The organism is Planktosalinus lacus (assembly GCF_014640155.1).
GTDB lineage: Bacteria > Bacteroidota > Bacteroidia > Flavobacteriales > Flavobacteriaceae > Planktosalinus > Planktosalinus lacus.
Genome location: NZ_BMGK01000001.1, coordinates 230687 through 288357 on the forward strand (window position 1 = coordinate 230687; position 57671 = coordinate 288357).

At 38.3% G+C, this 57671-nt stretch carries 53 protein-coding genes (2 of these 53 running past the window's edge); 15 read left to right on the forward strand and 38 right to left on the reverse strand.

The window, feature by feature from the left end; translation table 11 throughout:
* The 4 genes in view from IEV69_RS01120 to IEV69_RS01135 are tightly spaced (at most 58 nt apart) and all read left to right on the forward strand, a layout consistent with a single transcriptional unit that may run on beyond the window.
* Positions 1 to 298 carry the final stretch of a TonB-dependent receptor gene (locus tag IEV69_RS01120; protein WP_188438610.1) on the forward strand. It extends 2102 nt beyond the left edge of the window, so 298 of the gene's 2400 nt are visible here — the last part of the coding sequence; the start codon falls outside the window, past its left edge; its stop codon occupies positions 296 to 298.
* A 58-nt stretch (positions 299 to 356) separates the two neighbouring features.
* Positions 357 to 3758, forward strand: coding sequence for an isoleucine--tRNA ligase (ileS, locus tag IEV69_RS01125; RefSeq protein ID WP_188438612.1), 3402 nt, complete (start codon positions 357 to 359; stop codon positions 3756 to 3758).
* A 5-nt stretch (positions 3759 to 3763) separates the two neighbouring features.
* Positions 3764 to 4147, forward strand: a complete 384-nt coding sequence (locus tag IEV69_RS01130) for a TraR/DksA family transcriptional regulator (protein WP_188438614.1) — start codon at positions 3764 to 3766, stop codon at positions 4145 to 4147.
* A gap of 56 nt (positions 4148 to 4203) precedes the next feature.
* Positions 4204 to 4860 (forward strand): lipoprotein signal peptidase, encoded by a 657-nt coding sequence (locus tag IEV69_RS01135; protein WP_188438616.1) that lies wholly within the window; start codon positions 4204 to 4206, stop codon positions 4858 to 4860.
* Here the strand turns inward: IEV69_RS01135 and IEV69_RS01140 are convergent.
* The 21 genes from IEV69_RS01140 to IEV69_RS01240 all read right to left on the reverse strand — a co-directional run bounded on the left by IEV69_RS01140 (position 4835) and on the right by IEV69_RS01240 (position 21570).
* A complete protein-coding gene (locus IEV69_RS01140; RefSeq protein WP_188438617.1) occupies positions 4835 to 5146 on the reverse strand; it encodes a DUF2752 domain-containing protein in 312 nt (103 codons plus the stop codon). The two genes, IEV69_RS01135 and IEV69_RS01140, sit on opposite strands and share 26 nt — an antisense overlap.
* Before the next feature lie 91 nt (positions 5147 to 5237).
* Positions 5238 to 5513, reverse strand: a complete 276-nt coding sequence (locus tag IEV69_RS01145; protein ID WP_188438619.1) for a CD225/dispanin family protein — start codon at positions 5511 to 5513, stop codon at positions 5238 to 5240.
* A gap of 45 nt (positions 5514 to 5558) precedes the next feature.
* Positions 5559 to 6122, reverse strand: coding sequence for a 5-formyltetrahydrofolate cyclo-ligase (locus IEV69_RS01150; RefSeq protein ID WP_188438621.1), 564 nt, complete (start codon positions 6120 to 6122; stop codon positions 5559 to 5561).
* Between the two features lie 12 nt (positions 6123 to 6134).
* On the reverse strand, positions 6135 to 7085 hold the full coding sequence (locus IEV69_RS01155; RefSeq protein ID WP_188439006.1) for a succinylglutamate desuccinylase/aspartoacylase family protein: 951 nt from the start codon (positions 7083 to 7085) through the stop codon (positions 6135 to 6137).
* A gap of 9 nt (positions 7086 to 7094) precedes the next feature.
* Positions 7095 to 7967 carry a 30S ribosomal protein S6--L-glutamate ligase gene (gene rimK, locus IEV69_RS01160; protein WP_188438623.1) on the reverse strand — a complete coding sequence of 291 codons (873 nt, stop codon included), beginning with the start codon at positions 7965 to 7967 and terminating at the stop codon, positions 7095 to 7097.
* Positions 7957 to 8394: an ATP-dependent zinc protease family protein gene (locus tag IEV69_RS01165; RefSeq protein ID WP_188438625.1), complete on the reverse strand. Its 438-nt coding sequence runs from the start codon at positions 8392 to 8394 to the stop codon at positions 7957 to 7959. The genes rimK and IEV69_RS01165 overlap by 11 nt, the downstream gene beginning before the upstream one ends.
* 136 nt (positions 8395 to 8530) lie before the next feature.
* Positions 8531 to 9439, reverse strand: coding sequence for a DUF3078 domain-containing protein (locus tag IEV69_RS01170; RefSeq protein WP_188438627.1), 909 nt, complete (start codon positions 9437 to 9439; stop codon positions 8531 to 8533).
* Positions 9440 to 9512: 73 nt separating this feature from the next.
* Positions 9513 to 10016 carry a DUF2480 family protein gene (locus IEV69_RS01175; protein ID WP_188438629.1) on the reverse strand — a complete coding sequence of 168 codons (504 nt, stop codon included), beginning with the start codon at positions 10014 to 10016 and terminating at the stop codon, positions 9513 to 9515.
* 16 nt (positions 10017 to 10032) lie between these two features.
* Positions 10033 to 10362 (reverse strand): DUF59 domain-containing protein, encoded by a 330-nt coding sequence (locus IEV69_RS01180; RefSeq protein WP_188438631.1) that lies wholly within the window; start codon positions 10360 to 10362, stop codon positions 10033 to 10035.
* Positions 10363 to 10368: 6 nt separating this feature from the next.
* Positions 10369 to 10791 (reverse strand): SufE family protein, encoded by a 423-nt coding sequence (locus IEV69_RS01185; protein ID WP_188438633.1) that lies wholly within the window; start codon positions 10789 to 10791, stop codon positions 10369 to 10371.
* Positions 10781 to 11221, reverse strand: a complete 441-nt coding sequence (locus IEV69_RS01190; RefSeq protein ID WP_188438635.1) for an META domain-containing protein — start codon at positions 11219 to 11221, stop codon at positions 10781 to 10783. Before IEV69_RS01190 ends, IEV69_RS01185 begins: the two co-directional genes overlap by 11 nt.
* A gap of 12 nt (positions 11222 to 11233) precedes the next feature.
* A complete protein-coding gene (locus IEV69_RS01195) occupies positions 11234 to 12472 on the reverse strand; it encodes an aminotransferase class V-fold PLP-dependent enzyme (protein ID WP_229741253.1) in 1239 nt (412 codons plus the stop codon).
* A 32-nt stretch (positions 12473 to 12504) separates the two neighbouring features.
* The gene (sufD, locus tag IEV69_RS01200) at positions 12505 to 13818 is read right to left on the reverse strand and encodes a Fe-S cluster assembly protein SufD (protein WP_188438637.1); all 1314 of its coding nucleotides are present in this window, start codon (positions 13816 to 13818) and stop codon (positions 12505 to 12507) included.
* A gap of 62 nt (positions 13819 to 13880) precedes the next feature.
* Positions 13881 to 14636 carry a Fe-S cluster assembly ATPase SufC gene (gene sufC, locus IEV69_RS01205; RefSeq protein WP_188438639.1) on the reverse strand — a complete coding sequence of 252 codons (756 nt, stop codon included), beginning with the start codon at positions 14634 to 14636 and terminating at the stop codon, positions 13881 to 13883.
* Positions 14637 to 14642: 6 nt separating this feature from the next.
* On the reverse strand, positions 14643 to 15008 hold the full coding sequence (locus IEV69_RS01210; protein ID WP_188438641.1) for a hypothetical protein: 366 nt from the start codon (positions 15006 to 15008) through the stop codon (positions 14643 to 14645).
* Positions 15009 to 15040: 32 nt separating this feature from the next.
* The gene (sufB, locus tag IEV69_RS01215; RefSeq protein WP_188438644.1) at positions 15041 to 16489 is read right to left on the reverse strand and encodes a Fe-S cluster assembly protein SufB; all 1449 of its coding nucleotides are present in this window, start codon (positions 16487 to 16489) and stop codon (positions 15041 to 15043) included.
* A 15-nt stretch (positions 16490 to 16504) separates the two neighbouring features.
* The gene (locus tag IEV69_RS01220) at positions 16505 to 16834 is read right to left on the reverse strand and encodes a HesB/IscA family protein (protein ID WP_188438646.1); all 330 of its coding nucleotides are present in this window, start codon (positions 16832 to 16834) and stop codon (positions 16505 to 16507) included.
* 125 nt (positions 16835 to 16959) lie between these two features.
* Positions 16960 to 18033, reverse strand: a complete 1074-nt coding sequence (locus IEV69_RS01225) for a cytochrome-c peroxidase (protein ID WP_188438648.1) — start codon at positions 18031 to 18033, stop codon at positions 16960 to 16962.
* Positions 18033 to 18791, reverse strand: coding sequence for an MbnP family protein (locus IEV69_RS01230; RefSeq protein ID WP_188438650.1), 759 nt, complete (start codon positions 18789 to 18791; stop codon positions 18033 to 18035). Before IEV69_RS01230 ends, IEV69_RS01225 begins: the two co-directional genes overlap by 1 nt.
* 6 nt (positions 18792 to 18797) lie before the next feature.
* Positions 18798 to 20141, reverse strand: coding sequence for a hypothetical protein (locus IEV69_RS01235; RefSeq protein ID WP_229741255.1), 1344 nt, complete (start codon positions 20139 to 20141; stop codon positions 18798 to 18800).
* 16 nt (positions 20142 to 20157) lie between these two features.
* Positions 20158 to 21570 (reverse strand): choice-of-anchor B family protein, encoded by a 1413-nt coding sequence (locus IEV69_RS01240; protein WP_188438654.1) that lies wholly within the window; start codon positions 21568 to 21570, stop codon positions 20158 to 20160.
* A 167-nt stretch (positions 21571 to 21737) separates the two neighbouring features.
* Between IEV69_RS01240 and thiL the strand changes: the two genes are divergently transcribed.
* Entirely contained in the window at positions 21738 to 22793 is a 1056-nt protein-coding gene (gene thiL, locus IEV69_RS01245) for a thiamine-phosphate kinase (protein WP_188438656.1), read from the forward strand.
* Here thiL and IEV69_RS01250 read toward each other — a convergent pair.
* The 5 genes from IEV69_RS01250 to IEV69_RS01270 form a co-directional block, all read right to left on the reverse strand.
* The gene (locus IEV69_RS01250) at positions 22775 to 23032 is read right to left on the reverse strand and encodes a DUF1660 family phage protein (protein ID WP_188438658.1); all 258 of its coding nucleotides are present in this window, start codon (positions 23030 to 23032) and stop codon (positions 22775 to 22777) included. The two genes, thiL and IEV69_RS01250, sit on opposite strands and share 19 nt — an antisense overlap.
* A 67-nt stretch (positions 23033 to 23099) precedes the next feature.
* The gene (locus tag IEV69_RS01255; protein ID WP_188438660.1) at positions 23100 to 23870 is read right to left on the reverse strand and encodes an alpha/beta fold hydrolase; all 771 of its coding nucleotides are present in this window, start codon (positions 23868 to 23870) and stop codon (positions 23100 to 23102) included.
* Between the two features lie 49 nt (positions 23871 to 23919).
* Complete coding sequence (locus IEV69_RS01260; protein WP_188438662.1) at positions 23920 to 25212, reverse strand: aminopeptidase P family protein; 1293 nt, start codon at positions 25210 to 25212, stop codon at positions 23920 to 23922.
* A gap of 134 nt (positions 25213 to 25346) precedes the next feature.
* Entirely contained in the window at positions 25347 to 26651 is a 1305-nt protein-coding gene (locus IEV69_RS01265) for a T9SS type A sorting domain-containing protein (protein ID WP_188438664.1), read from the reverse strand.
* A 65-nt stretch (positions 26652 to 26716) separates the two neighbouring features.
* Positions 26717 to 28015: a T9SS type A sorting domain-containing protein gene (locus tag IEV69_RS01270; protein ID WP_188438665.1), complete on the reverse strand. Its 1299-nt coding sequence runs from the start codon at positions 28013 to 28015 to the stop codon at positions 26717 to 26719.
* 240 nt (positions 28016 to 28255) lie between these two features.
* Here IEV69_RS01270 and IEV69_RS01275 point away from each other — a divergent pair, with 240 nt between their 5' ends.
* Complete coding sequence (locus IEV69_RS01275) at positions 28256 to 31108, forward strand: VPS10 domain-containing protein (protein WP_188438667.1); 2853 nt, start codon at positions 28256 to 28258, stop codon at positions 31106 to 31108.
* A gap of 121 nt (positions 31109 to 31229) precedes the next feature.
* Here IEV69_RS01275 and IEV69_RS01280 read toward each other — a convergent pair whose 3' ends face one another.
* The 7 genes from IEV69_RS01280 to panC all read right to left on the reverse strand — a co-directional run bounded on the left by IEV69_RS01280 (position 31230) and on the right by panC (position 38006).
* Complete coding sequence (locus tag IEV69_RS01280; RefSeq protein WP_188438669.1) at positions 31230 to 32009, reverse strand: amidohydrolase; 780 nt, start codon at positions 32007 to 32009, stop codon at positions 31230 to 31232.
* On the reverse strand, positions 32006 to 33154 hold the full coding sequence (locus tag IEV69_RS01285) for a methionine aminotransferase (RefSeq protein WP_188438671.1): 1149 nt from the start codon (positions 33152 to 33154) through the stop codon (positions 32006 to 32008). Before IEV69_RS01285 ends, IEV69_RS01280 begins: the two co-directional genes overlap by 4 nt.
* 62 nt (positions 33155 to 33216) lie before the next feature.
* Positions 33217 to 34578: a DNA repair protein RadA gene (radA, locus tag IEV69_RS01290; protein ID WP_188438673.1), complete on the reverse strand. Its 1362-nt coding sequence runs from the start codon at positions 34576 to 34578 to the stop codon at positions 33217 to 33219.
* Entirely contained in the window at positions 34578 to 35729 is a 1152-nt protein-coding gene (locus tag IEV69_RS01295; protein WP_188438675.1) for an alpha/beta hydrolase-fold protein, read from the reverse strand. Before IEV69_RS01295 ends, radA begins: the two co-directional genes overlap by 1 nt.
* Positions 35730 to 35807: 78 nt before the next feature.
* Positions 35808 to 36791 (reverse strand): lysylphosphatidylglycerol synthase transmembrane domain-containing protein, encoded by a 984-nt coding sequence (locus IEV69_RS01300; protein WP_188438676.1) that lies wholly within the window; start codon positions 36789 to 36791, stop codon positions 35808 to 35810.
* 2 nt (positions 36792 to 36793) lie between these two features.
* Entirely contained in the window at positions 36794 to 37144 is a 351-nt protein-coding gene (panD, locus tag IEV69_RS01305; protein ID WP_188438679.1) for an aspartate 1-decarboxylase, read from the reverse strand.
* A gap of 13 nt (positions 37145 to 37157) precedes the next feature.
* A complete protein-coding gene (gene panC, locus IEV69_RS01310; RefSeq protein WP_188438681.1) occupies positions 37158 to 38006 on the reverse strand; it encodes a pantoate--beta-alanine ligase in 849 nt (282 codons plus the stop codon).
* Positions 38007 to 38112: 106 nt separating this feature from the next.
* Between panC and IEV69_RS01315 the strand changes: the two genes are divergently transcribed.
* From IEV69_RS01315 to IEV69_RS01335, 5 genes are all read left to right on the forward strand, one after another.
* Entirely contained in the window at positions 38113 to 38922 is an 810-nt protein-coding gene (locus IEV69_RS01315; RefSeq protein ID WP_188438683.1) for a glycogen/starch synthase, read from the forward strand.
* Between the two features lie 38 nt (positions 38923 to 38960).
* Positions 38961 to 40544: a BamH family beta-barrel-assembly machinery protein gene (gene bamH / locus IEV69_RS01320; RefSeq protein ID WP_188438685.1), complete on the forward strand. Its 1584-nt coding sequence runs from the start codon at positions 38961 to 38963 to the stop codon at positions 40542 to 40544.
* A gap of 2 nt (positions 40545 to 40546) precedes the next feature.
* Entirely contained in the window at positions 40547 to 42394 is a 1848-nt protein-coding gene (gene glmS, locus IEV69_RS01325; RefSeq protein WP_188438687.1) for a glutamine--fructose-6-phosphate transaminase (isomerizing), read from the forward strand.
* An 82-nt stretch (positions 42395 to 42476) separates the two neighbouring features.
* Positions 42477 to 45236: a TonB-dependent receptor gene (locus IEV69_RS01330; protein WP_188438689.1), complete on the forward strand. Its 2760-nt coding sequence runs from the start codon at positions 42477 to 42479 to the stop codon at positions 45234 to 45236.
* A 15-nt stretch (positions 45237 to 45251) separates the two neighbouring features.
* Positions 45252 to 46736, forward strand: a complete 1485-nt coding sequence (locus IEV69_RS01335; protein ID WP_188438691.1) for an SGNH/GDSL hydrolase family protein — start codon at positions 45252 to 45254, stop codon at positions 46734 to 46736.
* 48 nt (positions 46737 to 46784) lie between these two features.
* Here the strand turns inward: IEV69_RS01335 and IEV69_RS01340 are convergent, their stop codons facing one another.
* Both IEV69_RS01340 and IEV69_RS01345 read right to left on the reverse strand, forming a co-directional pair.
* Positions 46785 to 48392: an Ig-like domain-containing domain gene (locus IEV69_RS01340; RefSeq protein WP_188438693.1), complete on the reverse strand. Its 1608-nt coding sequence runs from the start codon at positions 48390 to 48392 to the stop codon at positions 46785 to 46787.
* 65 nt (positions 48393 to 48457) lie between these two features.
* Entirely contained in the window at positions 48458 to 49126 is a 669-nt protein-coding gene (locus IEV69_RS01345; protein WP_188438696.1) for a ComF family protein, read from the reverse strand.
* Positions 49127 to 49222: 96 nt separating this feature from the next.
* Between IEV69_RS01345 and IEV69_RS01350 the strand changes: the two genes are divergently transcribed.
* The 4 genes from IEV69_RS01350 to IEV69_RS01365 all read left to right on the forward strand — a co-directional run bounded on the left by IEV69_RS01350 (position 49223) and on the right by IEV69_RS01365 (position 54120).
* Positions 49223 to 50110 (forward strand): DUF8428 domain-containing protein, encoded by an 888-nt coding sequence (locus tag IEV69_RS01350; RefSeq protein WP_188438698.1) that lies wholly within the window; start codon positions 49223 to 49225, stop codon positions 50108 to 50110.
* Positions 50111 to 50178: 68 nt separating this feature from the next.
* Positions 50179 to 51714, forward strand: coding sequence for a glycine--tRNA ligase (locus tag IEV69_RS01355; RefSeq protein ID WP_188438700.1), 1536 nt, complete (start codon positions 50179 to 50181; stop codon positions 51712 to 51714).
* Between the two features lie 241 nt (positions 51715 to 51955).
* Positions 51956 to 52246, forward strand: coding sequence for an HU family DNA-binding protein (locus IEV69_RS01360; RefSeq protein WP_188438702.1), 291 nt, complete (start codon positions 51956 to 51958; stop codon positions 52244 to 52246).
* Positions 52247 to 52578: 332 nt separating this feature from the next.
* Positions 52579 to 54120, forward strand: coding sequence for an Rne/Rng family ribonuclease (locus IEV69_RS01365; protein ID WP_188438704.1), 1542 nt, complete (start codon positions 52579 to 52581; stop codon positions 54118 to 54120).
* A 67-nt stretch (positions 54121 to 54187) separates the two neighbouring features.
* Here the strand turns inward: IEV69_RS01365 and IEV69_RS01370 are convergent, their stop codons facing one another.
* The 3 genes from IEV69_RS01370 to IEV69_RS01380 form a co-directional block, all read right to left on the reverse strand.
* Positions 54188 to 54934: a succinate dehydrogenase/fumarate reductase iron-sulfur subunit gene (locus tag IEV69_RS01370; protein ID WP_188438706.1), complete on the reverse strand. Its 747-nt coding sequence runs from the start codon at positions 54932 to 54934 to the stop codon at positions 54188 to 54190.
* 66 nt (positions 54935 to 55000) lie between these two features.
* Positions 55001 to 57004, reverse strand: coding sequence for a fumarate reductase/succinate dehydrogenase flavoprotein subunit (locus IEV69_RS01375; protein ID WP_188438707.1), 2004 nt, complete (start codon positions 57002 to 57004; stop codon positions 55001 to 55003).
* A 10-nt stretch (positions 57005 to 57014) separates the two neighbouring features.
* Positions 57015 to 57671, reverse strand: partial view of a succinate dehydrogenase cytochrome b subunit gene (locus tag IEV69_RS01380; RefSeq protein ID WP_188438709.1) — the 3' portion only. 15 nt of this gene lie beyond the right edge of the window; 657 of the gene's 672 nt are visible here — the last part of the coding sequence; the start codon falls outside the window, past its right edge; the stop codon is at positions 57015 to 57017.

Below are 57671 nucleotides of genomic sequence, written 5' to 3' on the forward strand. Positions count from 1 at the left end.
TTGGAAAAATAAACGTTTAAAAATAGATGCTTTTGCCCGTTACAGCGGCCAGATTAGAGCAGTTAATATGGCACCCTCTGAAGCCAACAAGCCTGAATTATACCCAATAAACACCAACGATGATTTGTACTCACCCGGGTGGTACATGCTCAATTTGGCGACTCAATATCAATTGACAGATACTATGCAATTTTCAGCTTCTCTTGAAAATATTACAGACCAGCGATACCGCACCTATTCTTCAGGAATTGCTGCACCGGGAAGGAATTTTATTGCTTCGGTGAAGTACTCATTTTAAACAAGGATATTTCCTCTAAATTGCTTATTTTCGCAACCTTAAATAAAAAGTGCACCCGATGAGCAAGAAATTTCCTGAATATAAAGGATTGGATTTGGCAAAAGTGGCTGATGAAGTATTGGATTTTTGGAAACAGGAACACATTTTTCAACAAAGCATTACTACACGCGAAGGCAAGGAGCCCTATATCTTTTTTGAAGGACCACCATCAGCAAATGGTTTGCCCGGAATTCACCACGTGATGGCGCGTGCCATCAAGGACATCTTTTGCCGTTATAAAACCCAAAAAGGATTTCAGGTACAGCGCAAAGCAGGCTGGGACACACACGGCCTACCCATTGAGCTTGGAGTGGAAAAGGAATTGGGAATCACCAAAGAAGACATCGGAAAAAAAATTAGTGTTGAAGACTACAACGCCGCCTGTAAAAAAGCCGTGATGCGCTACACCGATGTGTGGAACGACCTTACCGAAAAAATGGGCTATTGGGTCGATATGAGTGACCCTTACATCACTTACAAGTCCAAGTATATGGAAACGGTGTGGTGGTTGCTTAAGCAAATTTATAATAAAAATTTACTATACAAAGGTTACACAATTCAGCCCTATTCCCCTAAAGCGGGAACTGGATTAAGTTCACACGAGCTCAACCAACCGGGAACTTATCAGGATGTGACAGATACTACGGTGACGGCACAGTTTAAAGCTGTAAAAAACACCTTGCCTGAGGTTTTACAAGGCTTTGGAGCTGTTTATTTCCTGGCCTGGACAACCACTCCCTGGACCTTGCCAAGTAATACAGCATTGACCGTAGGACCAAAAATTGATTATGTGTTGGTAAAAACATTTAACCAGTACACTTTTGAGCCCATCAATGTAGTGCTGGCAAAAGCGTTAATTAACAAGCAATTTGACAAAAAGTTTCAACTCGCAGAAACCGAAAGTGAACTAAATGATTTTAAAGAAGGTGATAAAAAAATACCTTTCTTTATTGCTGCCAGTTGCAAAGGAAAAGACCTCGAAGGTATACGATATGAGCAATTATTGCCCTATGCGTTACCTCATAACAATCCTGAAAATGCTTTCCGTTTAATTTCGGGTGATTTTGTAACTACTGAAGACGGTACAGGTATCGTGCATACGGCACCAACATTTGGTGCTGATGATGCCTTGGTGGCCAAACAAGCCGTTCCTGAAGTGCCGCCATTACTGGTAAAAGATGAAAACGGAAATTTGGTACCTCTGGTTGATTTGCAAGGAAAATTCCGTGTTGAACTGGGTGAATTTGCGGGTAAATATGTGAAGAATGAATACTATGACGATGATCAAGCTCCCGAAAAATCAGTGGATGTAGAACTAGCCATCAAACTTAAAGAAGAAAACAAAGCTTTTAAGGTTGAAAAATACGTGCACAGCTATCCCAATTGCTGGCGTACAGACAAACCCATTTTATACTACCCACTCGACTCGTGGTTTATAAAAGTCACTGACTTTAAAGACCGTATGTTTGAGTTAAACAAAAGCATCAACTGGAAACCCAAAGCCACAGGCGAAGGTCGTTTTGGAAACTGGCTGGCCAATGCCAACGACTGGAACCTTTCCCGCTCGCGTTACTGGGGAATTCCGTTGCCCATTTGGCGCACAGAGGACGGTAAAGAAGAAAAACTCATCGGTTCTGCTGAAGAGTTGAAAGCAGAAATGCAAAAAGCCATCACCGCCGGAGTCATGGAAAAAGACCTTTTCCCGGAGTTTGTTTCAGGGGATATGTCTGAAGATAATTATGAAAAAATAGACCTTCATAAAAACTACGTCGATCAAATTATTTTGGTTTCTGAAACCGGAAAACCTATGAAGCGCGAAAGCGATTTGATTGATGTTTGGTTTGATAGTGGGAGTATGCCCTATGCCCAATGGCATTACCCATTTGAAAATAAAGAAAAAGTGGAAAATACCTGGAGAAAAGCCGATTTTATTGCTGAAGGTGTTGATCAAACCCGTGGTTGGTTTTATACGCTGCATGCTATTGCCACGATGACCTTTGACGATGTTGCTTATAAAAACGTAGTCTCAAACGGGCTGGTTTTAGATAAAAACGGACAAAAAATGTCCAAACGTTTAGGCAATGCTGCTGATCCTTTTGAAACCATTTCTACCTATGGACCAGATGCCACGCGATGGTACATGATCAGTAACGCAAACCCCTGGGATAATCTGAAATTTGACATTGAGGGCATCGCTGAAGTAAGAAGAAAATTTTTTGGAACTTTATATAATACCTATAGTTTTTTCAGTCTATATGCCAATCTGGATGACTTTGATTATTCTGAACCTGATGTTCCATTAAATGAACGTCCTGAGATTGATCGCTGGGTTCTTTCAGAACTGCACACACTCATTGAAAAAGTAGATACTTTTTATAACGATTATGAACCCACAAAGGCCACCCGTGCCATTTCTGACTTTGTACAGGAAAATTTGAGCAATTGGTTTGTTCGTCTTAGTAGACGCCGTTACTGGAAAGGTGATTATGGCACTGATAAAATTTCGGCCTATCAAACCTTGTACAGTTGTTTGGTAAATGTCGCGAAATTGAGTGCACCTGTTGCTCCGTTTTTTATGGACAGATTGTACAAGGATTTAAGTGGTTCTGTCAAAAAGGATGCAGCAAGTTCAGTGCATTTAGCAGATTTCCCAACATTTGATGCGTCCTTTATTGATAAGGCACTGGAAAGCAAAATGCAAAAAGCCCAGACTATTTCATCGCTTGTTTTATCTCTTCGACAAAAAGAAAAAATCAAAGTGCGACAACCCCTCCAAAAAATAATGATTCCGGTATTGAATGAAGCACAGCGTGAAGAGATTTTGGCAATGGCAGACTTGATAAAATCTGAAGTGAATGTCAAAGAAATTGATTTGATTGACGAGGATTCAGGTATTTTGGTAAAACAAATAAAACCAAACTTTAAAGTTCTAGGACCTCGATTTGGCAAAGACATGAAAACAGTAGCAAATGCCATCATGAATTTTGGACAAAATCAGATTAAAGAAATTGAACAACAAGGTGAAATTTCCATAGAAATTAACGGAAAAAGTGTTACTTTGCAGAGCCTTGAAGTTGAAATAAGTTCTCAGGATATTGAAGGGTGGCTGGTAGCAAATAGCGGTGCCTTAACAGTCGCTTTAGATATTACTATATCAGAAGATTTGCGAAATGAAGGGATTGCCAGAGAACTTGTAAACCGCATTCAAAACCTCCGAAAAGATTCAGGATTTGAAGTATCTGATAAAATTGAAATTACAATTCAAAAGAGTGATTTGATCAGTAACGCAGTTAGTAAGAATGCGACTTACATCAAAACAGAAACACTAGCAGATTCACTACTATTAACTGATCACATTCAAGAAGGGCTTGAAATAAATTTTGATGATGTAGAAACCAAATTGGTAATTAAAAAAATATAAAGAACATGAGCGAAGAAACAAAAACCCGATACAGCGACGCTGAACTAGAAGAGTTCAGAGCAATTATTGTTGAAAAAATTCAAAAAGCACAGGAGCAATTAGAACTCATTAAAAGCGCCTATATGAATGATGGTGATAATGGTACAGATGATACCTCGCCCACTTTCAAAGCTTTTGAAGAAGGAAGTTCTGTAATGTCTAAAGAGGCTAACTCTCAATTGGCAATCAGACAGGAAAAGTTCATCAGGGATTTGAAAAATGCATTGGTTCGTATTGAGAACAAGACATATGGTATTTGCCGTGTCACAAAAAAATTAATTTCTAAAGAACGACTCAAACTAGTTCCTCACGCAACACTAAGCATAGAGGCTAAAAACATGCAGATGTAATAAAACGCCTATAAAAATGCGTTTTACTACCTCACAATATTTAATTGCAATACTCTATGACTTTAAAAAAGGCCGGGCTCATCATATTTTTGATTTTGCTTATAGATCAGGTTTCTAAGGTTTATATCAAAACGCATTTTATGCTGGGTGAAGAAATCAAGGTCTTTGAATGGTTTCGCATACTTTTTATCGAAAATGAAGGCATGGCATGGGGAGCCAAAATTCCCGGTGAGTATGGTAAACTAATTCTAACTGTTTTCAGGTTGATAGCTATTGTAGCCATTGGTTACTGGTTATGGGATTCAATCAGAAAAAAAATGTCGCGCATTCTAATTGTTGGCATTTCTCTGATATTTGCCGGTGCAATGGGAAACATCATTGATTCTGTTTTTTATGGAGTGATTTTTGACGATAGTTACCGTAAGGTTGCGACACTCTTTTCAGAAGAAGCTTATGGCACTTTATTTCACGGTAAAGTAGTTGACATGTTATATTTTCCACTCTATAAAGGCTATTTACCTGAGTGGATTCCCATTTGGGGAGGTGATTATTTTACATTTTTTGATCCGGTTTTTAACGTGGCTGATGTTGCCATAAGTACCGGAGTAGGATTGTTAGTTGTTTTCAATAAAAGAGCGTTTCCAAAAGAGACAAAAGAGGAAACAGAAGCACACTCAACTTCTGAAGTTAATTCAAAGGAGCAAGATACTTAAAAGGTTCTTCCGGAATATTTCTCAAAACTGAATATACGATTGCGATTCCAAAATAGACTACAATAAACACATTACTGTAAAACAATTTCACTCTGTGCTTGGTTCCAAAAGCAAAATTTAGATACTCTACAATCAAAGCATAAATCAACAGAGGTATACTCAAAATCAATATGGGGTTGTATCTAAATGCAGCAAAGATTTCAAAATGCATTAAATGGTGAATAGCTCTTTGTGAACCACAACCGGCACAATACAAATCAGTTGTGTATTTTAAAGGGCAGGGCAAAAAAAAGGAAGATTGACTTGGATTGAAAACATAATAAACAAAAAACAATACTCCCAATAAAAGTAGTGGGAGTATGGCTTTTAAAAACGTTTTAGAATTCAGCAAATGCACCACCTACACCAAGTATTATTACAAATAGAACATACAATACAATGCCTATCAGGGCAATAGCAGCACCCCAGATGGAATACTTTTTAGCGTCATCTGCCGCCTTTTGTGCGGCTTCATAATTACCTTGTGCCCAATATGTATTTACATTTGAGGATTTAATAATTGCAACAATTCCAAGGGGCAGGCAACACAAAACAGTGCATAAAATAGCCCAAACTAAATTATTGTCAGGCGGAGTTGAAGGTTGGTTTTCCATGGTTTTTATTAGTTAGAGTTGAAAGACACTAAGATAGGAAAATTTCTAAAAGCAGTAAACTTCTTCAGGAGTAATGCAATAATCTAAAGGGATGTCTGTTTCTGAAACAGCAATAACGGATGATTCAGGAGCAAATAGTGAAAGGCCGATTTTGATAGAATCTTTTTTACAAGAGGCTAAAAATCGATCATAAAACCCTTTTCCATAACCCACCCGGTTTCCCAGTTTGTCATAGGCGAGCAGCGGAATAAATACTACCTCAATTTTATTTTCTGGAAAAGGAATGCCATCTTTCGGTTCAGGAATTCCCCAATTATTTGTTTCAATTTTGGTATTGTCTGTCAACAGAAAGTGACTTAATGAATTTGTCTTTACATCTGTTTTTGGAACGGCAATGTTTTTGTCTTTGCCCTGTAAAATATGAAGGATATATTCTGTGTTTATTTCTCCTTTTTCAGTAATACTTAAAAATATATGGTAGTTGTTGAATTGCCAAATGGGAAGCTTTAGTGCAATGTTTGCAATTTGTATGCTTTTGTCATCAATTTCTTCTATTGAAAATTCACTTCTCAATTGAAGATATTTTTTTCTTAGCGCTGTTTTGTTCATTTTGAATTCAGGTTAAGATACGAGCGTTGAAATGTGAAAAATGGCATCCCCCTGGTGCACAATAGGTGACTGATTTACATTAATTATGTAGCCGTCATTAGGGGCTTTAACTCGCACTTTCATTTCACCGTAAGGATCAGTTATTGAAGCTAAAATATCTCCTTTTTGTACAAATTTATTACAGTTTGCTTTAGTGTGTAACAATCCACTTTTATGTGCTCTTATCCAGGTGCTTTTTTCAATTACAACAGGGTTGTGTTCTTGAGTAGGAATTTTAAATTTATGTTGCAGCATTGCAAAATGATCCAAAAACCTCATTACCCCATGCACACCATATTCAATAATATCCCGATCACAGCTCAATGATTTGCCCCCCTCAAACAACAGCGAAGGAGTTCCCATTTTTAGACAGGTTTGGCGATAGGACTTTTCGAGGGTTTTAGACATCACTATAAAGGGCGCGTTAAATACTTTTGCATATTTTAAGGCCACATAATCATTGGGTGTTACTCTTATTTGAGCTGCATTGAATCTGCTGGCTCCCCCGGTGTGAAAGTCCAGGCAATAGTCTGCGTGTGGTAATATTTCTGTTGTAAAATGATGTGCAACCCGGCTGGCGAGTGATCCTTTTTTTGTTCCTGGGAAAACACGGTTTAAGTCATGACCATCCGGAAATTGTCTGCTCATGGATAAAAACCCAAAAACATTGAGAATTGGAATACAAATAACTGTTCCTTTTTTGGGTTTGTTTATTTTTTTAGCGATGAGTTGTCGCACTATTTCGACTCCGTTTATTTCGTCTCCATGAATTCCTGCAGTAATGAGTATTGTGGGCCCTGGCTTTTGGGCACGTTCAATAATAATTGGAATTTCAACGTTTGTTGCCGTGTAGAGCTTGGCAATATTAAAAAGGATGGTTTTACTTTCACCCAATGCAATATTTTCACCTAAAATTTTCAAGATAGTTGGTTTTTAAATGCTTCTTTCGATGTATCTGATGATACTTTTTGCAATGTCTTTTCCTGTAGCGGCTTCAATTCCTTCAAGTCCCGGTGAAGAGTTTACTTCAAGAATTAACGGTCCTCTGGATGATTGCAACATATCCACTCCGGCAACAGCCAATCCCATAACACGGGCAGCTTTGATGGCGGCATTTTCTTCTTCATCGGTGAGTTCAATTACACTTGCAGTACCCCCTCTGTGAAGATTGGATCTAAATTCACCTTCTTTGCCTTGACGTTTCATTGCACCAACAACCTGACCGTCTACCACAAACGCTCTGATGTCTGCACCGCCGGCTTCTTTGATGAATTCCTGAACAATCACACGGGCTTGTAAACCATTGAATGCTTCAAGAACTGATTCTGCCGCATTGTTCGTTTCGGCTAAAACCACTCCCAGTCCCTGTGTACCTTCTAAAAGTTTAATGATTAGTGGCGCTCCTCCCACGTGTTTTATTACATCCTGGGTGTTTCTAGAGTAGTTTGTGAATACTGTTTTGGGAAGCCCCAATCCTGCACGTGAAAGCACTTGCAAGCTTCTTAATTTGTCTCTGGATCGAACTAAAGCTTGTGACTCGGTGGTTGTGAAAACCCGCATCATTTCAAATTGTCTTACAACTGCGGTTCCGTAGAATGTAACTGAAGCACCAATTCTGGGAATAACGGCATCAGTGTCTTTTACAAGATGCCCTTTATAATAAATGCAGGGGTTCTTTTTTTCAATGACAATATCACATTTAGCGTGGTCAATAATTTCCACGTTATGATTTCTTTTTTTTGCGGCCTCCACGAGTCTTTTTGTTGAATAGAGACCGGGATTACCCGAAAGGATTTTAATGTTCATTTCGTTGTTGTTGTTGTTGTTTGAACGATAAATTAGTTAAACTTGTATCGACTACAAATCTTTTATTTAAAAAAGTTCTGCCTAAAAGCACAGGAAACTTCATTTCTTCCCTGTCTGAAAGGGTTAAAAATATATCGTGATTTTTGTTGAAAAGAGTTATAGTCGTTTTTATTTTGTAGCGTGTTTGTACTGAACCGTTACTGCTTTTGACCCGTGTTGTTTCATAGTTTTTAAAAATGATTTCTTTTCCGTCATAATCGGGATGTTCTTCATCCAAAAAGTTACATTTTAAAACTCCGTTTTCTTCTTTTACATTTTTGCAATGAATTGAGGAGGTATAAGCACCGGTATCAGTTTTTACGGCAATCTGATACAGTTCCAACAATGGAAAATCTGCTTTGTCTATCCTGCCAATTGTTTGTTTCAAAAAAAGTAAATATTTGAGTGCAATATACTAAATAACTTTAGCGATTTTTAATGTAGTACTATTGTTATAAATAAAAAAAGGTGTTGCCTTCCAATAAGATAACACCTTGGTGGTTATGTTGACACAAAAAAGGGCATTAGAGCTTATAATTCAAACCTATCCCCAAAACTTCTCTAATTTGAAAACCTTTCACGGCATTGTCATCATATATCGCCTGAAAAATCACATTTGCAGACAAATAATCATTTACTTTCAGCACCATATTCATTATATAATCTATATCAACGTTTTGAGGGTCTTCAAGATAATTAGAATACAGGTTTAAGATGTTTTCCATCGTCACATTTTCAACTAAATCAAATTTAGCATATCCTGAGACGGATGCTCCAAACTCAAAACGCATTGTTTCATTGGCTTCTACTCCAAAGTATGGACTTAGATTAAAAGCTTCAATTGCTGCAGGGTCGTTGCCAACATCTGTATACCGGCTGTTTACAAAAATCATTCTGGAAGTTGCCGGAGCGATATTCACTTTTAAATTGTCGCTTTTTTTCCAAAGCATACCGGGACCAAATTGCAGATACCCCGGTGACATAAAACGAGTAGTCTCAATTCGAGTAACAGGATTTGTAGAATCATCAAAGTCATATCCCTTTGCAAACTGGGTTCTAAAATTTGTAAAGAAGGAGTAGGCCCAGTTAGTTTCATTAATCTGATATCCTAAAACGGAATTGATTTCGAGACGGTCGTTAGTTTTTCGTTCAAAATCGTCTCCTTTAATTTTTGTTAAACCATAATCACCCATAAAACGATTGTCCCAGGTTAACTTTCCTTTTCGGTAATTCACATCATAGGTAAGTGAAATATTCCCAGCGATATTTGAAGTTCCTCCACCTGTCCATTCAGCATTAAAAGCTGCTTGATTGAACAAAAGTGAAAAGTTACCAGATTTTGTCCATCCGTCTTTTGGTTTATCCTCTTCTTCTTGAGAAAAGCTTGAAATGGCAGTCAAAGCTGCAAAAAGTGAAATAAATATTCTTTTCATGTTTTGTGTTTTATTACAAAAATACATTTTTTAACTAAAGTTATTTATCAGGATTGAATTTTTGAAAAGGTCCTTATTTTCTTTTAAATAATGGTACGCTTGAGCAGGCTTCACCATAAAAAAGGCTTTTAACCAAAGGTTGAATTTTTTGTATCAATAATACCGAAGCATTTTCCGGCACCGGTTTATTTGAACAACCTTTAATGATTACGGGAAGACCTTTTAAATCAGAAAAATCTGTCTGCTGAATGATTTCAGTATACAGGGTGTTTTCTAAATCTGTTAAGCTGCCGACAACTATTTTTTTTGCAAAAGGAGAGAGATAAGTTGTGAGTAGTAAATATGCCCATCCTGGAATGATGGCTTCTGAGCTGCAATTTAAGGCAACATATGTGTTTTTATATTGACTCCAGTCGTAGTTTTTTGCGCTTTCGCGAAAATCTTTTTCCTTTAAAATTAAGCCTTCATAAAGCCAGTTTTTAACATCAAAAACTACACGCTCACCCTCTGGATAGTAATCTTCAAGATTAAGGGTGATCAATTTGCTGTTAGCTACTTTATTGATGATTTCGTCCATAAAACCGGGAAGATGTTTACAACATTCCTAATTCAAGTTTTGCTTCTTCACTCATCAACTCCTGAGACCAGGCAGGGTCAAAAGTAAGCTCTACTTCGGCGTCTTTAACCATTTTTAGTGAAGCAACTTTGTCTCTCACTTCTTGCGGAAGACTTTCTGCTACCGGACAATTGGGGGTTGTTAGGGTCATTATGACTTTTACTTCATAATCTTCATTGACAAAAACATCATAAATCAATCCTAGTTCATAAATATCAACAGGAATTTCAGGGTCATAGATGGTTTTTAAAACCTTGACTATTTTTTCACCAAGTTCCTGGGTGTTAATTTTTTCTTCAGTTTCCATACGTTTTTAATTTAATTGAGATTGATAGGCGAGAGCATACATTTTAAGTTGCTTGATCATCGAAACCAATCCATTGGCTCTGGTGGGTGATAAGTGCTCTTTTAATCCAATTACATCTATAAAGGAGGTGTCTGCATTTAAAATGTCCTGGGGGGTTTGGTTTGAAAACACCCTTAGTAAAAGTGCAACAATTCCTTTAGTGATAATGGCATCACTGTCTGCCGTAAAATATACTTTTCCATCTTTGAATTCCGGAAATACCCAAACTTTTGATTGGCAACCTTTTATCAGATACTCATCTGTTTTATTTTGTTCATCAATGAGGGGCAATGATTTTCCAAGAGAAATCATATGTTCATAACGTTGCATCCAGTCATCAAAAAATGAAAATTCGTCTATTATTTCTTCTTGTATTTCTTTAATTTCCATTGGTTTCTCTAATCTTTGTCGCAGTGAGCAGAAGTGAACGGTCGTTTGCCGAAAAGAACTTTAATTGTCCCTCTTCAAGTGAGAAAGAGCCTGTTTTTTCAAGTGCTTCAGCTATTTCCTTTTCAGCATCCATTTTTCCTTCACAATATTTTTTTGTACTTGCAATATCCCCAAAATTGATGGCATATAAATCTATGGTATAACTGCCAAAAAGGTTATTGCATTCTGTTGTAGCATTCATTGCTTTATTAAGGGCATCAAACCCTAAAACAAGGTTTTTTGAAGAATAACTTTCTTCTAAAACAGTATTAATTTTATAGTTTCCGTTTAACTGCACGTTGCTTGCGGTATTAATTACTTTTTGAGTTTCGTCGCAAGAGCTTGTTAAAAATATCGCTGCGATTGTAATAATTGATAAAAAAGTTTTCATAGTTTTTAAATTTTAGGTTAGCATTTGTTTTGCTTTCTTCACAGCTTTAATCAAAACATCAATTTCGTGAAATGTATTGTAAAATGCAAATGAAGCTCTCACAGTTCCCGGAATGTTATAAAAATCCATTAAGGGTTGAGCACAGTGATGTCCTGTGCGTACTGCTATGCCTAATTTGTCAACTATTGTGCCAATGTCATAGGGGTGGATACCTTGAATGTTAAAAGAAATTACCGAAGTTTTGTTTTTGCCGGTTCCAAAAATTCTTAATCCTTCTATTTCAAGGAGCTGTTCAGTGGCGTACTGAAGTAACTGGTTTTCATATTGAGCAATTTTATCAAAACCAATTTTGTTTAAATAATCCAACGCAACACCATAGGCAATCCCTCCTGCAATATTGGGGGTTCCGGCTTCAAATTTATGTGGTAAATCTGCATAAGTGGTTTTTTCATAAGTGACTTCTTTGATCATTTCCCCACCTCCCTGATAGGGTGGTAGTTTTGAAAGCCACTCTTCCTTACCAAAGAGAATTCCCACTCCTGTGGGTCCACACATTTTGTGAGCAGAACAGGTATAAAAGTCCACATCAAGTGCTTGTAAGTCGGGTTTGATGTGAGCACATGCCTGTGCGCCGTCAATTAAAACAGCTGCTCCGGCGTTGTGCGTGATTTTAATTATTTCTTCAATGGGGTTGATTGTTCCCAGGGCATTTGAAATATGGTTTACAACTACCAGCTTAGTTTTAGGGGACACCATTCTTGAGAACTCATTCATTTCAAGTTCTCCTTCCTGATTTATGGGAAGTACTTTTAAAACGGCTCCTGTTGACTCACAAAGCATTTGCCAGGGCACAATATTGGAGTGGTGTTCAAGAGTAGAGACAATTACTTCGTCACCTTTTTGTAATATGGATCTAAAACCTGAAGCTACCAGATTAATAGCATGTGTTGTTCCAGATGTAAAAATTATTTCTTTTGATTGCCGAACATTGAAATGAACACGAATTTTTTCGCGCGCTTGTTCATAAGCATCTGTTGCTTCCTGTGAAAGCGTATGAACTCCACGGTGTATATTGGCATTGTAATTTGAATAGTAATCAACCAAAGCGTCAATTACAGCCAATGGTTTTTGGGAAGTAGCGGCATTGTCAAGATAAACCAAAGGATATCCATTGACCTTTCTGGAAAGAATGGGAAAGTCTTTACGAATACTTTCAACATCAAAAGGAGTGCTTTTATTTTCCGTCATCATTTCAGAATGGTTTTTATTAAGGAATAAACCTCTTACAGGTTAAACCCAAGGTTCACACCAATTTTTTTAGCGATAAGCTTTGTGATGCGGGCTTTTACTTCGGGAATTTTAACACTGTCTAACACATTGCTGGCAAAAGCATACATCAACAGTGCACGGGCTTCTTTTTTAGCAATTCCTCTTGATCGCAAATAAAATAGAGCCTCTTCGTCAAGTTGCCCAATGGTGCAGCCATGGGAGCATTTTACATCATCAGCAAAAATTTCTAATTGTGGTTTTGAATTGATTGTGGCTTTATCGTCAATAAGGATGTTATTGTTTTGCTGGAAGGCATCGGTTTTTTGAGCTTCTTTTTCAACAATAATTCTCCCGTTAAAGACACCGGTTGATTTTTCGGCAAAGATGCCTTTATAATCCTGGTGACTTTCACAATTGGGTTCTATGTGGTTTACCAGCGTGTTGTGGTCAACATGTTGTTTGTCTTCAATGATTGTAATTCCTTTTAAAGTGGAATTGATGTGTTCCCCTTTTTGGTAAAAATTCAGGTTGTTCCTGATTAGTTTTCCGCCAAAAGAAAAGGTGTGTACACTCACATTGCTACCATCTTTTTGTGATATAAATGTGTTGTCAATCAATGAGGCGCCGTGATTGTCATTTTGAACCTTATAAAAGTCAATTGAGCTGTTTTTGCCTGCAAATATTTCAGAGACCACATTTGTGAACACTGCATTGTCGGTAAGACTTTGATGGCGTTCAATGATTTGAACGTGGGCATTTTCTTCTGCGACAATCAAGTTTCTGGGTTGCAGTAGAAGTGCTGCTTCATTTCCTGTTGCAAAATTGATTATTTCGATTGGTTTTTCAACTTCTCGGTGTTTAGGTATAAAGATATAGGCACCTTCTTTAGCAAATGCAGTGTTTAGCGAGCTCAAACTGTCGCTCTTGGCAACTTTATTGAAATAGTTTTCAATCACTGCTTTGTATTTGGGTTTACTTAAGGCTGATGACATCAAACAAACGTCTACTTTATCGTGTGTGGTTTCAGATAAAAATGAGTTATAAACTCCGTCGATAAACACAATCTTATAAGTGTCTATTTCATGCAGAAAATATTTTTTTACCTCTTTAAATTCAACTGAATTTTCCTTTTTAGGAAAGACGCAATAGTCTTCTTTTAAAACGGAATTGAGCGAGGTGTATTTCCAGGCCTCTTCCTTTTTTGTAGGGAAACCTGTTTCCTCAAATGTTTTGATGGCTTTGTTTCTTATCTCGTGGATATGAGAATCTGCATCGATATAGTCTTCGAATGCAAAAAATGAGGAAACTAATTTATCTTTTAAGCTCATGTTTGTATGATTAATGGTTAAAAGTTTTTGGTTCAAGTATAAACTCTAAAAACCAGAAACAATTATACGGTCTTAGCCTCTTCTTTGATCCAGTCATAACCGCGTTCTTCGAGCTCATAGGCGAGTTCTTTTGTTCCGGTTTTAACTATTTTTCCATCCAAAATTACGTGCACAAAGTCCGGAATTATATAGTCTAATAACCGTTGGTAGTGGGTGATTACCAACACGGCATTGTTATCACTTTTTAGCTTATTGACTCCATTGGCTACAATGCGCAAAGCATCGATATCCAAGCCTGAGTCTGTTTCATCAAGAATTGCAAGTTTGGGTTCGAGCATTGCCATTTGAAAAATTTCATTTCTTTTTTTCTCACCGCCTGAAAATCCTTCGTTGAGTGAGCGTGAAAGAAACTTTCTGTCCATTTCAAATAATGCAGCTTTTTCTTTTATTTTTTTAAGCATTTCATTGGCAGGCATATCATCAAGGCCTTGTGCTTTCCGGCCTTCGTTGATTGCTGTTTTTATGAAATTGGTAACTGATACACCGGGAATTTCCACAGGATATTGGAAAGACAAAAAGATCCCTTTGTGAGCGCGTTCCTCGGGGGCGAGTTCTGCGATATCTTCAGCCTCAAAAAGGATGTTTCCTTCTGTGACATCAAACTCTTCTTTACCAGCTATGACAGATGCCAAGGTGCTTTTTCCGGAACCGTTGGGTCCCATAATAGCGTGTACTTCACCTGCATTAACTTCAAGGTTAATCCCTTTTAAAATTTCGGTATCTTCAACACCTGCGTGTAAGTTATTGATTTTTAACATTTTTATCTATTCAAGTTTTACATCTGGCTTAGAAGGCGTTTTGCTTACAGTAATAATTTCTGTAATTGTAACTATATCTTCCCAACCGTCTTCATTATCTGCTTTTTTGTTTACTACACCTTTAATGACCACAGGAACCATGTCAAATTCATCTGCTTTAACCGTTTCTACTTGCTTTGCCAGTTCCTTTGCCTTATCGTCAATTTTAACTCCATAAATGAAGTCATCTCCTTTTAAAACAGCAGCATCATCAAGGTAGATAAAGTCTGCTGAAATTTCTTTAGCCTCTTCGTTAGTTTCAGAGGTATTTTCATTGTTTTTACATGCTGTGAAAACAACAAGCGCACTAAATAAAACAAAAATCTTTTTCATTGGTTTAAAGTATAATTTGATTGATTGTTAATTTATCCAACTGAGCCTTCTAGGCTTATTTCCAATAGTTTTTGGGCTTCAACGGCAAACTCCATTGGAAGTTTGTTTAGTACTTCTTTGCTGAATCCGTTTACGATTAATGCAATTGCTTTTTCTGTATCAATACCGCGTTGATTACAATAAAAAATCTGGTCTTCACCAATTTTTGAGGTGGTTGCCTCGTGTTCAATTCTTGCGGTTTTATTTTTTGCTTCTATGTATGGAAATGTATGTGCGCCACATTTATTTCCCATTAACAAAGAGTCACATTGTGAAAAGTTGCGGGCGTTTTCAGCACGGGGACTAATTTGAACGAGTCCGCGATAAGAGTTTTGAGATTGCCCTGCTGAAATTCCTTTAGAAATGATTGTACTTCGGGTGTTTTTTCCAAGGTGAATCATTTTCGTTCCGGTGTCTGCTTGCTGGAAGTTATTGGTGACTGCAATGGAGTAAAACTCTCCTATGGAGTTGTCACCTTTCAGCACGCAACTTGGGTATTTCCAGGTAACGGCACTTCCTGTTTCTACCTGGGTCCAGGATATTTTGGCGTTCTTTTCGCAAAGGCCTCTTTTTGTAACAAAATTATAGACGCCTCCTTTTCCTTCTTTATTTCCGGGATACCAGTTTTGGACGGTTGAATATTTTATTTCTGCATTGTCTAAAGCGATTAATTCAACCACAGCCGCGTGCAGTTGGTTTTCGTCTCTTGAGGGTGCGGTGCAACCTTCGAGGTAGCTCACGTAGCTTCCTTCGTCAGCGATAACAAGGGTTCTTTCAAATTGCCCTGTGCCTGCCTGGTTGATTCTAAAATAAGTTGACAATTCCATTGGGCATTTAACACCTTTTGGAATATAACAGAATGAACCATCACTAAAAACGGCTGAGTTTAAAGCAGCATAAAAGTTATCTTTTTGAGGAACCACGGTTCCAAGATATTTTTTAACCAATTCAGGGTGCTCTTTGATGGCTTCGGAAATGGAACAAAAAATGATACCCTTTTCAGCAAGTGTTTTCTTAAAAGTTGTTGCTACTGAAACAGAATCCATTACAATGTCAACTGCCACTCCGGCCAATTTTTTTTGTTCATCAATCGAGATGCCCAGTCTTTTGAAAGTGTCCAATAGCTCAGGGTCTACTTCATCAAGACTATCATATTTGGGTTTAGAATTGGGAGCAGAGTAATAAGAAATGGCTTGAAAGTCGGGTTTTTGATAATGCACATTGGCCCACTCTGGTTCAATCATTTCTTTCCAGTATCTAAAAGATTCCAATCGCCATTTGGTCATCCATTCAGGTTCTTCTTTCTTTATAGAAATGGCTTTTACTACTTCTTCATTTAGACCAATAGGAAATGTGTCAGACTTGATGTCTGTATAAAAACCATATTTGTATTCTTTGGTTTCCAGTTCCTTTTGTAAGTCGTCTTCGGTATATTTACTCATAGTATTTTTATTTCGTTATAACGAAAAACTTTCTCCACAGCCACAGGTTCTGTTTGCATTTGGGTTGTTGAACACAAACCCTTTTCCGTTTAAACCTCCACTGTATTCTAGTGTAGTGCCCACCAGATAAAGAAAACTTTTCTTGTCAATCACAATTTTGACGGCATTGTCTTCAAAAAGCTTGTCGTTTTCAAGGGTGTTGTTGTCAAAATTTAATTCATAGGACAAGCCGGAACAACCACCACTTTTAACGCCTACTCTCACAAAGTCTGTTTCAACATGAAACCCCTCTTCAGCCATCAGCTGAGCGAGTTTTGTTTTAGCAGTATCACTTACTTTTATCATCTTAAGTAGATTTGTTCTAAATAATGGCACAAATATACAATTTTTATACTGTCTTTTGGTGTTAGATAAATTATAAAATTAGATGGGAGTATAGCTTTTTGTGATGGAAATAAAGGGTCAAAAATCTATTCGTTGGGATCTTGAAAATCTGGATTATTGATAAACTCGGGGTCTGAAAGTGATAACAAAAACGCTTTTAAGTCTGCCTTGTCTTCTTCAGAAAGTTGTACACCGCCTTGAGCAACAGCTTTCATCAAAGGATCTATGGTTTCAGAAAACACCAGTCCTTCGCTGTAGTGATTGATTACTTCTTCCAGGGTTTCAAAGCGGCCATCGTGCATATAAGGGGCAGTAAAAGCAAGATTTCTGAGCGAAGGTGCTTTAAATTTTCCGTTGTCACGGGGGTCGCCTGTTACACTGCCCAGTCCCAAATCTGTAAAGGATTCATCGAGGCCGTTGTTGTGAAACGTATTATCGGTCCAAAGAGGATTGAAGGAATTACCGTGACAATGGAAACAATCACCCCTATCTTCATCCATAAAAACATTGAAGCCGTTTAATTCTTGTGGTGTCAAAATGGTTTCACCTAAAAGATGGCGGTCAAAACGCGAATCTGCAGAGGTGAGCGTTCTTACAAATTGTGCAATTGCTTTTGTAACCAAAACAGAATCTATTGTGGAACTTCCAAAAGCATCATTAAAAAGTGTTGGGTATTCATTGTGATTTTGAAGACTGGCCACAACATTGGGCCAGGTATTATTCATTTCAATTGGGTTTGTGACCGGTTCAAAAATTTGTTTTTCGAGTGTTGTTGCGCTTCCGTTCCAGTTAAATTTTTCCTGGAAATTCCATGCTAAATTTTGAAGAGGCATGGAGTTTCTGAACCCTTCAATGCCGTCAATACCCACACTAAATTGAAGTGGATCTGAAAAAGCATTCTGTGGGCGGTGACAGTCTGCACAAGCTTGTGTGCCATTTCCGGACAGAACGGGGTCAAAAAATAATTTTCTTCCCAATGCGACACCTTCTTCAGTTTGTGGATTTGAAGCAGGAATTACAGGTTCAGATAAAAATTGGGAGAATAGTTCAGGTATTTCGAGGGGTTGTGGAGTTGCGACATATTCATTACTGTCGTCACTTGAATTACAGGCGACAATTGAAATAATTAAACCAAATAGTATAACAACTTTTAAACGCATCAGGGGGTCGTAATATCACCTAAACTAAATACTGTACCGCTATTATCATACATCATTTTTTGTGCTGTGTAGTTCATCATCAGTTCTGTGTTGAACTCATTCAAGTCCCAGGTGTGCGGGTTTTTAAACCATTCAGCAACATTCATATTGAATTCAAAAGTGGTGTTTTGATTTAACGTAAAGTCTGAAGAAAGATATACGGTTCTGTAATTTGCTTCATAGGTGTTTTCACCCACACGGGCAGTTCCCATATGATAATTGAAAGGTTGAGCACCTTCAGTAGTTTCATAAGTGCCGTCCATTTGTAAAAAATGGTAACCACCACCTAAATTTTCAGGCCAGTTCCAGGAAACTGAGTTTAGGTCTGCATAGGCACCAGATATATTGTATTGTTCATCGAGTCCCAATGTAAAGGAAATGACAGTATATTCTCCTTCAGGAATATTTGCATTGAAGGTAAAGTTTAAGGTTTCTTCATCTGATAAATCAAAAAGTTGATATCCTGAGAGTTGTGTTGTTTGACCGTTTTCCTGGTAAAAAGTGATGTTTGAAACAATGTAACGCAAGCGGTCAAGTGACAACTGGTCACCGTTTGCATTGGTATAAGTGGTTGAGCCAAAATCATCAAATGTTAGATTTTGATTGTCCCAGTTGTGGTTAAATTTGAATGATAAGTCAAGATTATTTACTTTGTCATCATCACTACTGCAGGCACTAAATAGTGTAATTACCGCAAGTAGTATTAAGGTTTTTTTCATTGTAGATTACTTTAATTTTATTAATAGAACGTCTTTTGACCCTTGATTATTGGGAATGTCAAAATCATTGCTTTCTGTGCTTCCCGTAAGGACAATATTTCCATTAGTTGTTAATATCCCTGAGTTACAAAACTCCAGATTACTACCTCCATAGTTTTTTTCAAAAATCAAATCTCCATTGGCATCGGTTATATTCAGCCAGAAGTCACTTTGGCCATAATTGGCAGAGACATCCTGGTCGTTGCTTCTGGAGGTTCCAAAAAGGATTAACTCCCCATTTTGTTTTTCAATTACTTTACGACCGGTGTCAAACTGTGCTCCACCATAAGTTTGTTGCCACAGTAAATCTCCGGTTTCATTTATTTTTAACAACCATGAGTCTGCGTTTCCTTTTGAGTTTGTAACATCCTGATCGTTGCTTCTGGTGTCTCCCAGGATGAGGAAATTCCCATCATTGGTTTTTGAGATTGAATAAGCGATTTCAATTCCAGAGCCGCCGTAGTTTTTTTGCCATTCCATTGCTCCTGAGGCATCAGTTTTTACAACCCAAAAGTCGTAACTTCCTTTAGGGTCTGTAATGTCAAAATCTTCACTTTCGCTATTGCCAATCATTATGAATCCCCCATCGGGTGTTTGCACAACATCATAAGCCCGATCGTTGCTGGTTCCTCCAAAATAGGTATCCCATTGTTGGTTTCCTGAGGCGTCTGTTTTGATGCCCCAAAACTCACCTACGCCGTGACGATTACCGGATTTATTTACAGGCTGTGAGACTGACCTTCCGTCAAAATCCATAAACCCTGCAAGGAAATATCCACCGTCAGTGGTTTGAATTAAAGACTGACCCTGGTCGTTTCCTGTAAATCCAAATGTTTTTTCCCAAAGGATATTTCCGGAGTTATCAAGTTTTAATAACCAAAAATCATAAAAACCGTTATTTAGGGATACATCACCATCGTTACTTCTGGTATAGCCTATTACACCTAAACCACCATCGGATGTATTGATGATTTTTGTAGCTCTGTCGTCAGACGACCCACCATAAGTTTTGCTCCACAGGAGGTTACCGTCTGCATCAGTTTTGAAAACCCAAAAATCAGCATCGGTACTTGTTTTGTCTGAAATGTCTCCATCGTTACTCAGAGTATATCCCAAAACCGCAAAGCCCCCATCAGTAGTTTCAATAATGGAATTGGCATCATCTTCACGTGAACCACCAAATGTTTTTGCCCATTCTATTTCACCTAAAAATTGACCCGGGGTGTCATCTGAATTTATGACGTCATCATCACTCTTACAGCTAACGACAAGCATAAATACCAGTAAAATAAGAGCACTATTTGGGGTCAAATTTTTAAAAAGCATGTTACTTTTTGATTATTTTTTTTGTGGTGTTACCATTGAGTATTACAAAATACATTCCATTGTTTAATGAACTTATGTCTAATGTTCTGCCCATCGTATGATTGTTTTCAATTAAGATTACCTCTTGGCCCAGCGTATTTAGAATTCTAATTTCGTTAATAGGTGTTTCCTGAGATTTAATTGTAATAAAATCTTGAGCCGGATTAGGCGTAATGCTAAAAGTCGGTTTAGACTGTGATTCTGTTGATAAAAAGTTGGGATCCTTAACAAGTAAGAAGCCTCTGTCAACATCACTTATTACTATATTTCCACTTGCAAAGTAGGGATATACACTCCAAGCACCACCAAATCCGGTATTGTCATCCCCGGGGCGCGAGTCAAAATAACCAACTTCTGTCATTATTTGATTGTCAATTTCTGAAATATCAATTGCTCTCAAACCTGCGTGATAATTAGCCAAATAATATGTATCACCTCTCACATAACCGTTGTGATCAATTGCAGTTGTTGGGCCGGTATAATCAAACGTTTGAAAAGGGCTGTCAAGGTCTGTAAAGTCAAATATCACTGTTCTGGTATTAAACCCAAAATTTAGTTCGTCTAACTCATCACCCATTAAAAAGTATCTATGATCTTCTGTTAGCCAACCTTGGTGAGAATAACTTGTACTTGTAAAGGTAACATTGCTAATCAATTGGATGTTGTTTTTGTCTGTTACATCCAGGATAACAACTTCGTTTTCATTGCTTCCAATAAAGAGTTCTTTACCGGCATGGTCTGGGTCTGGGCCTTCATAAAATACCACTTGTGCATCGTGTGTATAATCTGAACTGCTATAACCAGATTCAAATACAGGGTTTGTTGGGTTTTGAATGTTAACAATGTGTGGACCACCGCTAAAAGATGAAGTACCAACAGCGTATGCATACCCATTTTCTTCATTGATCACAATATTGTGTGCTCTACCAAATCCATCATAATGAGCATCGTTTGTGAACGTTTCAGGTGGATTGTTTACGTTTCTTAGTCGTGTTAAATCAAATATTTGCATACCATGATTCGATGCTTCACTGACAATAAAGGCGTGGTTGTTATAAACCTTGGCATCTCTCCAAGTACTTGGATCAGTCTGTGTGGGAAGCTTACCAAGATATATTGGATTTACGGGGTCTGAAATATCTATAAAAGCAGTACCGTTTGAAACACACATAATTGCATATTCTTTATTTGTATCAGGGTCTGTCCATCCCCAACTATCATTTCCTGCACCCGCTGAAAGTATGCCTAAATCAATTTCAGACTGCAAATCATAACCATCACAAGGATATGAACCGGCAAAGCCATTTTCACAAGGGATTTGAGCAAATAGAAATCCGCTAAAAAGAAGAAACAGGGGGAGTAATTTAATTTTCATTCGATGTTGTTTTTTGTTTAGGCTACAATACTACAATAATTTGTTAGTAAATTTATTTATAATCTTGTTAAAAATAGAGCTATGTTAGCCAATTTTGTGTTATAGACAGCTTGAAAACACTCGTTTGATAAAAATTGTTTTAGTTTTGCTTCTTAAAGAAAGTTTCTATGAGCAAGAAAAAGTCTGACTCTATTAAAGATATCTCAACCCTGGGTGAATTTGGTCTTATTGATCATTTAACCAAAGATTTTAAAATAGTTCAAAAATCCACCTTAAAGTCAATAGGTGATGATGCCGCTGTGATTTTTGAACAGGATCGTCAAATGGTTGTCACCACAGATTTATTGATTGAAGGTGTACATTTTGATTTGAGTTATATGCCCTTAAAACATTTAGGTTACAAAGCGGTGGTGGTGAATCTTTCAGATGTGTATGCTATGAATGCTGAAGCTACTCAAATAACTGTTTCCATTGCCATTTCCAACAGGTTTCCGCTTGAAGCGGTTGATGAATTGTATGAAGGCGTCAAAACTGCTGCTAAAATTTACAATATTGATGTAGTGGGTGGAGACACCACTTCTTCAACCCGAGGATTGATTATTAGTGTGACCGCTATTGGTTTTGCTGAGAAAGAGGAGCTTGTTTATCGCGATGGCGCAAAAGAAAACGATTTGATTGTTGTCACGGGAGATTTAGGTGCGGCTTATCTTGGTTTACAGGTTTTGGAAAGAGAAAAGCAAGTATTTCAAGTTAACCCTAATAATCAACCAGATTTGGAACCTTATGTATATTTGGTTGAACGACAGTTAAAACCCGAAGCACGAAAAGACGTTCGTGAACTTCTCAAAGCTCTTGAAGTGATGCCCACAGCGATGATAGATATTAGTGACGGACTTTCTTCAGAGGCCATGCACTTGTGTAAAAATTCAAAACTGGGGTGTAATTTATATGAAGATAAAATACCTTTGGATCCTCAGGTAATTTCAACTTGTGAAGAGTTTAATTTAGACAGCACAACGATTGCTCTAAACGGAGGGGAGGACTATGAATTGTTATTTACTATCTCTACCGAAGATTTTCCTAAAATAAAAGGCAACCCTCACTTAACGGTCATTGGACATATGACCCATCAAAAAGAAGGTATGCATATAATTACAAGAGCTAACACTAAAATTCCATTGAAAGCAAGAGGTTGGAATTCATTTCAGGAAACTTCTGAATAAGACGCTCTTCTCATTTTCTTTTGAATAAATGCTGAAAGACATGAGTTGATTTCTTTCATTTTTGGAGTGAGCGCTTCAATCAATCCATTGACATTGTCTGTTACCTCATGGCCACAACAGCTGCAACGATACTCTGAAATAACATCATTAATTTTTTTGGTTTCTTTATAATTGTGCCCAACGGTAGCACAAATTATTTTTCCGAATGGTGAGGTTGCTTTGGGGGTAGCTTTTTCCATGTGTCGGAGTATTTTTGTTAAGGTTTAAAAGTAATAAAAAATTACATATACCCGACAAAAGGCAATATTATTCGATGAAATGCATATAATTTAACATTTCAGGCCTGTTCTCTATGGTGCTCATATGGCCTCCATTTAAAATTATTAACCGGGAATTGGTTGTTTCTGCAATGGTTTTTAGTTCTGAAACCGGCATGATAGGGTCTAAACTACCTGCTATGATAATTTTAATTTTGTCAAACTTTTTTAAAAAATGAGACCGGTTTTTTCTAATTTTCATTCCTTCAAGTGCAGCAATGATGCCTTGAGTTTTCATTTTTAAAGCATCTTTTTTTAGCACTTCAATTTCATGGGCAAATTTTTCTTTGTTTTGTTCTGCAAAGAGATTTGTAATTGCCATACTTAAAAAAACATTTTTATGCTTTTTAACCAGTGCGATGGTCCTGTCGCGGTTTTCCTTTCTCTCAGCGGAATCTGCTTTTGGAGTGGAGTTTAACAACACAATTGCTGTACAATTTTCAGGAAATATTTCGGCGAAAGCCAAAGCTACATACCCTCCCATTGAGTGCCCGATAAATTTAGCTCGTGAAATATTTTCCTTTAATAATACAGCTTGAACCACTTGAGCCATTAACTCCATAGTATGAATATAACCCAAACAGTCACTTTTTCCATGTCCGGGTAAATCGATGGTAATAACGGTATGATTATTTGATAGTTGGGAAATAAAGGGGTCCCACATCGTTTGATTTTCCAAAAAACCGTGGAGTAACACCAATGTGTTTCCGTTGCCCTGACGCGTATAATAAAAACTAGAAGATTTATAATTCAGCAACATTTGATTTTATTTAACTGAACACTGCTACTGATTATAGACCACTAAAAAATTATCCATTCATCAACTCTTCAATCTCTTCCACTTCTATCGGAATGTTGCGCATCAAATTAAAAGGCTCTCCTTTTTCCTGAACCACTACGTCATCTTCCAGACGAATTCCAAAACCTTCTTGTGGAATATAAATTCCCGGTTCTACTGTAAACACCATGTTGGGTTGTATGGGTTCCCACAGGATACCATAATCGTGGGTGTCCAAACCTATGTGGTGTGAAGTGCCGTGCATAAAGTATTTTTTATAAGCCGGCCAGTCGGGGTTTTCGTTTTGAACATCGGCTTTGTCCAAAAGACCGAGGCCAAGTAACTCTGAGGTCATCAGTTTGCCCACTTCCTCGTGGTATTCTTTCCAAAGCGCACCGGGGACAAGGAGTTTTGTTGCTTCATTTTTAACGCGGTTTACAGCATTGTAAACTTCTTTTTGTCGTTGAGTGAATTTCCCTGAAACCGGAATTGTACGGCTCATATCGCTGGAGTAGTTTGCATATTCGGCTCCCACATCCAGTAAAATTAAATCACCCGCTTTGCATTCCTGATTGTTTTCAATGTAGTGCAGCACATTGGCATTGTTACCGCTGGCGATAATGGGGGTATAGGCAAATCCCCTTGAGCGATTATTCAGGAATTCGTGCATAAACTCAGCTTCCAGATTATATTCCATCACACCGGGCTTGACAAAATTCAATATCCTGCGGAAGCCTTTTTCGGTAATATCACAGGCTTTTTGCATCAGTTTGATTTCGATAGGGTCTTTTATACTGCGCAAACGTTGCAGGATGGGATTGCTTTTTGCCCACTGGTGAGCAGGAAATTTTTCTTTTGTTTTTGCAATAAAACGGTCTTCACAGGTTTGGGTTTCCACCGCCTGACGGTAGTGTTCATTGGTGTTAAAATAGATGGTCTCCGTCTGTGTCATGAGTTCAAAAAAGATTTTGTCAAACTCCTGCAACCAGTAAACTGTTTTGATGCCGCTCACTTCAAACGCGCGTTCTTTGGTGAGTTTTTCACCTTCCCACACGGCAATATGCTCATTGGTTTCTTTGAGGAACAACACTTCCCTGTTTTTAGGATCCGGGGCATCAGGAAATAACAGCAGTATGCTTTCTTCCTGGTCTACACCGCTTAAATAAAGTATATCACGTGCTTGTTGAAACGGCATGGTGCTGTCTGCACTGATGGGGTAAATGTCATTAGAGTTAAAAACGGCCAAACTTTTAGGCTTCATTTGCGCCATAAAGTTGTTGCGGTTTTTAATGTAGAGGGCTTTGTCTATAGTTTCGTATTTCATAACTAAATTCCCGTGTAGGTGGGAGTCTCAAAATTAAAAGCCTGCCTTTCGGCAGACAGGTTCATATCTCCATTAATTACTTCCGCATAAAGCGGAAAAAACAAAGTTACTCAAAGGAGTTGAGACGTTAAAGTTTAATTACGAATAACTTTTTCAACAAGATGCCCTTTGTTTGTTTTTAACCTCAGAAAGTAGATGCCGGGTGATAGTTTAGAAAGGTCTACTCGATTGTTTTGGAGTGAAACATCCAGTTGTTTTCCTGAAGCGTCCAAAAGGGTGAGTTGCTCAATCACTACAGACCCGGAATTTATATAGAGCCAACCGTTTGTAGGGTTGGGGTAGTATGCCACTTCCAAAAGGTCAGGATTTAGAGTTGAAAGGTTGCAGTTTTCACTGATGATTACCTCAGGGTCCACCTCCCACAAGCCTTCATTGATCATTTGGGTTACATAAGCTTCATCATCAACTTGAAGGCATTGCAAGTTGGGGTTGTTTATAACAGTAATTTCATAAGCATTCAAGGTAGCGGTATTAATGTTGTGATTATTCCCATTTTGAATGTCAATCGCTGTAAGATAGGTGTTCTTAACCTGCATTCCCAAAAACTCAGGATTGTTAGATAAATCAAGTGTTCCTTCCAGGGGGGTGTTTTCACTGACAAACTGCATTAATTCGGGGTTTTGGCTCAGGTCAACACTTGTGATTTCAGTGTCGCTGATGGTCAACCCTTTTAAGTTTTGATTTTGGGTTACATCAATTTCTGTCAATGGGTTGTCATATACGCTAATACTTATTAGACTTGAGTTTTGGCTAATATCTATGGCTGAAAGATTGTTATTGCCCATGTGTATGTGGGTAATATTTACATTTTGACTAAGGTCTATTTCTGTAATGTTGTTGTCATAGACCATCAGTCTTAAGAGTTGCGTGTTTTGAGTAATGTCCAGTTCGCTCAGGTTATTGCCACTTAACCAGAGGCGTTCTAAATTGGGGAGCATGCTTACATCAACTGATGGTAAGCCATTGTTAATTAAACGAATTTCCTTCAGGGACCCGGTATTTGGGAAAATAACCTCATCAATGGGTTGACTGCTGGAGAGGCTTACCTCCCTGAGGCTAAGAAGGCCGGACATATCAATGGCGCTGAAATTGTTATTGGTAATGAACAACTCTAAAATGGAAGGAAACTGGTCAATGCCTTCAAACGATTGAATGTCATAGCCTACAAGGTGTAAATTGAGGGTCATACCCACCTCTTGCTGGTCAATGATGCCGTCCTGGTTAAAATCAACAGGGCTGTCAGGGAAACCGTCAAAATCCTGGTCTATCACCAGCTCGTTGAGCAAGACATCCATAAACACGGGGTCGGGCACGGTCACCTCCTGTGCCGTCACAGGATAGTTTATCAAGAATATAAATGCTAGAATTATTTTTTTCATTTTTATACTATATAGTAACCTCAACAATTCATCGCTTGGAGGTTGTTGATTTTTAACATTCAAGTTTAATTACGAATAACTTTTTCAACAAGATGCCCTTTGTTTGTTTTTAACCTCAGGAAGTAGACGCCGGGTGATAGTTTAGAAAGGTCTACTCGATTGTTTTGGAGTGAAACATCCAGTTGTTTTCCTGAAGCGTCCAAAAGGGTGAGTTGCTCAATCACTACAGACCCGGAATTTATATAGAGCCAACCGTTTGTAGGGTTGGGGTAGTATGCCACTTCCAAAAGGTCAGGATTTAGAGTTGAAAGGTTGCAGTTTTCACTGATGATTACCTCAGGGTCCACCTCCCACAAGCCTTCATTGATCATTTGGGTTGCATAAGCTTCATCATCAACTTGAAGGCATTGCAAGTTTGGGTTGTTTAAAACAGTAATTTCATAAATATTTAAGGTGTTGATGTTGTGATTGTTTCCATTTTGAATGTCAATCGTTGTAAGATTGGTGTTATTAACCCTCATGCTCAAAAACTCAGGATTGTTTGATAAATCAAGTGTTCCTTCCAGGGGGGTGTTTTCACTGACAAACTGCATTAATTCAGGGTTTTGGCTAAGTTCAACATTTGTGATTTCAGTGCCACTGATGGTCAACCCTTTTAAATTTTGATTTTGGGCGACATCAATTTCTGTCAATGGATTGTCAGTTACTAGTATACTGATCAAGCTTGAATTCTGGCTTACATCTATGGTTGAAAGGTTGTTTTGGTCTAAACTGAGATGTGTTAGATTTACATTTTGACTCAGGTCTATTTCTGAAAGGTTGTTGTTATCACCCCAAATCCTTAAAAGTTGTGTGTTCTGAGTAAGATCCAGTTCACTCAGGTTATTGCCGCCTATCAAAAGAACTTCTAAATTGGGGAGCATACTAACATCCATAGCGGGTAGTTCTCCATTGATTATTTTAATTTCTTTAAGTGTTTCGGTATTTGGGAAAATAACTTCATCAATGGGTTGACTGCTGGAGAGGCTTACTTCCCTGAGGCTAAGAAGGCCGGACATATCAATGGCGCTGAAATTGTTATTGGTAATGAACAACTCTAAAATGGAAGGAAACTGGTCAATGCCTTCAAACGATTGAATGTCATAGCCTACAAGGTGTAAATTGAGGGTCATACCCACCTCTTGCTGGTCAATGATGCCGTCCTGGTTAAAATCAACAGGGCTGTCAGGGAAACCGTCAAAATCCTGGTCTATCACCAGCTCGTTGAGCAAGACATCCATAAACACGGGGTCGGGCACGGTCACCTCCTGTGCCGTCACAGGATAGTTTATCAAGAGGATTGATACAAAAATTAGATATTTCATAGTGTGGTCTTTCACATTCATTATTAAACGCCTGCTAAGAAAGTGACTGATCAAAACATGTAAACAAGCGTCCAAAAGGTAAGAAATTTCTTAAATGAGGGGTTTTTTGTATTCAAAATAAAAAGGATTAAGGTTTGTAAAAATGGGGAGTTTTGCTAAGATATAAAATATTTTTTAAAGCAAAGCTTTTGAAACCAACTTGTAAATAGTTACTTTCAACACGCTAAAAAATCAACTTTTATGAAATCCATTCTCTCCTCTCTCGTCGTTTGCTTATTTATCTCTTTTTCATTTGCACAACCTGCTGCTACCACGGCTGTTGAGTTGCAAGCTGCACTTGAACAATTGGAAGCCCATTCTGGAAATTCGCTTGTAAAAAACATGGCCTTTACCAACATTGGCCCTACCGTGATGAGCGGTCGTGTGGTCGATTTGGATGTAAACCCACTTGACCCCACCGAATTTTATGTTGCTTATGCCAGTGGTGGCTTATGGCACACAAATAACAACGGCACCAGTTTCACCCCGGTAATGGACAATGCTCCAACACAAAATCTTGGGGATATAGCCGTTGACTGGAAAAGCGGAACCCTATGGGTGGGCACCGGCGAGAATAATTCTTCCCGTTCATCTTATGCGGGAATCGGTATTTTAAAATCAACTGACAAAGGAAAAACATGGCTAAATATGGGACTTACAGATTCCCACCATATTGGCCGTGTTATCATTAATCCAAATAACCCTGATGAGGTTGTAGTAGCGGTTGCGGGCCATTTGTATTCACCCAATGAAATGCGCGGTGTTTATAAAACGTTGGACGGTGGAAAAACATGGAATAAGACACTCTTTATAAACAACGAAACCGGTATTATCGATCTGGAGGCAGACCCTAAGAATTTTAATGTTCTCTATGCTACCTCCTGGCAAAGAGACCGCAAAGCCTGGCATTTTGAAGGGAGTGGGGAAGGATCGGCCATTTACAAAAGTACTGATGCCGGAAACAGCTGGACGAACGTTTCAATGGAAGGAAGTGGTTTTCCAACAGGAAACGGTGTGGGGCGCATTGGGTTGGCCGTTTATGACGCCAATACTGTTTATGCGTTTCACGACAATCAAGATTTCAGGCCCAAAGACAAAGGCTCTCAAGCCGAAGGCATTCTCACCAAAGAGGATTTTAAAAACATGACGGTAGCCCAATTTATGGCTCTGGATAATAGTGCTTTAAACCGTTTTTTACGGGAAAACAATTTTCAGGAAAAATACCGCGCTGAAAATGTCAAACAAATGGTAAGTGGAGGCACGGTAAAACCGGAAGATTTGGCCAAGTACCTCGAAGATGCCAATGCCATGTTGTTTGATACCCCGGTCATTGGTGCTGAAATTTATAAAACCACCGATGGCGGAAAAAGCTGGACCAAAACCCATGATGATTTTCTGGATGACATCTATTATTCATACGGATATTACTTTGGTGAAATTCGTGTGGAGCGCAACAATCCCGATGCGATTTACATTTTTGGGGTTCCCATTTTAAAATCCAAAGACGGCGGAAAAACCTTTACATCGATGGATGCACCCAATGTGCACGTAGATCATCACGCATTGTGGTTGAATCCCAACAAACCCGGGCATCTTATCAACGGGAACGATGGCGGGGTCAACATCACCTATGATGATGGAAAAAACTGGCTCAAAGCAAACTCCACGCCTGTGATGCAAGTCTATGCCCTGCAAGTGGATAATCAAACACCTTACAATGTGTATGCAGGTTCGCAGGACAACGGTGTTTGGGTGGGCCCCAACAACTATTCCCATTCCATGCGATGGCACAATACCGGTGATTATCCTTATAAAGAATTGATGGGTGGTGACGGGATGTATATTGAAGTAGATGAACGCAACCCAACTATTGTTTATACCGGTTTTCAGTTTGGGAATTATTTCAGGATAGACAGAGATCAGGATAAAACCACTTACATCCAACCCAAACACGAACTCGGCGAGGCGCCTTTTCGTTTTAACTGGCAGACCCCTATTTTGCTTTCTAAACACAATCAGGATATTTTGTATTATGGCGGAAACAAACTAATGCGTTCCATGAACCAAGGGGATGATTATACGGCCATTTCACCAGACTTGACTAAGGGTGGTAAAAAAGGAAATGTGGCGTATGGCACATTGACTTCGATTGACGAGTCACCGTTTCAGTTTGGTTTGTTGTATGTCGGAAGTGATGATGGCCTGCTTCACATTTCTAAAAACAGTGGTGGAAGCTGGGAGAAAATCTCTGATAGTTTTCCGCAGGATTTATGGGTGTCGCGTGTAATTGCTTCAAAGCACAAAAAAGAACGGGTATATTTGACACTTAACGGTTACCGCTGGGATGATTTTAAACCCTATGTCTATATGAGTGAAGACTATGGAAAAACCTGGAAAGCTATTCATGGTAATTTGCCATTATCACCTGTAAACGTCATCAGGGAAGACCCTGCCAATGCAAACATCCTGTACCTGGGTACTGATAACGGAGCCTATGTAACTTTTAACCGCGGTGAAAGCTGGGAACGTTTTTCCTCTAATTTGCCGAATGTTGCTGTGCATGATTTACGCATTCAGGCTGAAGCCAAGGATTTGGTTTTGGGAACCCACGGCCGTTCTATTTACAAGACAAATATTGCAATGCTACAGGAAATGAGCCCTGAAAAACTAAAAGATAACCTGATTGTATTTGATATAAGCAATGTGCGTCATTCTGAGCGCTGGGGAAGCAAATGGAATAGTTGGAGGGAACCCATTGAGCCATCAACTGAAATCCGTTTTTACACCGGGAACACCGGTGCTGCAACCATTATGATAAAAACCGAAAAAGGCACCACACTTTATAGTAGTTCTGAGGATGTCATTAAAGGTTTTAACAGGTATGAATATGATTTAACTCTTTCTGAAAATGGAAGAAAAGCTTATTTAAAAGAAAATAAGGAAGCTACTATTGAAGAAAAACAAAATGGAAAATACTATTTACCAAAAGGAACCTATACCTTGGAAATTACTTTAAACGGAGTAAAGAAAACAAAGGAAATGGTGGTGGAATAGCTGTAGTTTTTATTCATTTTAATTTAGAATGAATCCAAAAAAGCCAAGGGTCGCTTTATCCCAGGCTTTGCTATGGAGTATCTATACAGTATCTATACATTAGGTTGCTTTTTGGTCCATCTTAAAGTAGCTGAAACTCGTCTTTGTCATTCAAAAATTTCAATTGAGTCCTGATTTTCTCTAAATGCTCTTTATCAATAGAAACAATTTTAATTTCTTCTTCTTCGGGGAGCGAATCAGTTATTAATTTTCCGAGACCGTCATAAACAGCTGAGTGCCCCACATATTCATAACCGTCACCATCCATGCCCACACGGTTTACGCCTGCACAGTATGCCATGTTTTCCACGGCTCTAGCCTGCAATAAAATATCCCAGGCATTGACTCGGGCTTTGGGCCAGTTGGCCACATAAAGAATCAATTCATAGCCTTCTACGTTGCGCGACCACACGGGGAATCTCAGGTCGTAACAAATCATCAGGCAGATGTTCCACCCTTTGTAATCGATGATTACTTTTTCTTTGCCGGGGCTGTATGTTTTTTCCTCTTTTGCAAGCGTAAAGAGATGCCTTTTATCATACTTCCCGATCACGCCTTCAGGAGTTACAAAAAGCATCCTGTTAAAATAGTTCTCATTCTCCTGAATAATAACACTTCCCGTAATGGCGATATTTTTTTCTTTTGCCAGGGTTTTCATCCATTCCACGGTGGGTCCATCCATAGGTTCAGCATTTGGAGTTGCATTCATGGTGAAACCTGTGGTAAACATTTCAGGAAGGATAACTAAATCAACATTCTCTGAAATAGAGCTGATTTTCCCTGAAAAATATGCCCGGTTGGCAGCAGGGTTTTCCCATTCCAGCGGCGCTTGAATCAGTGCCAGTTTTAATGTCTCTTTCATAATTTTCTCAATATTTCTGTGGCTTGTGTGAGGGTTTCTTCGGTTTTGGCAAAGCAAAACCTGAGTACTTTTGGGTCTTCCCCATTTTTACTGAAAACGGACGTGGGAATAGAGGCAACTTTGTGGTCAATGGTAAGCCGTTTGGCAAAATCTACATCGTTTTCATCTGTGATGTTTTTGTATGACAACAATTGGAAATAGGTTCCTGAAGCCGGGATAAATTCCCATTTGGAGCCTTCAATTCCGTTTAAAAAAACATCTCTTTTCTTTTGATAGAACGCTGAAAGCTCTAAATAATTTTCAGGGTTTTCAAGATATGTTGCCAGCGCATGCTGGATGGGACGGTTCACACAAAAAACATTGTATTGATGTACTTTTTGAAACTCGGCCATCAACTCTTTTGGCGCAACACAATACCCCATTTTCCAACCGGTATTGTGGAAGGTCTTTCCAAACGAGGCCGTTATAAAGGAGCGCTGTGCTAATTCCGGAAAACGAGCTACACTCTGATGTTTTTTGCCATCAAAAATGATATGTTCATACACCTCATCACTTAAAATTAGAATATTGGTATTCCTGACGAGTTCCTGCAACTGCAGTAAATCTCCTTCTGAAAGAATAGTCCCACTGGGATTGTGCGGACTGTTGATAATGATCATTTTGGTTGCCGGGGATATTTTCTGTTTTACCTCTTCCAAATCAATATGATAATCGGGAGTTTTAAGAGGGATGTTGACCGGTTTCCCCCCGTTGAGGATTACGGCGGGTTCATAGCAATCATAGGCCGGCGTGAACATGATTACCTCATCTCCTTTTGAGATAAAAGCTGTTATGACCGTAAAAATTGCCTGAGTAGCACCGGCTGTTATGGTAATTTCTGTTTCGGGGTTGTAACTGCTGCCGTATAAGGTGTTGATTTTATGGCAAACGTTTTCGCGTAAAGCGGGCAAACCCGCCATGGGTGCATACTGGTTGTGGCCGTCACGCATCGCTTTTGAGACAAGGTCAATGAGGGTTTTATCACTTTCAAAACCCGGAAAGCCCTGGGACAAATTAATTGCATTGTGGTCTGCGGCCAATTTGCTCATTACTGTGAAAATGGTTGTCGAGACATCAGGCAATTTGGAAACTATGGGAAACTGCATATTAATTTTCTGTAGATTTTTGGTCTGCTAAAGTTCTGAAAATAATGCAAGAAACACGAATCTTACCCAAACAAATATGCAACCACTTCCTCAATTTTGGAAACCTTCTGAACGCTTATGGCTGAATTCAGCTTAGGGATTTTGCAATATTTTGACACCATAATGGTATTGAAGCCCAGTTTTTCAGCTTCCAGGATGCGTTGTTCAATACGCGCCACCGGGCGAATTTCGCCTGCAAGGCCCACTTCGGCTGCAAAGCAAATGTCTTTTGGTAATGAGATGTCTTCATTGCTGGAGAGAATGGCAGCAACCACAGCCAGGTCAATGGCCGGGTCATCCACAGAAATGCCTCCCGTAATGTTTAAAAACACATCTTTTGCTCCTAGACGGAATCCGGCGCGCTTTTCCAAAACGGCAAGAATCATATTCAGTCGCTTTGCATTGTAGCCCGTTGTGGTGCGTTGTGGTGTACCATAGACCGCCGTGCTCACCAATGCCTGAATTTCTATCAGCAAGGGTCTAATGCCTTCCAGTGTGGCGGCGATGGCATTTCCGCTGAGGTCTTCTTCGTTTTTTGAAATCAGGATTTCGCTGGGGTTGGGCACTTCACGTAAACCGTCTGCCCGCATTTCATAGATGCCTATTTCGTGTGTGGAGCCAAAACGGTTTTTGTGTGCTCTTAAAATCCGGTACACGTGGTTTCTGTCGCCTTCAAATTGCAAGACGGTATCGACCATATGCTCGAGAATTTTTGGTCCGGCGATGGTTCCGTCTTTGGTGATATGCCCAATGAGTAACACCGGAGTGGCGGTTTCCTTGGCATATTTAATGAGTTCTGTGGTGCATTCTTTTATTTGCGAGATGCTTCCGGCACTGCTTTCTATGTAATCGCTGTGCAGGGTTTGAATGGAGTCGATTACCACGATTTCCGGTTGCAATTCTTCTATTTGTTTGAAGATATTTTGGGTTTTAGTTTCGGTGAGGATAAAGCAATTTTCTGCTTTTGAGGGAATGCGTTCTGCACGCATTTTTATTTGTTTCTGGCTTTCCTCCCCTGAAACATAGAGTAATTTGTAGGGCATTTGCAAGGCGATTTGCAACAATAATGTTGATTTGCCAATACCGGGTTCACCACCCAAAAGAATTAAGGACCCGGGAACGATTCCGCCACCCAGCACACGATTGAACTCTGTGTTTTGGGTGTCGAGGCGGGCTTCTGCCGTGGTGTCAATTTCATTGATGCGCAAGGGTTTAGTGAGTCGACTTGATTTAGTTTGAGAAGGTTTCCAACTAAGTTTTTCGGGTTTTTCAATGAGTTCTTCGGTAATGGTATTCCATTCTTTGCAGGCCGTGCACTGGCCCTGCCATTTGGCAAACTGGGTACCGCAATTCTGGCAAAAAAAAGCTGTTTTGATTTTTGCCATTAGAAACCAAAGTCTTGTTTGATTTTGTCAGCTCTGTCCAAAAGCATATCTATTGTTATGAACCCAACTTCTTCCAGTTCAAAAGCTGACTGATAGGTGCGCATCGCTTTTTTGGGTTCACCGGTTTCTTCAAAGAAACGTCCTAAATAGTAGCTTCCTAAAACTGTGTCAGGATGTTCTTTACTGGCCAATTGAGCGACCTGTTCAAGAGATGTCCATTCTTTTTTTCGTTCGGCAGCTGAGGCAATTGCAATAATATCATTTTCGCGCACCTCTGTTTTAAAACCAAATAAATCTTCAATAGTGGTATATTTTGTCATTAAATACTCAAAGACAGGCGTTTTAAGATTTAAAATAATTTCGTCATAATCCTTTTTGCTGATTGGTCTGAAAATTGAAAATATTTCTTCCAGTGCTGATGGAATGGCTTTCCCAACTAATGAATAATGGGAAGCTCCCTCAAAGTCATCAAAATAATAGTGAATATTTTCCTTATTAATGGTTTTCATATTTTCGTGAAGCTCAAGAGTTACCTCTCTTATGGGTTTTAAATCGTTGGAGCCAGTTGCCAGATAATAAAATATTTTGTGGGGAGTTTTTGAAAGGCTTTCGGCAATACGACTATCCATCATTGGTGCTAAATCAGGACTTAATGATAAATATCCATTAAACAATGGTGGGTCTTTAAACAGGTAGTAATTCATAAAATTAGCAGTAAATTCATGACCGACTGCCAGAATAAATTTTGCTGTTCTGTAATTTTTATCAATATGTGGAATTAATTCCAATCCGATAAATTCAAAAAAATCGGCTCCTTTTTCTGTTGGCAAAAAGTTGGTCTCGTCATATTGGCCATCAAAGTCGCGTGTGCGTCCTTGCATAATTCCCACAACGATTGCCTCCGGCATTTCTTCCCAATAAGAATAGTAGTCTACATTTCCGGCTACGGGTTCAAAAAGGTAGTCTGCATCAAAAACCAATACAATGGGGTATACTTTTTCAGTGTTGGCATCATAATTTCGCGGCAACTGTATTTTTAACCTTCTGGTTTCCTGAAGCTTAGTTGAATTGAATTCTTCATAAATCACTTGTGATGATAAGCCTGTTACCATAAAAAAGCACAACAGAAGTAGGATTAATTTTGCTTTCATCTGTACCTAAATTTTAAATGAGATGTGAAAGGTATAAATTATTTTACTTTTTAATGTAAAATTTCAACCCTATGTAAGTTAAATATTGGAGCGAGTCGAACTTCTTACCTTATTCAATACAGGAAGTAACAAAAATGAAAGTCCTCCAAGAATGATCACCATCACTGTTTGGGAGGTCCAGACAAGCCAACCAAATGCAGTACCGGCAGTTTCAGGCACATTAAAAAGCAACAGGATACCGGCAATGAAAAAAGGGTAAGAGCCAAAACCGCCATTTGTAAAGGCAATAGTGATACTGCCCACAACAAATGATGTGATTACTGCGGCAAGAGAAATGGTGCTGGTTTCATCGAGCGCAAAAATCATTAAGTAATACATTGATAAATACATCACCCAAATAAAAATGGTGTGGCCTATAAAGGCCCACTTTTTTTCCATTTTAAAAATACTAAAGACGCCTTCTTTTATGCCCAATAAAAAGTTTTTGATTTTTAAGCTCAGTGGTGTGTTTGATTTTTTTAAAAAATAAAAAAACAAAAACCCAACAGGAACTGCTATTAGCACTAAAATAAAGAGGTTGAAAGAATCAATGGTTTCAGATAAATAGCTTGTCAAGAGTTTGTATTGCAGGCTTAATGTTAGTGCAATGAGAGAAAGTAAAATAACAAAATCTGCAACACGCTCTGAAATAATGGTTCCAAATGCTTTGTCAAAGGGTACATTTTCATATTTGTTGATCACCAACGCTCTTGAAATTTCACCACTTCTGGGGATAAACAGATTCATCAAATAAGTGATATAAATCGCCATCACATTGTTGTGGTATTTGGGTTTATATCCCATTGGCGAAAGCATGTAATTCCATCGGTAAGCCCTTGACAAATTGCTCAGAATACCAAAGAAAACAGAAATAGCAACAAAGCCATAGTTGGCTTCCTGAAAGTGATTTTTAATTTCTTCAAGTTGTGAAGGTGTAAATTTGTTGTATGAATACCAAATGAGAAATACCCCCAATAGAAGGGGCAATGCAATTTTAAAAAACTGAATTGTTTTTTTCTTCAAAATTATTTGAGAAGGTTGGTTTTTTCGTCCGGAAAAATAAGTGCCGGCTTGAATGAGCGGGCCTTTTCAATATCCATCATACCATAAGTGATGAGAATGAGCACGTCACCCACTGCTACTTTACGCGCAGCAGCACCGTTCAGAGTTAATTCACCGCTATTTCTAGGGCCTGGAATTGCATAGGTTTCAATACGTTCACCATTGTTATTATTAACAATTTGAACTTTTTCACCTTGAATAATATTCGCAGCATCCATTAAATCTTCATCTATAGTAATACTGCCAATATAGTTCAGGTCTGCACCTGTAACTTTTACTCTGTGAATTTTAGATTTTACAACGTTTACAAACATTTTGCAAAGATAATTAATTTAAAGCGATATTATCAATTAAGCGGATTTCTCCTGCAAACACGGCGATAAATGCGCGGTATTTTTTATTTTTTTCTTTATTTTTGAGGGGTTGAAGCGTTTCTTCGTCAGCAATTATAAAATATTCAAGTTTGAGTGTTGTGTTGGCTTCAAAAGTTTCTTCTACTCTCTGAGTAAGTTCATTAACATTTTTTATGCCAAAATCTGCCTGAACTTCAGTTAAAACTTTGTAGATCAACGCTGCCTCTTTAAATTGTTTTTCTGAAAGGCGTTTATTTCTTGAACTCATAGCCAATCCCGTGGGTTCTCTCATTATGGGACACGCAATGATTTGTACTGGTATATGCTCAATTTCTATAAGTTTTCTTACTATTTGAAGTTGCTGAAAATCTTTTTCTCCAAAATAAGCTTTATTAGGTTCAATAAGTTTAAAGAAAGATTTTAAAACACTGCCCACACCGTCAAAATGTCCGGGTCTGAAACTTCCCTCCATCTCATGCTCAATGCCTTCAAAGTCAAATTGTATAGTTTGCAAGCCATTTGGATAAATATCCTCCACGCGTGGAACATAAATCATCAACTTGTCTTTTAGATGTGATACTATTTGAATGTCCTCTTCAATAGTTCGCGGATAATTTTCAAAATCTTCTTTATTGTTAAATTGGGTGGGGTTCACAAATATACTAACCACCACCGTATCATTTTGATTCATTGCACTTTCAATTAATGAAAGGTGACCTTTGTGTAAAGCTCCCATTGTAGGCACAAAACCAATAGTTTGCTCTTGCTTCTTAATCGCGTTAAGTTTAGGCTTTAGCTCTGAAATTGAATAGTATACTTGCATTTTTTTTCTTGAAACGGGGTGCAAACTTAAGATAATCCCTTCAATCTGCATAAATTTTCGTAATTTTGCGTGTTTTTTAAACCCTAACTTGAATAAAGAAATATTTATGAAAGATAAAAGAGTCTTGTATGTGTCGTCAGAAGTTATTCCCTATCTACCTGAGACCGAGATTTCTTCAATGTCGTTTGAAGCACCGCGAGCAGTAAACAATAAAGAAGGTCAAATAAGAATTTTCATGCCTCGCTATGGCAATATTAATGAAAGAAGGCACCAACTTCATGAGGTGATCAGGCTTTCGGGTATGAACTTAGTAATCAATGATCTGGACATGCCTTTAATAATTAAAGTTGCATCCATTCCCAAAGAGAGAATGCAGGTTTATTTCATTGAAAATGATGACTATTTCAAAAGAAAAGCTACTTATGCCGATGAAGACGGCGTTTTTTTTCCTGACAATGATGAACGAGCCATCTTTTTTGCTAAAGGGGTAATAGAAACTGTTAAAAAATTAAACTGGTCTCCAGACATAATCCATGTTCATGGCTGGTTGGCATCCTTTCTGCCTTTGTATTTAAAAAAATATTACGGGAACGAACCCTTGTTTGAAAAAAGTAAAATAGTTACTTCTGTATACAATCAAGGCTTTGAAGGAACGTTAGACAAAGAGGTGATCAATAAAATTGGTTATGACGGAATTGAAGAAGAGGATGTCACTGATTTAAAAGAGCCAAACTACAGCAATGTCATGAAAACTGCCATTAAATATTCTGATGCTGTCATTATTGGTTCTGAAGAAATTCCTGCTGAAATTGAAACTTATCTTAAAAAGATAGATATACCTGTGTTAAAGTTTCATAATAAAGAAGAATTTCAAGAAGCATATATTGATTTTTACACCTCAAAAGTTTTAGATTAAATCACCCTTCAAATTTTCTTTAAATGATAATGAAACAAATGAATTCAGTAGTTAAACTTTTTGGTTTCACAATTTTACTAATGACTATTGTTTCCTGTGCAGAAGATTTTAGTTCTGTTGGAAGTGATATCATAGGAGACCCAAATTTTGAATTCGATCTCTATGAAAATGCATCTATAAAAGCTTATAGCAGAAGAGCCTACCCAGTTCAAACAAACAACCTGCCTGTATATCAACTAGGTATTTATAATGACCCAGTTTTTGGTAGATCTGAAGCAAGTATTTTGACTCAGGTTACTATGAATGAGACTAACCCAACTTTTGGCGAAAACCCTGAGATAGAAAAAGTGATATTAGATATCCCTTATTTTTCAACTGCTCAAGGCACAGGAGATGATGCCACTTATGCTTTAGATTCTATTTTTGGACAAGCTCCTTTTAACCTTTCTGTTTATGAATCCAACTATTATTTAAGAGATTTTGACCCGGCGAGTGGTTTTGAAGAACCCCAAAAATACTTTTCCAATCAAGGTCCTGTATTTCAAAACTTTCTTGGTCAGTTACTGTTTGAAGAGGCAGAATTTATCCCCAGTAATGGTGCTGTAATCTTAAACCCTGATACAGATGACGAAGAAAGACTGGCACCAAGATTCAGAGTTGAACTAGGACTGGAAGCAATCAATTTTTTTAAAGAAAAAATACTTGATCAGGAAGGCACAGATGTTTTGTTGAACAACACCAATTTTAAAAACCACTTAAGAGGATTGTATTTTATTGCTGAAGCAACAGAAAATGAGGGCAACTTAAGTTTGCTTGATTTAACAGAAGCCTCTATTGAGATTATCTACACAAAAGATGATCAAAGTACAGGAGGAACCAGTGGTTTAATACCTCAAGATCCATCAATGGAAGATGATCGAGTGGAGGATACTTTTACATTATCATTTAATGGAATTACGGTCAACACCATAGAAAACAATATACCTTCTGAACTGGAGTCTGCACTAAACAACCCCAACCAAAATGGAGAGGAAAACCTTTATCTTAAAGGTGGTACCGGCACGATAACAATCATAGAGCTTTTTGGAGAAGACCTGAACAACAACTCGGTATCTGATGAATTGGAAGACCTGAGAGAAAAAAAATGGCTTATCAATGAAGCAAACATCACCTTGAATGTAAACAAAAGCCTGGTTAACGGAAGTCCTTCAGAACCTGAAAGGATATTTTTATATGACCTTAACAATAACACTGTCTTGATTGATTATCAACTCGATAATATTACCCCCGCAAATAATTTGGTCAATTTTAAAACCAATCATTTAGGTCGCCTTCAAAGAGATGCATCAGGTAATGGTGAATCCTACCGTATCAGGGTAACAAACCACATTAGTAATCTTATAAACAAAGATTCTACCAATGTAAAGTTAGGTCTAGTGGTAAGTCAAAATGTAAACATTAGAACCTCACAATCATTGCAAAATGAAATACCACCGGGAATAGAATATGCTCCCACCAACAGTGTTATTTCACCCGAAGGAACCGTTCTTTACGGAACCAATTCATCAAGTCCTGATAAAAGTATTAAGCTCAATATTTACTATACAGAAATCAATAATTAATTATGTGTGGAATTGTAGGTTATATAGGTCATAGAGAGGCTTATCCTGTAGTGTTAAAGGGTTTGCAACGTCTTGAATACAGGGGCTATGACAGTGCGGGTGTTGCAATATTTGACGGCAATGAAATAAACCTTTGTAAAACTAAAGGAAAAGTTGCTGATTTGGCACTTAAGGTGAAAAATGAAATTTCCACTCACGGCACTTTAGCGATAGGGCACACACGTTGGGCGACTCACGGAATTCCTAATGATATCAATTCACATCCACATTTTTCAAATTCAGGGAACCTGGTTATTATCCATAATGGAATTATTGAAAACTATGGAACTTTAAAAAAAGAACTTATAAAACGAGGTTATATTTTTACTTCAGACACAGATACAGAGGTTTTGGTCAACCTTATTGAAGATGTCATGAAAAATGAAAAAGTAAAACTCGGAAAAGCTGTTCAGATTGCATTGAACCAGGTTGTGGGAGCTTATGCCATTGTAGTTTTTGATAAAAATAAACCAAATGAATTGGTTGTTGCAAAACTTGGCAGCCCTTTGGCAATCGGGATAGGCGAAGATGAATTTTTTGTTGCCAGTGATGCCTCTCCTTTTATTGAGTTTACTAACAATGCCATTTATCTTGAAGATGAAGAAATGGCCGTTATAAGAAGAAATAAAGAGGTTAAAATCAGAAAAATAAAAGATGACTCTCTTGTTGAGCCTTACATACAAGAATTACAGCTCAACCTAGAACAAATTGAAAAAGGTGGTTTTGACCACTTTATGCTCAAAGAAATTTATGAGCAACCCAGCGTTATTAAAGACACCTACAGAGGTAGGCTTTTAGCAGATCAAGGACTTATAAAACTTGGGGGGCTTGAAGACCATATTCAAAAATTTGTCAATGCAGACAGGATTATTATTATTGGCTGCGGTACTTCCTGGCATGCAGGTTTGGTAGCAGAATATATTTTTGAAGACCTTGCCAGAATACCTGTTGAGGTTGAATATGCTTCCGAATTTCGTTACAGAAATCCTATCATAACCGAAAAAGATGTCGTTATTGCTATTTCACAAAGCGGTGAAACTGCCGATACACTTGCAGCTATTAAATTGGCCAAATCAAAAGGGGCCTTTGTATATGGGGTTTGTAATGTAGTGGGGTCAACAATCTCAAGAGAAACCCATAGTGGTTCCTATACACATGCCGGTCCCGAAATTGGTGTTGCATCAACAAAAGCCTTTACCACTCAAATAACTGTACTGACCTTAATTGCTTTAAAACTTGCCAGTGTTAAAGGAACGATTTCTTACAGAGACTATAATATTTACCTGCAGGAGCTTGAGCTAATTCCTGAAAAAGTAGAAAAAGCCCTTTTATCTAATGAGCACATAAAAACTGTAGGAGAGGTTTTCAAAAATGCCAGAAACTTTCTTTATTTGGGAAGGGGTTATAACTTTCCGGTAGCATTGGAAGGCGCCCTTAAACTAAAAGAGATTTCATACATCCATGCCGAAGGCTATCCTGCGGCCGAGATGAAACATGGTCCTATTGCATTAATTGACGAAGAAATGCCTGTGGTTGTCATTGCTGTAAACAGTAATCACTATGATAAAGTTGTAAGTAATATTCAGGAAATCAAATCCAGAAAAGGTGTTATTATCGCCATTGTTTCTGAAGGAGATACAACAGTTAAAGAAATGGCAGATTATGTCATTGAAGTTCCAAACACACCAGAATCACTGACTCCTTTGATTACAACTATTCCACTGCAATTGTTGTCATACCATATTGCTGTTATGCTCAATAGAAATGTGGATCAACCCAGAAATTTAGCAAAATCTGTCACGGTAGAATAATTTCTTTTTTAGAAAAATCAAATTGTTGCCTTATCTAATGAAAATTAGCTATATTGTTGTCGCTAATTAATAAACATAAGATATGAGAACATTTTTACCCCTAATGCTTTTATTTTTTTGTTTTGCCTCTTATTCCCAAACTACAGTAACGGGAAATGTGGTAGACAATAATGGTTTGCCCATTCTTGGAGCAAACATAATCGTAACAAATACCTCCCAAGGAACCGTTACCGATTTTGACGGTAACTTTACATTGACAGTTTCTGAACCATTACCATTTTCATTAGAAATAAGTAGTGTGGGTTTTGAGTCAAAGTCATTTGAAATCACTACCAACAATCAGGTAGTCAATGCTGTTTTAGTTGAAGGTACTTCGCTTGACGAAATTGTGGTTTCAGCGTCAAGAACACCTGAACGAATTTTTGAATCACCGGTTACAGTAGAGCGCTTCGGCATTAACGAAGTGAAAAATACTGCTGCAGCTACCTTTTATGGAGGATTGGAAAACCTCAAAGGGGTTGACATTAACACAAACAGTTTGACATTTCAATCTGTAAATACCCGTGGTTTTGCAACCTTTGCAAACACCCGTTTTGTGCAACTTGTAGATGGAATGGATAATGCTGCTCCTGTTTTAAACTTTCCTTTAGGTAACCTTTTGGGAATGACAGAACTAGATGTTCACAGTATTGAACTGCTTCCTGGTGCTTCTTCTGCACTTTATGGGGCCAATGCCTTTAACGGGATTTTATTTATGACCAGTAAAAATCCTTTTGACTTTGAAGGAATCAGTGCTTACTACAAGCAAGGTATCACCTCACAAGAAGCAGCCGGTGACAATAGTTTCTTTGATTTTGGCGTGCGAGTTGCAAAAAAATTCTCTGACAAATTTGCAGCTAAAGCAAACTTTTCCTTTTTAAAAGGAACAGACTGGTATGCTGTAAGTGAAAAAGACGTTCTCAATCCTGGAAGAGATCGGTCACATCCAAACTATGACGGACTGAACATTTATGGAGATGAAGTATTCACTAATATTAAAGGTGTAGGAGAAGGTCTTGCAGCCGCTGGGCTAATTCCAGCTGCTGCTGTCAATCTTTTACCTAGTGAAAATGTAAGCAGAACCGGATATGCGGAAAGAGACCTCACAGACTACAATGCTGAAAGTGTTAAATTTGATGCTGCATTATATTACAGGCCTTGGGGAAATGATTTTGAAATCAGCTATTTAGGAAAAATAGGTGTAGGTTCTACGATTTATCAAGGAGCAAACCGCTATGCAATTAACAACTTCTTCTTACAACAACATAAAATTGAATTTAAAAATGACAATTTCTTCTTAAGAGGCTATATCACAGATGAAGATGCCGGGGACTCTTATGACACTCGCTTCACGGCTGTTAACTTAAATAGACAGTGGAAATCAGATCGAGAATGGTTTGGTCAATATGCAGGAGCCTTTATTCAAGGAACACTAGCCGGTCTAAGCCCGGAACAAGCACACGCCCTAGGAAGACAAACTGCCGATACAGGCAGGTTTGAACCGGGAACACCCGAATTTCAAAATGCCTTTAACAAAGTGACAAATGATCCTAACCCTACAACCGGGGGTCAATTTAAAGATGCTTCACAATTGCGCCACGCAGATGCAAACTACAACTTTACTCACCTGATGCCAGATATTGCAGAAGTTCAGGTTGGAGGTTCTTTTAGAGAATATAGATTGAATTCGTTTGGAACTATTTTTACAGACTTTGACGGGCCAATTTCTTACAATGAATATGGGGCTTATTTACAAGTTCAGAAAAAACTCGTTGATGATAGACTAAAGTTAACCGGGTCAGTTCGTTATGACGAGTCTGAATTATTTGATGGAAGTTTTTCTCCAAGGTTTTCGATTGCTTATTCTGCAGGAGAAAAGAGAAATCACAACATTAGAGGTTCTGTACAGTCCGGTTTTAGAAACCCTACAACCCAAGATTTATTCATAGGTCTTGATGTGGGTAGAGCTATTCTAGTAGGTTCAGCAGAAGCAAATCTTGATCGTTATAATAATACATTTCCAATTAGTGGAGCAGGAGCTGCTGCTACCGGAAGCAATTCAGGTACTGTTTCAGGTAGGGATGCTTACGAAAATGCATTTTCATTAAGCTCGGTAAACGCAGGTGCTCCTGAGGCAGCAAATGTTGATCTGGTAAAACCGGAACAAGTTACTGCATTTGAAGTTGGTTACAGAGCACGATTAGGAAGAGTAATTCTTGATATGAATGTGTATTATAACCAATACCAAGATTTCATTTCTAATGAAACTGTGATTGTTCCTTTGTATGGAGAGGTGGGTGATAATTCACTTTCATTACTTGCTTTACAACAAGGCGATGTTAAGCCTTTCCAAACCTACACCAACTCTGATGCTGACGTAAAATCTTATGGAGCAACAGTAGGAATCGGATCGCGAGTGTTTGGTAATTTTGATTTAGATGCCAACTATACCTTTGCTGAAGAAGATTTTGACCAGGCCTCTGCGCCAGATTTCAGAACCAGTTTCAACACTCCAAAACACAAAGTAAAGGTTTCTTTTGGAAACACTGATGTTGTTAAAAACCTAGGATTTAACATCAATTACAGATGGAGTGATGCTTTTGAGTGGCAAGCAACATTTGCAGACGGTAACGTGCCGGCTTATTCTGTAGTAGATGCACAGATAAACTATACTATTCCTGTTATAAAGTCTACCTTAAAAATGGGTGCTGCAAACATCGGAAATAACGAGTATTTCACTGCTTTTGGAACAGGACTTATCGGAACTCAGTATTATGTTTCCTTAACAATCAATAACTTATAAAATAATTATAGAATTATGAAAATCAATAGTATAAAATATAAATGGCTAATGCTTTGTGTTGGAGCACTTTTTGTTGCTTGTGAATCTGACGATGACAGCATTTCAACAGATGATGAACCGGTTGTGATTGTTTCTGGTGAAGCGGACTTTTCAAATTATGTTTCTTTAGGAAATTCATTAACCGCCGGATATACTGATGGCGCTTTATTTATTGCCGGTCAGGAAAATTCATTGCCTAATATTCTTGCGGGGCAATTTGCTCTTGCAGGAGGGGGTGAATTCAACCAGCCCTTAATGAATGACAATTTAGGAGGACTCCTTCTGGGTGGTAATGTGATTACAGCAAACAGATTGTTTTTCAATGGTGCAGGTCCAGAGCGAGTTCAAGGAATGCCTTCTACAGAAATCACCAATACCTTAAGTGGCTCATTTAATAATATGGGCGTACCCGGTGCTAAAAGTTTTCATTTACTGGCACCCGGTTATGGAAATGTTGCAGGGGTAGCTACTGGACAGGCAAACCCTTACTTTGTAAGATTTGCTAGTAGCGCTAACACCACGATAATCAACGATGCCGTTGCTCAGCAACCTTCTTTCTTTTCTTTGTGGATAGGTAACAATGATGTATTGGGTTATGCCACCAGTGGTGGGGCCGGTGTTAATCAAGCGGGAAATTTAGACCCTTCTACTTATGGTGGAAATGACATCACTGATCCCAATGTGTTTGCACAAGTGTACTCAGGATTGGTAGATGCTTTGACTGCATCAGGCGCAAAGGGTGTGGTTGCAAACATTCCAAATGTTATGACAATACCTTATTTCAATACGGTTCCTTACAATCCTGTTCCATTGGATGCTGCTACAGCAGGAGCTGTAAGCCAGGCATATGCAGCATACAATGCCGGTTTGTTACAAGCAGAAGCAGCCCAATTGATTTCAGCTGATGAGCGTGCAGAGAGAACGATTAGCTTTTCTGCCGGTCAAAACTCAGTGGTTATCGTTGATGAATACTTAACAGACCTAAGCGGATTAGGCCTGCCTTCATACAGACAAACCACTTCTGACGACTTATTGGTGCTTACTTCTTCCACGTTTATTGGAACAACTGTTAACAACAACCCTCAATTAATTAATGGGGTTACTGTTCCGTTGGAAGATCAATGGGTTTTAACTACACCAGAACAAGAAGATGTGATCAATGCAACCCTAGCATTTAATCAGGTTATTGAAACTGTTGCAAACCAAAAGGGGTTGGCGTTTGTTGATGCCTACGAAATATTAAATGCAGTTGCTGAGACAGGCGTTGCGTTTGATGAATACACTATGAATGCGAGTCTGGTGTTTGGTGGCGCTTTTTCACTTGATGGTGTACACCCAACAGCCAGAGGCTATGCTTTTTTAGCAAATAATTTTATGGAGGCCATAAATGCTACTTACGGCTCTAATTTGCCTGCAGTGAAAGCCAGGGATTATATAACGTTATATCCTGCTTCTATGTAGATTTAGCGAAATAATAATGAATAAAAAAACCCGCAATCGCGGGTTTTTTTATTCTAAAATAAAGGTTTCATTCAGGGTCCAGTTTGCTCTGATATCTAAAAGTTTTGGAAAGTAAATTACTCTTTCGGGTTGTTGTTTTTTGAGGAAACTTCCAGTGTCCCACTTTCCATTTTTGTTTGTGTCATAGATAATTCTCACATAATGCATTCCTGGCAGAATGTGTTCAAAATTGAAAGTAGTCTGCTCGTCTTCAGCATAAAACTCTTTTCTCACTTCCCCACTTTCAGTAACCAATTGAACTATTAATGGGTATTCCAGTACATTTTCAAGTGATAGTGATAAAAAGCCATAATCTGAAATAGATCGGGTATTTGTTCTAAATTGAAGGGTGTCAATGACCGCGCCAAAAAAATCGGTGATGCTTTCAGGATATAGATTTAGCGTATACACCTGTCGCTCTTCCTTTTCAAATTGTAAGTTCACGGTATTGTGAAACGAATCAAAATCTATATTGAAATCTACATATGCAGAGTCTTTGTCAATAATTTGAATGTGTTCTTTGTCAAAATCAACAATTGGATTGCTTGCAGTAATCATAAAGGATTCGTTAAGTAATAAGGTGCCTGTTTTAAGCGGAGAAACCACCAAGCTGTCTGTCTCTTCTTCTTTAAGTCTCACTGAGAGGGTGTCTGTTTTTGAGCGATTACTTACTTTAAAAGACAAAGAGTCTGTTTCGATTATGGGTGTGAACCAATAATTTAAAGTATCCTTTTCTTTTTCTTTGGTAATTTGATATTCAAACCCGGAGGGTTTAGAGTTCAACAATTCTATTTGTAAACTATCTACATTGCCTTCATACCCAAACTGAAGTTTTTGACGATTGACTGAACTTAAACGAACCATTGAATAGTCAGGTACTTCCTTAAACAGGTTGATGTTAAAAGAGGTGTCAGTCGGAACTGAAATCGGATCTTCCAAAAAACCGATTTTATCAACTTTTGGATCAAATTTATAATTAGAATTGTTGTCTTTTAAACCCACTAATAAATAGTCTCCTTCCTTTATGTTTTCTATTGAAAAAAAGCCCGGTGCACTTTGAGAACTAGCTACATAGAGCGGTTTGTTTTTATAAATAACTGAATCAGAAAACTGTTCATTTATTTCATATAACATCACAGTTACTTTCTCGTCCGGATTGAGATTGAGCGCGTCTGATATGGTTCCTAAAACCTTTAAACTGTCAATGTAACTTCCGGTAGAAAATACATATTTAAAATAATCAAAACTGTTGTCTTCATTATTATCAACAATGCTGGACCCAAAATTGATTGTGTATGTGGTGTTTTCTTTTAAGGTGTCATTAATAACAATTTTTAAGGTTTTTGAAGTTCCAAAGGGAGTGATTACCGGTTGATTGTCTAAAGGTGGTGAGATGACCAACTGATTTTGAAGGTCTTTCAGCTTTATGTATTCATCAAACTCTATGGTGATCTCGTTTCCCTTAAAATTTGTAGAATAATTTTCAGGAACAGCTTTTAATATTACGGGCGGAATAGTATCTCTCGCACCTCCTTGAGGATTTCCGCGTTTGGCACAGTCAACAAAGGACAATGAAAACAACAACAGAAAAAAAACGTATAAATAATTACCCTTCATACTGCAAAGATGCGAAAAAATAGTGCAAATTTTAACTGATAAATTTTGATTGTAGTTTTTATAATCTATTTGGTAATGGCAATTGTTGCAAAACTCACCTTCACTCCGCCGGCTTTTAAAAGCTTTGAAGTACACGCTTCCAAAGTTGCACCTGAAGTTACAAGATCGTCTACAATTAAAAGGTGCTTGTCCTTGATTTTTTGAAGATGCTGAACTTCAAACACTTCCTGTTGGCTGAAAATTCGGCTTAATCGTTCCTTGAATACCTGTGATTTTGTGGGCGTAATTTTCACCAAAACGTCGTCTATATAAGGAACATTTAGGGCTTGAGCAATTTCTTTTCCAAACAATTCTACTTGATTATACCCTCTTTGTCTCAACTTCTTTCTGTGTAACGGAACCGGAATAATGGCCTCCACTGTGTGGTAAGCATCACATTCAGAAAGTTCAGCACCCAGCCATTTTCCAAATTCAGCACCCAAAGATTTCACACCCCTATATTTGAGTGCGTGTACAAACTTTTGGGTCAATCCGTTTTTTTTAAAATAAAAAAGAGCAGTTGCATTTTCAACCGGAATCCTGCCATAAAAAACCTGAAGCATTTCATCGCTTCCGTTTTTGTGAAAACATGCTATTGGAAGATTATGTCTGCAATAGGTGCAAATTTCTACTTCGTGTGCCAAAAGCTCACGTTGACAACCTCTACAAAGTTTTGGAAAGAAAAGATTTAACATTTAATTTTAACACTTTATCGTTTTTTAAACACTCGACTATGGTTTCTTCAACTAAATTAGCGTACTATTACAAGTTACAAAAATTAACCTAACCAAATGGAAACCGAAAATAAAAAACAAAACAACAGCTTAAAATGGTTTATTGGCATACTTGCATTATTGCTGATTGCTTTGACCATTTTTACAATTAAACTCTACCAGGATTCACAGGAAGCAACCACCAATCTTGAAATTCAAAAAATGGATATCGAAAAAGAGCTGGAAGAATTGCTGGTAAATTACAACCTTACCATAGAGGACAATCAAACAAAGGACTTAAAACTTCTCGAAGCAAGAGATCGCATTGAAGTGTTACTGGATTCTGTGAAAGACGCTCAGGCAAACCTTGATCTTATTAGAAGGTATCGCATTGAGATAAATAACTTAAAAAGTGAGCGCGATGTACTTTTTAGACGCGCAGATAGTCTCAGGATTGTAACTGAGCAGCTACAAGTGGAAAAAGACAGCACTGCATTCGTTCTCGATGAAACAGTTAAAAAAGTAGATTCTATTTCATTGCAAAACCAAGCTTTGGCAGAAGTGGTTGCAAAAGGTTCCGCACTTAAAATTTCCGGATTGAAAGGAGAAGGGGTGCTTGTAAGAAACAGTGGAAAAATTGTAGAAACTTCTCGTTCACGAAGAGCAGACAAAGTGAGGACCTGTTTCACTATCAATGCCAATGAAATTGCTGAATCTGGAGACAGATTGCTTTTCATACAAGTCATCAACCCTGAAAACAATGTGCTGGGCGAAAAGTCAATTGTCAATTTTGAAGATAAAATATTGACTTACAGCACAACTTCAAACATTTTTTACGAAAATGAGGAATTGGATGTTTGTGTTTTGGTGAATGCAGTTGAAGACGATCTGATTGAAGGAATTTATCACATCAATATATTTGATGGGCCTCGTTTAATTGCAAATTCAACTTTAGAACTCAAATAACACAGCTTTCTAACAAAATTTAAAACCGCTTCGGCAATTTTCGGGGCGGTTTTTTCTATTTTTGCCAAATGATAAACAAAGAAGAACATTTTAAGAAGGTTGTTTCACACGCCAAAGAATACGGATTCATATTTGGCTCCAGTGAAATATATGACGGGCTCAATGCCGTATATGATTATGCTCAAAACGGTGTTTTACTCAAAAATAACATACGTGAATACTGGTGGAAAAGTATGGTGCAAATGCACCAAAACATCGTGGGGCTTGATGCCGCCATCTTGATGCACCCCACTACCTGGAAAGCTTCCGGTCACGTTGATGCATTCAATGACCCTTTGATTGATAATAAAGATTCGAAAAAACGCTATCGTGCTGACGTGCTTGTCGAGGATTATGCCGAAAAACTGCATCAAAAGGCACTCAAAGAAATTGAAAAGGCCAAAAAGCGTTTTGGTGACGCCTTTGATGAGGCGCAATTTGTAGAAACCAATGAGCGTGTCATCAGATACCGTACTCAGCAAAAAGAAATTGTACAACGCCTGGCAAAATCCCTTGAAAAAGAAGACTTAGCTGATGTCAAGGCTCTTATTGAAGAATTGGAAATTGCAGACCCATTAACAGGCTCTAAAAACTGGACCGATGTGAAGCAATTTAACCTGATGTTTGGCACGAAACTGGGGGCTTCAGCAGACAAAGCAACCGATTTATATTTGCGCCCGGAAACAGCCCAGGGAATCTTTGTAAACTTTCTCAATGTGCAGAAGACGGGAAGAATGAAAATTCCTTTTGGTATTGCACAAACCGGAAAGGCCTTTAGAAATGAAATTGTTGCTCGCCAGTTTATTTTCAGAATGCGTGAATTTGAACAAATGGAAATGCAATATTTTGTGCGCCCTGGCGACGAATTGAAGTGGTATGAATATTGGAAAGAGGTAAGATATAACTGGCATCTGTCCTTAGGTTTAGGAAAAGAAAACTACCGTTTTCACGATCACGAAAAATTGGCGCATTATGCCAACGCTGCCACCGACATCGAGTTTGATTTTCCTTTTGGTTTTAAAGAACTGGAAGGAATTCACTCACGCACCGATTTTGATTTAAAAGCACATGAAGAATTTTCAGGTAAAAAGCTTCAGTTTTTTGACCCTGAATTAAACAAAAGCTATGTGCCTTATGTCATTGAAACTTCCATAGGTTTGGACAGAATGTTCCTTGCGGTATTCAGCAGAGCACTGGAAGAAGAAACCCTGGAAGACGGGAGCACACGTTTGGTGTTAAAAATACCCGCTGTGATTGCACCTACAAAAGCTGCAGTCCTTCCGCTTATAAAAAAAGACGGTTTACCCGAAATAGCAGAAAAAATAATCGAAGAATTACAATGGGATTTTCAGGTGTCCTATGATGAAAAAGATGCAATAGGAAAACGCTACCGCAGACAGGATGCTATTGGAACTCCCTTTTGCATCACTGTAGACCACGATACTAAAACAGACAATAAAGTAACTATCAGACATCGGGATTCGATGAATCAAGAGCGAGTGGCTATTGAAAATCTCAGTGAAATTATCGGAAAACAAGTAGCGATCAAAAACTGGTTAAAATAAAACCTAAAAGAGGAGAATATTTCAAGCTAGAAAAATATTAAGGAACAAAAATAACCAATAACAACCTGACATTCTGAAGAGTACTAGGTGAGTGAGTAAGCAACTAAGAAAAGTCAAAAAAAATTAAAAAAACATATATCTGTTTATTTTTTAATCCCTTAGGGTTGTATTGTTGATTTTAAAATCCTTATATTTGCGGTCTTGTAAAAAAATTAATTTTTAATCCCTAAATTATATTAGAATGACAAAAGCAGATATCGTAGCTAAAATTTCAGAAAAGCTAGGAATGGAAAAAGGAGATGTGCAGGCAACTGTAGAAAGTTTTATGACAGAAGTAAAAACTTCACTTGAAAGTGGTGACAATGTTTACTTACGTGGTTTTGGAAGTTTCATCATCAAAACAAGAGCAGAAAAGACTGGCAGAAACATTTCAAAAAATACAACAATAAAAATTCCAGCACACAATATCCCTGCATTTAAACCGGCAAAGGTTTTTGTAGAGAGTGTAAAAGAGAATGTTGTTGTAAAATAATTAATAACTTAAAAAAGACACACTATGCCAAGTGGTAAAAAAAGGAAAAGACACAAGGTAGCAACCCATAAGCGCAAAAAGAGAAGTCGCGCTAATCGCCATAAGAAAAAGTAGTTTCTAACTACTTTTTTTAGTTAAAAGAAAAACGTTCTTTGAAAAAGAAATTTTACTGACATTCAATGGTTTTTGGGTAAACTATTTGTGTCAAATTAAGGTTTCACCGGGTATTTTTCTTACTTTATAAGTAAGAAACCTGTGAGAAATATTGTTTAATCCATCTGTCCTGAAATGCTTATAGAGCAATAAAACGGGGCGGATAAAAATTACTAAGAGTGAACTACGAATTATTTATCAGATCCAGTTCCTCAGAAGTTGATTTTGCCCTTCTTAAAGATGGAAAACTAATTGAATTGCATAAGGAAGAAGATGACAGTGAATTTGCTGTTGGTGACGTGTTTATCGCCAAAACCCGCAAAACTGTTCCTGGTCTCAATGCCGCATTTGTTAATGTAGGATACGAAAAAGACGGATTCTTGCATTATCAGGATTTAGGGCCGCAACTCCCTTCCTTATTGAAATTCACAAAACTTGTAAGCACAGGTAAACTTAAAGATTACTCTTTAAAGAATTTCCCATTTGAGAAAGATATTGATAAAAATGGCAAGATAAACGATGCCATCAAATCAAATCAATCCATTTTGGTTCAAATAGTAAAAGAACCTATCTCCACCAAAGGACCCAGAATAAGTTCTGAGTTATCATTGGCAGGGAGGTATATCGTTTTGGTTCCATTTTCAGATCGTGTTTCTATTTCTCAAAAAATAGAATCAAAAGAAGAAAAAGAACGCTTAAAACGATTGGTACAAAGCATCCGGCCAAAAGGCTTTGGTGTTATTATTAGAACCGTAGCAGAGGGTAAAAAAGTAGCAGAACTGGACAAAGATTTACAAAACTTGCTTGACCGCTGGTCTGCAATGTGTAAAAAGCTACAAAACGCGCATCACCCTTCAAAAGTAATGAGTGAAATGAACAGAGGCTTGTCCCTTATCAGGGATTTACTCAATGATTCTTTCACGGCCATACATATTGATGACGAAGCGCTTTACTTAAAAATTAAAGATTATGTGCACGAAGTTGCACCACAAAAAGAATCAATCGTTAGGTTGTATGACTCCAAGGTTCCCATTTTTGAAAAATTTGGTATTGAAAGACAAATAAAAACGTCTTTTGGTCGCACTGTTTCAGGAAGTAAAGGAGCCTATTTGGTAATTGAACACACTGAAGCCCTGCATGTTGTTGATGTAAACAGCGGTAACCGCTCTAACAAATCAGACAGCCAGGAAGCCACAGCACTTGAAGTCAATATAATCGCAGCAACAGAGTTGGCTCGCCAACTCCGACTGCGCGATATGGGAGGGATTATTGTAGTCGATTTTATCGACATGTCAAATCCAAACCACAGAAAGCAACTTTACAATCACTTACGTGATGAAATGAAAGATGACCGGGCAAAACATAAAATTTTGCCTCCCAGTAAATTTGGATTGATCCAAATTACACGACAACGTGTTAGACCTGAAATGAATATTAAAACCCGAGAGCTTGATCCTAACGGCGAAGCCGGAGAAATTGAGGCTCCTATTTTAATCATAGACAGGATTAACAGTGATTTAAAAAGATTAATTAAAAAAGACTATAAAAAGATTACATTAAACACACATCCTTTTATAGCAGCCTTCTTAATAAAAGGCTTTCCATCGATTCGTTCTAAATGGTTTTTAGAACATAAAAAATGGGTAAAAATTCAACCAAGAGATGCTTACACCTATCTCGAATACCACTTTATTGATAAAGATGGTAAAGAGATAAAATAAAAAAAGCGCTGATTCCTGAACTTGTTTCCGGATTTCAGCGCTTTTTGCGTTTATATACTTTTAGAATCTATCCTTTCAAACTCGCACTCATATACTCCCTGTTCATACGGGCGATGTTTTCCAGCGAAATACCTTTAGGACATTCAATCTCACAGGCACCGGTATTGGAGCAGTTTCCAAAACCTTCTTCATCCATTTGGCGCACCATGTTGAGCACACGGTCTGTCGCTTCTATTTTTCCTTGTGGTAATAGGGCAAACTGCGATACTTTTGCCGAAACAAACAACATCGCAGAGGCATTTTTACAAGCTGCCACACACGCTCCGCACCCAATGCAAGTTGCGGCATCAAACGCCTTGTCTGCATCGTGCTTGTTGACCGGAATCGCATTGGCGTCAATGGTATTCCCGGAAGTATTTACTGAAATAAATCCGCCGGCATGTTGGATTCTGTCAAACGAACTTCTGTCAACAATCAAATCCTTAATTACCGGAAATGCTTTCGCCCTGAAAGGTTCTATATAAATAGTGTCACCATCTTTAAAGGTGCGCATGTGCAACTGGCAGGTAGTAATCATTCTGTCCGGCCCATGGGGCTCACCGTTAATTTGCAATGAGCAAGACCCGCAAATGCCTTCACGGCAATCGTGATCAAATGCAACCGGCTCTTCACCTTTATTGTTCAATTGTTCATTGAGCATATCGAGCATGTCAAGAAAAGACATATCAGGTGAAACATCATCAATTTTATAGTCAACTATTCTTCCTTTTTTACCGGCATCAGACTGACGCCATATTTTTAGGGTTAAATTCATAATTTTTAGACTTTAATGGTGAGTATTGAGAGTTAGTCTATTCTCTAACATCTCAAGTCTCTAATCTTATTTATAGCTACGCGTAACCAGTTTAATATTTTCAAAATTCAATTCCTCTTTATGCAATACTGCTTCGCTGGGTTTTCCTTTGTATTTCCACGCAGCCACATAGGCAAAGTTTTCATCATCACGCAACGCCTCGCCTTCTTCAGTTTGATATTCTTCACGGAAGTGACCTCCACACGATTCATTTCTGTGTAAAGCATCTTTTGCGAAAAGCTCTCCAAGCTCCAGAAAATCTGCAACACGCATTGCTTTTTCCAACTCCTGGTTTAATTTATCTGCGGCGCCGGGAACTCTCACTTCTTTGTAAAATTCATCACGCAAAGCTGCAATTTCTTCAATGGCTTCATTCAATCCTTTGGCATTTCTTGCCATCCCTACTTTGTCCCACATGATTTTTCCAAGGCGTTTGTGGAAATGGTCCACGGTTTTAGTCCCTTTGTTATTCATAAAGTGTTCTATCTGTGCCCTTACATTTTTTTCAGCAGCTTCAAACTCGGGCAAGTCGGTTGAGATTTTCCCGGTGCGAATGTCATTTGCAAGGTAATTCCCGATTGTATAAGGAAGCACAAAATAACCATCAGCCAGTCCCTGCATTAATGCAGAAGCTCCCAAACGGTTCGCACCGTGATCAGAGAAGTTGGCTTCGCCTATTGCATAACACCCTTCAATGGTGGTCATCAGGTTGTAATCTACCCATATGCCACCCATTGTGTAATGCACGGCAGGATAAATCATCATTGGGGTTTCATACGGATTTTGATCCACAATCTTTTCATACATCTGGAACAGGTTTCCATATTTGTTGGCAACCACTTCTTTTCCCAGTTTTTGAACTAAGGTTTTATCGTTTTCGTCTAAATGTTTTATACGTGCTTGCTCTTTTCCATAACGCTCAATCGCTGAAGCGAAATCAAGATACACGGCCTCCCCTGTTTTATTGACACCAAATCCGGCATCGCAACGTTCTTTTGCAGCTCTGGAAGCTACATCACGCGGCACCAGGTTTCCGAAAGAAGGATATCTTCTTTCCAAATAATAGTCTCTGTCTTCTTCTTTTAAATCGGTGGGTTTTAATTTTCCTTCACGAATGGCTTTGGCGTCTTCCAGTTTTGCAGGCACCCAGATTCTACCATCATTACGTAAAGATTCAGACATCAATGTCAGTTTTGACTGATGGTCTCCCGAAACGGGAATACAAGTAGGGTGAATTTGTGTATAACAGGGGTTGGCAAAATAAGCACCTTTTTTATGAATTTTCCAGGCTGCCGTCACATTGCTTCCCATCGCATTGGTCGAAAGGAAAAACACGTTTCCATACCCTCCGGTACCCAGTACCACAGCGTGTGCAGAATGTCTTTCAATTTCGCCTGTAACCAGGTTTCGGGCAATGATGCCTCTTGCTTTTCCGTCAACGATGACCAAATCAAGCATCTCGTGACGGTTGTACATTTTTATTTTTCCGCGGCCTATCTGGCGGTTCATCGCTGAATAAGCACCCAATAAAAGTTGTTGCCCAGTTTGGCCTTTGGCATAAAAGGTTCTGGAAACCAAAACACCTCCAAAAGAGCGGTTGTCAAGCAAGCCGCCATATTCACGGGCAAAAGGCACGCCTTGAGCGACACACTGGTCAATGATGTTTGCTGAAACCTCAGCCAGGCGATAGACATTGGATTCGCGTGAGCGGTAGTCACCACCCTTTACAGTGTCATAGAAAAGACGGTAGGTTGAATCACCATCACCCTGATAGTTTTTAGCGGCATTGATTCCGCCTTGAGCGGCAATAGAGTGTGCACGACGCGGAGAATCCTGAAAACAGAATGCTTTCACATTGTAACCCAACTCGGCCAGTGTTGCAGCAGCTGAACCACCGGCAAGCCCGGTTCCCACCACAATGACATCAATATTACGCTTGTTGGCTGGGTTTACCAGGTTTATTTTATTTTTATGATTGGTCCATTTTTCAGAAATGGAGCCTTCGGGTGTTTTTGAGTCTAAACTAGCCATAGTATGAGTATTAATTTAAGTGGTGATACAACGCAATGAAAATAAATCCAAGCGGAATAATGATGGCATAAGCGGTTGTAAAACCTTTTAAGGCTTTGGAATATTTATTATTGAACCCCATTGATTGAAACGATGATTGAAAACCATGTATCAGGTGTAATGCCAGAAAGACAAAACCTACAATATACAAAACTGTTCTCCAGATTGGTTCAAAAGAATGCACTACATGATCATAATAACGGTAATTACCGGCAGCATCTAGCCCGCTCATATCACCTTCAATAAATTTAATATTAATCTCGGGAACCCAGAAATCGATGAAATGAATAACCAAAAATATCAAGATAAAACCACCGCTGTAGATCATATTGCGTGACATCCAGGAGGAATTAGCGCTACCGTTGTATCTGGCATAGGATATTTTTCGAGCATTGCGGTTTTTGATTTCAAGAACAAACCCCATAACAAAGTGAAAAACAACGCCAAAAATTAAGATAGGCTGAGCTACATATTGTACAAACCCATTTGTTCCCATAAAATGAGAAAATTCATTGAATGTTTCTGCGCTAAAAACTGAAGTAATATTGATGAAGAAATGTTGTGCTAAAAAGATGACTAAAAATAGTCCTGAAAGGGCCATTGCAAACTTTCTTGCAATAGTTGAATT

What these genes read in the sequence shown, in the direction of transcription:
- IEV69_RS01315 (WP_188438683.1), top strand. Translation starts at nt 38,113, where the DNA reads ATGAAAGATAAAAGAGTCTTGTATGTGTCGTCAGAAGTTATTCCCTAT.
- IEV69_RS01195 (WP_229741253.1), bottom strand. Translation starts at nt 12,472, where the DNA reads ATGATGACGGAAAATAAAAGCACTCCTTTTGATGTTGAAAGTATTCGT.
- IEV69_RS01250 (WP_188438658.1), bottom strand. Translation starts at nt 23,032, where the DNA reads ATGGAAAAAGCTACCCCCAAAGCAACCTCACCATTCGGAAAAATAATT.
- IEV69_RS01190 (WP_188438635.1), bottom strand. Translation starts at nt 11,221, where the DNA reads ATGAAAACTTTTTTATCAATTATTACAATCGCAGCGATATTTTTAACA.
- IEV69_RS01180 (WP_188438631.1), bottom strand. Translation starts at nt 10,362, where the DNA reads ATGGAAACTGAAGAAAAAATTAACACCCAGGAACTTGGTGAAAAAATA.
- sufD (WP_188438637.1), bottom strand. Translation starts at nt 13,818, where the DNA reads ATGAGCTTAAAAGATAAATTAGTTTCCTCATTTTTTGCATTCGAAGAC.
- IEV69_RS01295 (WP_188438675.1), bottom strand. Translation starts at nt 35,729, where the DNA reads ATGAAAGCAAAATTAATCCTACTTCTGTTGTGCTTTTTTATGGTAACA.
- IEV69_RS01220 (WP_188438646.1), bottom strand. Translation starts at nt 16,834, where the DNA reads ATGATAAAAGTAAGTGATACTGCTAAAACAAAACTCGCTCAGCTGATG.
- IEV69_RS01375 (WP_188438707.1), bottom strand. Translation starts at nt 57,004, where the DNA reads ATGGCTAGTTTAGACTCAAAAACACCCGAAGGCTCCATTTCTGAAAAA.
- IEV69_RS01345 (WP_188438696.1), bottom strand. Translation starts at nt 49,126, where the DNA reads ATGTTAAATCTTTTCTTTCCAAAACTTTGTAGAGGTTGTCAACGTGAG.
- IEV69_RS01150 (WP_188438621.1), bottom strand. Translation starts at nt 6,122, where the DNA reads ATGAACAAAACAGCGCTAAGAAAAAAATATCTTCAATTGAGAAGTGAA.
- radA (WP_188438673.1), bottom strand. Translation starts at nt 34,578, where the DNA reads ATGGCAAAAATCAAAACAGCTTTTTTTTGCCAGAATTGCGGTACCCAG.
- IEV69_RS01265 (WP_188438664.1), bottom strand. Translation starts at nt 26,651, where the DNA reads ATGAAAAAAATAATTCTAGCATTTATATTCTTGATAAACTATCCTGTG.
- IEV69_RS01360 (WP_188438702.1), top strand. Translation starts at nt 51,956, where the DNA reads ATGACAAAAGCAGATATCGTAGCTAAAATTTCAGAAAAGCTAGGAATG.
- IEV69_RS01175 (WP_188438629.1), bottom strand. Translation starts at nt 10,016, where the DNA reads ATGGACGAAATCATCAATAAAGTAGCTAACAGCAAATTGATCACCCTT.
- IEV69_RS01185 (WP_188438633.1), bottom strand. Translation starts at nt 10,791, where the DNA reads ATGGAAATTAAAGAAATACAAGAAGAAATAATAGACGAATTTTCATTT.
- IEV69_RS01170 (WP_188438627.1), bottom strand. Translation starts at nt 9,439, where the DNA reads ATGAAAAGAATATTTATTTCACTTTTTGCAGCTTTGACTGCCATTTCA.
- IEV69_RS01330 (WP_188438689.1), top strand. Translation starts at nt 42,477, where the DNA reads ATGAGAACATTTTTACCCCTAATGCTTTTATTTTTTTGTTTTGCCTCT.
- IEV69_RS01370 (WP_188438706.1), bottom strand. Translation starts at nt 54,934, where the DNA reads ATGAATTTAACCCTAAAAATATGGCGTCAGTCTGATGCCGGTAAAAAA.
- IEV69_RS01210 (WP_188438641.1), bottom strand. Translation starts at nt 15,008, where the DNA reads ATGAAAAAGATTTTTGTTTTATTTAGTGCGCTTGTTGTTTTCACAGCA.
- glmS (WP_188438687.1), top strand. Translation starts at nt 40,547, where the DNA reads ATGTGTGGAATTGTAGGTTATATAGGTCATAGAGAGGCTTATCCTGTA.
- thiL (WP_188438656.1), top strand. Translation starts at nt 21,738, where the DNA reads ATGAGCAAGAAAAAGTCTGACTCTATTAAAGATATCTCAACCCTGGGT.
- IEV69_RS01260 (WP_188438662.1), bottom strand. Translation starts at nt 25,212, where the DNA reads ATGAAATACGAAACTATAGACAAAGCCCTCTACATTAAAAACCGCAAC.
- IEV69_RS01145 (WP_188438619.1), bottom strand. Translation starts at nt 5,513, where the DNA reads ATGGAAAACCAACCTTCAACTCCGCCTGACAATAATTTAGTTTGGGCT.
- bamH (WP_188438685.1), top strand. Translation starts at nt 38,961, where the DNA reads ATGAATTCAGTAGTTAAACTTTTTGGTTTCACAATTTTACTAATGACT.
- panD (WP_188438679.1), bottom strand. Translation starts at nt 37,144, where the DNA reads ATGTTTGTAAACGTTGTAAAATCTAAAATTCACAGAGTAAAAGTTACA.
- sufB (WP_188438644.1), bottom strand. Translation starts at nt 16,489, where the DNA reads ATGAGTAAATATACCGAAGACGACTTACAAAAGGAACTGGAAACCAAA.
- IEV69_RS01255 (WP_188438660.1), bottom strand. Translation starts at nt 23,870, where the DNA reads ATGTTGCTGAATTATAAATCTTCTAGTTTTTATTATACGCGTCAGGGC.
- IEV69_RS01240 (WP_188438654.1), bottom strand. Translation starts at nt 21,570, where the DNA reads ATGAAAATTAAATTACTCCCCCTGTTTCTTCTTTTTAGCGGATTTCTA.
- IEV69_RS01270 (WP_188438665.1), bottom strand. Translation starts at nt 28,015, where the DNA reads ATGAAATATCTAATTTTTGTATCAATCCTCTTGATAAACTATCCTGTG.
- IEV69_RS01340 (WP_188438693.1), bottom strand. Translation starts at nt 48,392, where the DNA reads ATGAAGGGTAATTATTTATACGTTTTTTTTCTGTTGTTGTTTTCATTG.
- IEV69_RS01130 (WP_188438614.1), top strand. Translation starts at nt 3,764, where the DNA reads ATGAGCGAAGAAACAAAAACCCGATACAGCGACGCTGAACTAGAAGAG.
- IEV69_RS01355 (WP_188438700.1), top strand. Translation starts at nt 50,179, where the DNA reads ATGATAAACAAAGAAGAACATTTTAAGAAGGTTGTTTCACACGCCAAA.
- IEV69_RS01225 (WP_188438648.1), bottom strand. Translation starts at nt 18,033, where the DNA reads ATGCGTTTAAAAGTTGTTATACTATTTGGTTTAATTATTTCAATTGTC.
- sufC (WP_188438639.1), bottom strand. Translation starts at nt 14,636, where the DNA reads ATGTTAAAAATCAATAACTTACACGCAGGTGTTGAAGATACCGAAATT.
- ileS (WP_188438612.1), top strand. Translation starts at nt 357, where the DNA reads ATGAGCAAGAAATTTCCTGAATATAAAGGATTGGATTTGGCAAAAGTG.
- IEV69_RS01350 (WP_188438698.1), top strand. Translation starts at nt 49,223, where the DNA reads ATGGAAACCGAAAATAAAAAACAAAACAACAGCTTAAAATGGTTTATT.
- IEV69_RS01230 (WP_188438650.1), bottom strand. Translation starts at nt 18,791, where the DNA reads ATGAAAAAAACCTTAATACTACTTGCGGTAATTACACTATTTAGTGCC.
- rimK (WP_188438623.1), bottom strand. Translation starts at nt 7,967, where the DNA reads ATGAACATTAAAATCCTTTCGGGTAATCCCGGTCTCTATTCAACAAAA.
- IEV69_RS01275 (WP_188438667.1), top strand. Translation starts at nt 28,256, where the DNA reads ATGAAATCCATTCTCTCCTCTCTCGTCGTTTGCTTATTTATCTCTTTT.
- panC (WP_188438681.1), bottom strand. Translation starts at nt 38,006, where the DNA reads ATGCAAGTATACTATTCAATTTCAGAGCTAAAGCCTAAACTTAACGCG.
- IEV69_RS01280 (WP_188438669.1), bottom strand. Translation starts at nt 32,009, where the DNA reads ATGAAAGAGACATTAAAACTGGCACTGATTCAAGCGCCGCTGGAATGG.
- IEV69_RS01135 (WP_188438616.1), top strand. Translation starts at nt 4,204, where the DNA reads ATGACTTTAAAAAAGGCCGGGCTCATCATATTTTTGATTTTGCTTATA.
- IEV69_RS01335 (WP_188438691.1), top strand. Translation starts at nt 45,252, where the DNA reads ATGAAAATCAATAGTATAAAATATAAATGGCTAATGCTTTGTGTTGGA.
- IEV69_RS01285 (WP_188438671.1), bottom strand. Translation starts at nt 33,154, where the DNA reads ATGCAGTTTCCCATAGTTTCCAAATTGCCTGATGTCTCGACAACCATT.